This window comes from [Limnothrix rosea] IAM M-220 (assembly GCF_001904615.1).
Lineage (GTDB): Bacteria > Cyanobacteriota > Cyanobacteriia > Cyanobacteriales > MRBY01 > MRBY01.
The window spans coordinates 115,343-173,013 of sequence record NZ_MRBY01000001.1; the positions used below are offsets into that span (position 1 = coordinate 115,343).

The 57,671-nt window shown below is 44.9% G+C and carries 58 protein-coding genes and 1 tRNA gene (2 of these 59 running past the window's edge); 36 read left to right on the top strand and 23 right to left on the bottom strand.

Annotated elements, in window-relative coordinates:
- The 4 genes from NIES208_RS01030 to NIES208_RS01040 all read left to right on the top strand — a co-directional run.
- Positions 1-1,121 carry the 3' portion of a DNA cytosine methyltransferase gene (locus NIES208_RS01030; RefSeq protein WP_075888813.1) on the top strand. The gene continues 145 nt to the left of window position 1, outside the view, so the window shows 1,121 of its 1,266 coding nt (coding positions 146-1,266); its start codon lies off the left edge, out of view; the stop codon is at positions 1,119-1,121.
- Between the two features lie 176 nt (positions 1,122-1,297).
- On the top strand, positions 1,298-1,510 hold the full coding sequence (locus tag NIES208_RS19145) for a hypothetical protein (protein WP_216349316.1): 213 nt from the start codon (positions 1,298-1,300) through the stop codon (positions 1,508-1,510).
- Positions 1,511-1,588: 78 nt separating this feature from the next.
- On the top strand, positions 1,589-1,906 hold the full coding sequence (locus tag NIES208_RS19150; RefSeq protein ID WP_216349318.1) for a hypothetical protein: 318 nt from the start codon (positions 1,589-1,591) through the stop codon (positions 1,904-1,906).
- A gap of 137 nt (positions 1,907-2,043) precedes the next feature.
- A complete protein-coding gene (locus NIES208_RS01040; protein ID WP_075888815.1) occupies positions 2,044-3,672 on the top strand; it encodes a DUF3685 domain-containing protein in 1,629 nt (542 codons plus the stop codon).
- 50 nt (positions 3,673-3,722) lie between these two features.
- Here NIES208_RS01040 and NIES208_RS01045 read toward each other — a convergent pair whose 3' ends face one another.
- Positions 3,723-3,899 (bottom strand): hypothetical protein, encoded by a 177-nt coding sequence (locus NIES208_RS01045; RefSeq protein WP_075888817.1) that lies wholly within the window; start codon positions 3,897-3,899, stop codon positions 3,723-3,725.
- Between the two features lie 80 nt (positions 3,900-3,979).
- Here NIES208_RS01045 and rpmB point away from each other — a divergent pair, with 80 nt between their 5' ends.
- The 4 genes from rpmB (at position 3,980) to NIES208_RS01060 (ending at position 8,484) form a co-directional block, all read left to right on the top strand.
- Positions 3,980-4,216 (top strand): 50S ribosomal protein L28, encoded by a 237-nt coding sequence (rpmB, locus tag NIES208_RS01050; protein ID WP_075888819.1) that lies wholly within the window; start codon positions 3,980-3,982, stop codon positions 4,214-4,216.
- A 57-nt stretch (positions 4,217-4,273) separates the two neighbouring features.
- Positions 4,274-4,405: a hypothetical protein gene (locus tag NIES208_RS19560; protein WP_282956253.1), complete on the top strand. Its 132-nt coding sequence runs from the start codon at positions 4,274-4,276 to the stop codon at positions 4,403-4,405.
- Between the two features lie 45 nt (positions 4,406-4,450).
- Entirely contained in the window at positions 4,451-5,779 is a 1,329-nt protein-coding gene (locus tag NIES208_RS01055) for a flippase (RefSeq protein WP_075888821.1), read from the top strand.
- Positions 5,780-5,871: 92 nt separating this feature from the next.
- Entirely contained in the window at positions 5,872-8,484 is a 2,613-nt protein-coding gene (locus tag NIES208_RS01060) for an O-antigen ligase family protein (protein ID WP_075888823.1), read from the top strand.
- Positions 8,485-8,554: 70 nt separating this feature from the next.
- Here NIES208_RS01060 and NIES208_RS01065 read toward each other — a convergent pair whose 3' ends face one another.
- The 4 genes from NIES208_RS01065 to NIES208_RS01080 all read right to left on the bottom strand — a co-directional run bounded on the left by NIES208_RS01065 (position 8,555) and on the right by NIES208_RS01080 (position 13,561).
- Positions 8,555-9,754: an NAD-dependent epimerase/dehydratase family protein gene (locus NIES208_RS01065; protein WP_075888825.1), complete on the bottom strand. Its 1,200-nt coding sequence runs from the start codon at positions 9,752-9,754 to the stop codon at positions 8,555-8,557.
- Between the two features lie 327 nt (positions 9,755-10,081).
- Positions 10,082-10,672, bottom strand: a complete 591-nt coding sequence (locus tag NIES208_RS01070) for a Uma2 family endonuclease (protein WP_216349320.1) — start codon at positions 10,670-10,672, stop codon at positions 10,082-10,084.
- Between the two features lie 59 nt (positions 10,673-10,731).
- Positions 10,732-12,936: a selenide, water dikinase SelD gene (selD, locus tag NIES208_RS01075; RefSeq protein ID WP_075888829.1), complete on the bottom strand. Its 2,205-nt coding sequence runs from the start codon at positions 12,934-12,936 to the stop codon at positions 10,732-10,734.
- A gap of 187 nt (positions 12,937-13,123) precedes the next feature.
- A complete protein-coding gene (locus NIES208_RS01080; protein WP_171971684.1) occupies positions 13,124-13,561 on the bottom strand; it encodes a CsbD family protein in 438 nt (145 codons plus the stop codon).
- Positions 13,562-13,893: 332 nt separating this feature from the next.
- Here NIES208_RS01080 and NIES208_RS01085 point away from each other — a divergent pair, with 332 nt between their 5' ends.
- Entirely contained in the window at positions 13,894-14,073 is a 180-nt protein-coding gene (locus NIES208_RS01085) for a CsbD family protein (RefSeq protein WP_075888833.1), read from the top strand.
- 140 nt (positions 14,074-14,213) lie between these two features.
- Here NIES208_RS01085 and mutY read toward each other — a convergent pair whose 3' ends face one another.
- From mutY to NIES208_RS01100, 3 genes are all read right to left on the bottom strand, one after another.
- Positions 14,214-15,290 (bottom strand): A/G-specific adenine glycosylase, encoded by a 1,077-nt coding sequence (mutY, locus tag NIES208_RS01090; RefSeq protein ID WP_315861607.1) that lies wholly within the window; start codon positions 15,288-15,290, stop codon positions 14,214-14,216.
- A 71-nt stretch (positions 15,291-15,361) separates the two neighbouring features.
- A tRNA-Glu gene (locus NIES208_RS01095) sits at positions 15,362-15,434 on the bottom strand.
- Between the two features lie 136 nt (positions 15,435-15,570).
- Positions 15,571-16,530, bottom strand: coding sequence for a methyltransferase domain-containing protein (locus NIES208_RS01100; RefSeq protein WP_075888835.1), 960 nt, complete (start codon positions 16,528-16,530; stop codon positions 15,571-15,573).
- A 208-nt stretch (positions 16,531-16,738) separates the two neighbouring features.
- Between NIES208_RS01100 and NIES208_RS01105 the strand changes: the two genes are divergently transcribed.
- Positions 16,739-17,845: a mechanosensitive ion channel family protein gene (locus NIES208_RS01105; RefSeq protein ID WP_075888837.1), complete on the top strand. Its 1,107-nt coding sequence runs from the start codon at positions 16,739-16,741 to the stop codon at positions 17,843-17,845.
- A gap of 158 nt (positions 17,846-18,003) precedes the next feature.
- Here NIES208_RS01105 and NIES208_RS19155 read toward each other — a convergent pair whose 3' ends face one another.
- Positions 18,004-19,011, bottom strand: a complete 1,008-nt coding sequence (locus NIES208_RS19155; RefSeq protein WP_216349322.1) for a CAP domain-containing protein — start codon at positions 19,009-19,011, stop codon at positions 18,004-18,006.
- 314 nt (positions 19,012-19,325) lie between these two features.
- On the opposite strand from NIES208_RS19155, the gene purT reads away from it, so the two are divergent.
- The 13 genes from purT (at position 19,326) to NIES208_RS01180 (ending at position 34,087) form a co-directional block, all read left to right on the top strand.
- Complete coding sequence (gene purT, locus NIES208_RS01120; protein ID WP_075888841.1) at positions 19,326-20,495, top strand: formate-dependent phosphoribosylglycinamide formyltransferase; 1,170 nt, start codon at positions 19,326-19,328, stop codon at positions 20,493-20,495.
- The gene (locus NIES208_RS01125; protein WP_075888843.1) at positions 20,488-21,258 is read left to right on the top strand and encodes a uracil-DNA glycosylase family protein; all 771 of its coding nucleotides are present in this window, start codon (positions 20,488-20,490) and stop codon (positions 21,256-21,258) included. The genes purT and NIES208_RS01125 overlap by 8 nt, the downstream gene beginning before the upstream one ends.
- Positions 21,255-22,739 (top strand): D-alanyl-D-alanine carboxypeptidase/D-alanyl-D-alanine endopeptidase, encoded by a 1,485-nt coding sequence (dacB, locus tag NIES208_RS01130; protein ID WP_084176482.1) that lies wholly within the window; start codon positions 21,255-21,257, stop codon positions 22,737-22,739. Before NIES208_RS01125 ends, dacB begins: the two co-directional genes overlap by 4 nt.
- A 40-nt stretch (positions 22,740-22,779) precedes the next feature.
- Positions 22,780-23,370 (top strand): type III secretion system chaperone family protein, encoded by a 591-nt coding sequence (locus tag NIES208_RS01135; protein WP_075888847.1) that lies wholly within the window; start codon positions 22,780-22,782, stop codon positions 23,368-23,370.
- 154 nt (positions 23,371-23,524) lie between these two features.
- Positions 23,525-24,316 (top strand): PspA/IM30 family protein, encoded by a 792-nt coding sequence (locus NIES208_RS01140; RefSeq protein ID WP_075888849.1) that lies wholly within the window; start codon positions 23,525-23,527, stop codon positions 24,314-24,316.
- A gap of 199 nt (positions 24,317-24,515) precedes the next feature.
- On the top strand, positions 24,516-24,875 hold the full coding sequence (locus NIES208_RS01145) for a thioredoxin family protein (protein WP_075888851.1): 360 nt from the start codon (positions 24,516-24,518) through the stop codon (positions 24,873-24,875).
- A gap of 12 nt (positions 24,876-24,887) precedes the next feature.
- Entirely contained in the window at positions 24,888-26,057 is a 1,170-nt protein-coding gene (locus NIES208_RS01150) for an LL-diaminopimelate aminotransferase (protein ID WP_075888853.1), read from the top strand.
- A 10-nt stretch (positions 26,058-26,067) separates the two neighbouring features.
- On the top strand, positions 26,068-28,812 hold the full coding sequence (locus NIES208_RS01155) for a PEP-utilizing enzyme (RefSeq protein WP_084176483.1): 2,745 nt from the start codon (positions 26,068-26,070) through the stop codon (positions 28,810-28,812).
- Positions 28,813-28,858: 46 nt separating this feature from the next.
- A complete protein-coding gene (locus NIES208_RS01160; RefSeq protein ID WP_075888857.1) occupies positions 28,859-30,649 on the top strand; it encodes an ArnT family glycosyltransferase in 1,791 nt (596 codons plus the stop codon).
- A 151-nt stretch (positions 30,650-30,800) separates the two neighbouring features.
- On the top strand, positions 30,801-31,697 hold the full coding sequence (locus tag NIES208_RS01165; protein ID WP_411974247.1) for a circadian clock protein KaiA: 897 nt from the start codon (positions 30,801-30,803) through the stop codon (positions 31,695-31,697).
- 64 nt (positions 31,698-31,761) lie between these two features.
- Positions 31,762-32,076, top strand: a complete 315-nt coding sequence (kaiB, locus tag NIES208_RS01170; RefSeq protein WP_015133073.1) for a circadian clock protein KaiB — start codon at positions 31,762-31,764, stop codon at positions 32,074-32,076.
- A gap of 183 nt (positions 32,077-32,259) precedes the next feature.
- Complete coding sequence (kaiC, locus tag NIES208_RS01175; protein ID WP_075888861.1) at positions 32,260-33,810, top strand: circadian clock protein KaiC; 1,551 nt, start codon at positions 32,260-32,262, stop codon at positions 33,808-33,810.
- 76 nt (positions 33,811-33,886) lie between these two features.
- The gene (locus NIES208_RS01180) at positions 33,887-34,087 is read left to right on the top strand and encodes a hypothetical protein (protein ID WP_075888863.1); all 201 of its coding nucleotides are present in this window, start codon (positions 33,887-33,889) and stop codon (positions 34,085-34,087) included.
- 31 nt (positions 34,088-34,118) lie between these two features.
- Here the strand turns inward: NIES208_RS01180 and NIES208_RS01185 are convergent, their stop codons facing one another.
- Positions 34,119-34,328: a ferredoxin-thioredoxin reductase variable chain gene (locus NIES208_RS01185; protein ID WP_075888865.1), complete on the bottom strand. Its 210-nt coding sequence runs from the start codon at positions 34,326-34,328 to the stop codon at positions 34,119-34,121.
- A gap of 259 nt (positions 34,329-34,587) precedes the next feature.
- Here NIES208_RS01185 and NIES208_RS01190 point away from each other — a divergent pair, with 259 nt between their 5' ends.
- Positions 34,588-36,687, top strand: a complete 2,100-nt coding sequence (locus NIES208_RS01190; protein ID WP_075888867.1) for a flotillin family protein — start codon at positions 34,588-34,590, stop codon at positions 36,685-36,687.
- Between the two features lie 97 nt (positions 36,688-36,784).
- Positions 36,785-37,969, top strand: a complete 1,185-nt coding sequence (locus tag NIES208_RS01195) for an S-layer homology domain-containing protein (protein WP_225875220.1) — start codon at positions 36,785-36,787, stop codon at positions 37,967-37,969.
- 292 nt (positions 37,970-38,261) lie between these two features.
- Here the strand turns inward: NIES208_RS01195 and NIES208_RS01200 are convergent, their stop codons facing one another.
- The 7 genes from NIES208_RS01200 to NIES208_RS18785 all read right to left on the bottom strand — a co-directional run bounded on the left by NIES208_RS01200 (position 38,262) and on the right by NIES208_RS18785 (position 42,968).
- Positions 38,262-38,975, bottom strand: a complete 714-nt coding sequence (locus tag NIES208_RS01200; RefSeq protein WP_075888869.1) for a biliverdin-producing heme oxygenase — start codon at positions 38,973-38,975, stop codon at positions 38,262-38,264.
- 127 nt (positions 38,976-39,102) lie between these two features.
- Complete coding sequence (locus tag NIES208_RS18780) at positions 39,103-39,279, bottom strand: hypothetical protein (RefSeq protein WP_171971685.1); 177 nt, start codon at positions 39,277-39,279, stop codon at positions 39,103-39,105.
- A 6-nt stretch (positions 39,280-39,285) separates the two neighbouring features.
- Entirely contained in the window at positions 39,286-40,689 is a 1,404-nt protein-coding gene (locus NIES208_RS01205; protein ID WP_075888871.1) for an aspartate ammonia-lyase, read from the bottom strand.
- A gap of 225 nt (positions 40,690-40,914) precedes the next feature.
- Positions 40,915-41,607 carry a GUN4 domain-containing protein gene (locus tag NIES208_RS01210; protein WP_075888873.1) on the bottom strand — a complete coding sequence of 231 codons (693 nt, stop codon included), beginning with the start codon at positions 41,605-41,607 and terminating at the stop codon, positions 40,915-40,917.
- Between the two features lie 154 nt (positions 41,608-41,761).
- A complete protein-coding gene (locus NIES208_RS18435; protein WP_139324948.1) occupies positions 41,762-41,959 on the bottom strand; it encodes a hypothetical protein in 198 nt (65 codons plus the stop codon).
- A 21-nt stretch (positions 41,960-41,980) separates the two neighbouring features.
- Positions 41,981-42,643, bottom strand: a complete 663-nt coding sequence (locus NIES208_RS01215) for a response regulator transcription factor (RefSeq protein ID WP_075888875.1) — start codon at positions 42,641-42,643, stop codon at positions 41,981-41,983.
- A 181-nt stretch (positions 42,644-42,824) separates the two neighbouring features.
- The gene (locus NIES208_RS18785; RefSeq protein WP_171971686.1) at positions 42,825-42,968 is read right to left on the bottom strand and encodes a hypothetical protein; all 144 of its coding nucleotides are present in this window, start codon (positions 42,966-42,968) and stop codon (positions 42,825-42,827) included.
- 241 nt (positions 42,969-43,209) lie between these two features.
- Here NIES208_RS18785 and cruF point away from each other — a divergent pair, with 241 nt between their 5' ends.
- The 5 genes from cruF (at position 43,210) to NIES208_RS01240 (ending at position 47,463) form a co-directional block, all read left to right on the top strand.
- Positions 43,210-44,124 (top strand): gamma-carotene 1'-hydroxylase CruF, encoded by a 915-nt coding sequence (gene cruF, locus NIES208_RS01220; protein WP_075888877.1) that lies wholly within the window; start codon positions 43,210-43,212, stop codon positions 44,122-44,124.
- A gap of 92 nt (positions 44,125-44,216) precedes the next feature.
- Positions 44,217-45,419 (top strand): 2'-O-glycosyltransferase CruG, encoded by a 1,203-nt coding sequence (cruG, locus tag NIES208_RS01225; protein ID WP_075888879.1) that lies wholly within the window; start codon positions 44,217-44,219, stop codon positions 45,417-45,419.
- Between the two features lie 114 nt (positions 45,420-45,533).
- On the top strand, positions 45,534-46,073 hold the full coding sequence (locus NIES208_RS01230) for a hypothetical protein (protein WP_075888881.1): 540 nt from the start codon (positions 45,534-45,536) through the stop codon (positions 46,071-46,073).
- Between the two features lie 203 nt (positions 46,074-46,276).
- The gene (locus NIES208_RS01235) at positions 46,277-46,810 is read left to right on the top strand and encodes a hypothetical protein (RefSeq protein WP_075888883.1); all 534 of its coding nucleotides are present in this window, start codon (positions 46,277-46,279) and stop codon (positions 46,808-46,810) included.
- A 29-nt stretch (positions 46,811-46,839) separates the two neighbouring features.
- Positions 46,840-47,463, top strand: coding sequence for a hypothetical protein (locus NIES208_RS01240; RefSeq protein ID WP_075888885.1), 624 nt, complete (start codon positions 46,840-46,842; stop codon positions 47,461-47,463).
- Between the two features lie 315 nt (positions 47,464-47,778).
- On the opposite strand, the gene NIES208_RS01245 is transcribed toward NIES208_RS01240, so the two are convergent.
- The gene (locus NIES208_RS01245; RefSeq protein WP_075888887.1) at positions 47,779-48,291 is read right to left on the bottom strand and encodes a GNAT family N-acetyltransferase; all 513 of its coding nucleotides are present in this window, start codon (positions 48,289-48,291) and stop codon (positions 47,779-47,781) included.
- Between the two features lie 173 nt (positions 48,292-48,464).
- On the opposite strand from NIES208_RS01245, the gene NIES208_RS01250 reads away from it, so the two are divergent.
- Positions 48,465-49,220 carry a DUF1995 family protein gene (locus NIES208_RS01250; RefSeq protein WP_075888889.1) on the top strand — a complete coding sequence of 252 codons (756 nt, stop codon included), beginning with the start codon at positions 48,465-48,467 and terminating at the stop codon, positions 49,218-49,220.
- 14 nt (positions 49,221-49,234) lie between these two features.
- A complete protein-coding gene (locus tag NIES208_RS01255) occupies positions 49,235-50,167 on the top strand; it encodes a TIGR04168 family protein (protein WP_075888891.1) in 933 nt (310 codons plus the stop codon).
- On the opposite strand, the gene NIES208_RS01260 is transcribed toward NIES208_RS01255, so the two are convergent.
- The 3 genes from NIES208_RS01260 to petE all read right to left on the bottom strand — a co-directional run bounded on the left by NIES208_RS01260 (position 50,143) and on the right by petE (position 51,767).
- Positions 50,143-50,520 carry a VOC family protein gene (locus NIES208_RS01260; RefSeq protein ID WP_075888939.1) on the bottom strand — a complete coding sequence of 126 codons (378 nt, stop codon included), beginning with the start codon at positions 50,518-50,520 and terminating at the stop codon, positions 50,143-50,145. The genes NIES208_RS01255 and NIES208_RS01260 overlap by 25 nt on opposite strands.
- Before the next feature lie 150 nt (positions 50,521-50,670).
- On the bottom strand, positions 50,671-50,976 hold the full coding sequence (locus NIES208_RS01265; RefSeq protein WP_075888893.1) for a hypothetical protein: 306 nt from the start codon (positions 50,974-50,976) through the stop codon (positions 50,671-50,673).
- A gap of 386 nt (positions 50,977-51,362) precedes the next feature.
- Entirely contained in the window at positions 51,363-51,767 is a 405-nt protein-coding gene (petE, locus tag NIES208_RS01270) for a plastocyanin (RefSeq protein ID WP_075888895.1), read from the bottom strand.
- Positions 51,768-52,213: 446 nt separating this feature from the next.
- Between petE and NIES208_RS01275 the strand changes: the two genes are divergently transcribed.
- The gene (locus tag NIES208_RS01275) at positions 52,214-52,729 is read left to right on the top strand and encodes a DoxX family protein (protein WP_075888897.1); all 516 of its coding nucleotides are present in this window, start codon (positions 52,214-52,216) and stop codon (positions 52,727-52,729) included.
- Positions 52,730-53,110: 381 nt separating this feature from the next.
- Here the strand turns inward: NIES208_RS01275 and NIES208_RS01280 are convergent, their stop codons facing one another.
- Together NIES208_RS01280 and NIES208_RS19565 are read right to left on the bottom strand one after the other, a co-directional pair.
- The gene (locus NIES208_RS01280; RefSeq protein WP_075888899.1) at positions 53,111-54,625 is read right to left on the bottom strand and encodes a bifunctional pantoate--beta-alanine ligase/(d)CMP kinase; all 1,515 of its coding nucleotides are present in this window, start codon (positions 54,623-54,625) and stop codon (positions 53,111-53,113) included.
- A 20-nt stretch (positions 54,626-54,645) separates the two neighbouring features.
- Positions 54,646-55,476: a septal ring lytic transglycosylase RlpA family protein gene (locus NIES208_RS19565; protein WP_282956254.1), complete on the bottom strand. Its 831-nt coding sequence runs from the start codon at positions 55,474-55,476 to the stop codon at positions 54,646-54,648.
- A gap of 354 nt (positions 55,477-55,830) precedes the next feature.
- Between NIES208_RS19565 and purM the strand changes: the two genes are divergently transcribed.
- The 3 genes from purM to NIES208_RS01300 form a co-directional block, all read left to right on the top strand.
- Complete coding sequence (gene purM / locus NIES208_RS01290) at positions 55,831-56,856, top strand: phosphoribosylformylglycinamidine cyclo-ligase (protein ID WP_075888901.1); 1,026 nt, start codon at positions 55,831-55,833, stop codon at positions 56,854-56,856.
- Positions 56,857-56,944: 88 nt separating this feature from the next.
- Positions 56,945-57,394 (top strand): beta-carboxysome assembly chaperone CcmS, encoded by a 450-nt coding sequence (ccmS, locus tag NIES208_RS01295; RefSeq protein ID WP_075888903.1) that lies wholly within the window; start codon positions 56,945-56,947, stop codon positions 57,392-57,394.
- 88 nt (positions 57,395-57,482) lie between these two features.
- Positions 57,483-57,671 carry the 5' portion of a CBS domain-containing protein gene (locus NIES208_RS01300; protein WP_075888943.1) on the top strand. 276 nt of this gene lie beyond the right edge of the window, so only the first 189 of its 465 coding nucleotides appear in the window; the start codon lies at positions 57,483-57,485; the stop codon falls past the right edge of the window.

The following is a 57,671-nucleotide window of genomic DNA, read 5'->3' on the forward strand; positions in this document are numbered from 1 at the left end:
TCACCCTTTGCCAAGACATCAATACGTTAGATAGCGATGTTCTACTACAACAAATTCGCGACAAAGGATTTATGGGAGAAATCGATCTGATCGCGGGAGGGCCGCCTTGTCAGGGTTTTTCCTTGATGGGCAAACGGCAACTCGAAGATCCTCGTAATCAATTGGTATTTGAGTATTTACGAATTGTCGATGAAATTCGACCAAAATATTTTATTTTCGAAAATGTTGCAGGGATGGCGACTGGCAAACATCGAACCTTCCGTGACACTCTCATTAACAGATTTAAGCAAATTGGCTATCAAACCATTGAATCTGGGCAAGTTCTCGATTCATCTTTGTATGGAGTCCCACAAAAGAGAAAACGATTATTTATTCTTGGTTATCGTGATGGCGTGCCTCCAATTTGCTATCCCATAGCAACAACACCAACAGAAGACTCTCAAGTTAAAGTTAGTCATGCCATTGAAGATTTAGAGGCGATCACTGTACATAAAGGAAAAGATACTGGAATCCCGGCGACTCAACTAAACTACATTAATTTCAGAAAAAATTTCTCCGTAAAAAATGATGGCGCATTTAAGCTCTGCCATAAAAGAAGTACAAACGGAAAAGTGTGGGGTCATCTCGGCTCAAACCATACCCAAAAGTCAACTGATCGTTTTGCACAAACCCAGCCCGGCAAAACAGAAAAAGTGAGTCGTTTTTATAGACTGCATCCAGATGGTTTATCCAATACCCTGCGAGCAGGGACTCCCAGTGGTAGAGGAGCACATACTGCTGCTAGACCAATTCATTATGCTGTTCCGAGATGTATCAGTATTCGTGAGGCTGCAAGACTACATACTTTTCCTGATTGGTTTCAATTCCACCGCACTATTTGGCACGGGTTTCGTGAAATTGGTAATGCAGTCGTACCTTTACTCGCTAAACAAATCGGCGATGAAATCATCAAAGCTCTCAACTGCGATCTTCGAGATTTAACACCTCGATCTTTAGAAAAAGTAGAGGAACAATTTCTGAGTTACACAGTAAGCGAAGCTTGTGCATATTGGGAAATTTCCCGTGACTTGATTCCAAAACGAACAAGAGAAAAAAAGTTAGTGAGTCAAAATACGAGATAGATAGATTTGTTGTGGTACAGAAAAAGTAGTCAAAATATGATCAAATTATTGAGTATGTTTTCTTCGATAATTATGAAGAAGGTGATACCAGTGTTTCATTTAATCGAGATGAACTTGCCAAAGCTTGTGAAAGGTTAAATTTATCAAGGGTTAAAAATCTTGGTGATATTCCCTACTTGTATAGATTTCGCCGTGATTTACCAGAGTCAATCCGTAATTGTGTGGCAGGAGATACAGAGTGGAGCATTATTGGCACTGGTATGGGAAGTTATGAATTTCGACAGGTAGCTCCCGCACATATATCGCCCACATCTCATCACCACAAAATTCAAATTTCGGACGCGACTCCTGAAATTATTACGACTTATTCGCCGGGTTCTGATGAGTAAGCTCTACTCACTAAAGTCCGCTTCAATCGCCTGATTGATATTTTCACTGGATTGACTTGTGATTCACTCCAAAATTATTTGCGAACAACAGTAAAAAGTATTGGTCAAATCGAAATTGACGAAATTTATATTGGCTTAAATAAAGTCGGAGAACATTTCATCATTTCTTGTCAGGCTATGTCGATTGGTGATCGGTTCGGCATTGTTCAGGTGATGCAGGATCTTGAATTTTGTCAGCAACGTTATGCTGATTTGCAATGTCGCCCCATTGCTTTGCAATTTTTATCTGTGTCTGACATTGCCATTATTGAATTAACTATTGAGCAGGAGGAAGAACTGGATCGACTATCGGTAGTAGACGAAAAGCATTACGGATTAGTTAAGGACTCCGAATAGAGTGGCGATCGCCGAAGCGAGAACAAACTTGTTTTTTCAGACAATAGACCTTGGGAAATTTCGGTTTTTTGTGAATTCGTCTTGATCTGCGATGATGAGTGATTAAACTAGATTCGTTACCTTTGTTGTCGCACGCTATGAAACTGTTACTCGTTGATGATGATCCCATTTTTCGCCTTGGGTTTTGTACAGCATTAGCGCAGGAAACAGATTGGGCGATCGCCGCAGAGCCTTTTGATAATATTTTTGGCCAAACAAATAAACCCACTGCGGATATTATCCTCTGCGAACCCAGTTGGCAGGGGGACGAAAATTGGCTAAGATATCGAGAATTGCAGCAGATTTACGCTGATATTCCCGTTGTTTTGTTTACCAGTCAGCTCGACACAGAACGCTTAACCCAAGCTAAGCAGGACGGCATTCAGGGCTATTTCCCCAAAGGCACAGCGATCGCCACAATCATCACGACATTGGAGCAAATTGTCGCCGGAGAAATTGTTTGGTCACAACGTCCGCAGATAAAAAAACAAAATATTTTGACCAATCTGCGTCGACGAAGTCTCGGAGATATTTACCGCACCCTCGATAACGTTGAACAATATTTAAACCAGAAAGATGTCGCCGCCCTCAATCGTCTGGTGGGAGAAGGTCGTCGCCGCGAACTACAAGCCGCGGCATGGGTCATTCGTCAACTTTTACCACAAGCAAGCCTGAGTATTCAGCCCCTTAACCCGCCTCAAATAGATCTAGAGCCCTCGGACTCAATGCAAATTGTTCCCCTCGAAAATTTAGGCTTAGCAACAACTAATTCGCGTTGGCAAACATTACTGGAAAAAGTTTATTTTAAACTCAATCGTAACTTACTAAATGCGACGGGAAATACCCTTGAAACCGATATTTTGTCTATAGATAAAAAGCGTGAACTTTATTATATTATTCTGCAACAGCTCACCCAAACCCTAAACGATCCCCAGTGGAAAATAATAGAGATAGAAGCTTTTCAAAAATATCAAGAACGGAGCCTTCGTAGTACTTGGCGCTTGAGTACCCAAGAATTCATTAGTCGCTATGCCCCTGACGAAGATAGTCGATCAGAAGACTTTATGAAACTGTTAAATCGTGAGGCGATCGCCATCCTTGAGACGAATTTGCGTGCTGCCCCCTATACCCTCGAACTTTTTCAATATTTACTATTAGAGAAACCCTTAATCATTGATAATGTTGAATACCGTCTTGAAGCCCAAGAAGCCATCAGGCGATCGCAACTAATTTTAGAAAACCTGCTAATTCAGCTTAGTAATAGCGTGATGCAATTTTTGCTGAATACCTTTAGCGAATCCGAGATTTTCAAGCACAACTTATATAACAAAAAAATTCGCTCATCCCGTGAAATTGCCCGCTTTCGCAATGAACTATCGTGGCAATATCGCCGAGAAAAATATTGGCTGGAGCCGAAGGCAATTTTCGAGAGTCAATACTCTCTACTACAGTTCTCAACGGCAGGATTAGTGCGTACCTCTATCTATGCACCACGCCATGAAGACTTAGCAACCCTAGAAGGATTTGCTTGGGGAGTGACGATGATTTTAGAATTGCGGGATGCCCTAGCTCCTAGGGTGCGGGCGCTGGTGGCTTGGCTGGGGAAAATCGTGGTTTATGTGCTGACAAATGTTGTCGGTCGCGCTTTAGGATTGATTGCCCGTGGTATTGCCGATGGTGTTGGTACAAGCTGGCAGCAGGTAAAGAAACGATCCCTCTACCGTTAGTCTTTCGCTAGTATTCTGTCATTGAAAGTTGAAAATTTATGACGGAAAAATCACTGGAAAACACTGGGTGGTGCGACAAAACTGATTTGAATACTAGGTACTTGCATCATCGGCGCAGGCTTCATTTCTCCTCGGAAATCAAGGATTTGGACGAGTAATAGGTAGGCGATCGCCACCAGTAGGGAGATCGCACCTGTAATAATCGCTGTCAATTTTCCGCGTTCCATAGACTTTAACTCTCTTCGATAATGCCCTATGATTGTAGATTGGATTGCTTATTATAGAAATTGTTAGGAGTTATTCCGTTATGTCCCGTAAATGCCAGCTTACTGGAAAGAAAGCAAATAACGGTATGGCAGTGTCCCACTCCCACCGTCGTACTAAAAAATTACAACAAGTTAACCTCCAGTGGAAAAGAGTATGGTGGCCTGAAGGCAACCGCTTTGTGCGTCTTCGTCTCTCCACTAAGGCAATTAAAACGATCGAAAAGAAAGGCATTGATGCAATGGCTAAAGAAGCTGGCATCAACCTCAATAAAGTTTAGGCTTAATTTTCTTGCGACTAGGTTGAGCAATTTAGACGAAAGGTTAAATACAACTGAATGCTTCAGTTCGACTCCTACACCAAGCCGTGGGGGTCTTCTTTTTTGCCCAGACAGCTCGAAGCGAAGTTTGTGGATGGCGGCGATCGCCCTTTTCAGGTCAGGGGTAGTTCCAAATTGCAGCACTCCTAAAATTAAGACAATATCTAAAACTCCGCTTACTCCAAACATTAAACAGTGCCCCAACCTCAGTCTGAACCGCCTAGTTTATTGCTCCAGTTAGTCCGAGGAGCAGGCGTTGCTTTAGTCATTCAGATTGTCAGCTCAGGGGTCATTTATGGCTCGCAAGTCCTATTAGCACGCTGGATGGGCGCGGCAGAATACGGCATCTATGACTATGTGAATGCGGTGATTATTTCCTTCGCTTTATTTGCTGGACTTGGCTTGCCCAGCACTGTCTTACGGTTTGTGCCGTCATATCAAGCTCACAAACGTTGGTCATCTTTGAAGGGCATTATTCGCAGCAGTTGGCTCCAGACTGTGATCATCAGCTTGGTTGTTACGGCGATCGCCTCCGTAATTTGGCTCAGGCTAAATGAGACTAGAAATTTTGAAGAATATGTCGTGCCAATGAGCATTGGACTGTTAGCGACTCCGATTGTGGCGTTAATTAATCTCCAACGAGAAATCATCCGTGGCTGCCAAAAAATTGCCTTAGCTTATTTTCCTGAGTTCATTCTTCATCCATTCCTGCTTGCCTGTATTGCTGGGATTTGGCAAATTTCCCACACGCTAACCAGCACCAATGCACTCTGGATTTTTATTGTCTCTGGAATCCTAATTGTGTGTGTACAAGGGTTTTGGTTTTTGCAAACTTTAGATAATTCGATTCGCGATGCCCCGCCAAAATACGAGATTAAACAATGGTGGGGCGTGGCTTTACCCTTAATGCTGATGGGCGGTTCACAAATTATTCTCAGTCAAACCGATACCCTGATGATTGGCGCTCTTCTCGATGCAAAACAGGTAGGGATCTATGGTGCAGCCCTGAAGACATCGGCTTGGGTAAAGTTTATTTTGATGTCCGTCAACTCAATTACCGCTCCGCTCATTGCATCACTCTATAGTCAGGGCGATCGCCGAGGATTGCAGGAGCTTGTCTCTACCAATGCTCGCTGGATGTTTTATCCGGCTTTGGTGACGGCGATTGGTCTCGTGAGTTTTTCAGAACCCGTTTTGCAGTTATTTGGCAGCGAATTTACTGCGGCAAAATGGGCATTGGCGCTTTTGATTGTGGGGCAACTTGTCAATGTTGGCTCTGGCTCGGTCGGTTATCTCATGACGATGACGGGACATCAAAACCAAGCGGCTAAAGTGATGTTCGTCGCGGCGATCGCCAACGCGATTTTGAATTGGGTGGGCATTAAATTTTTCGGGATTCTCGGCGCGGCATTTGCGACGGCTTTTTCCATGAGTCTTTGGAATATTTGGCTTTATCATCTTGTCACCAAACAGATTGGTGTTTTTCCTTCAATTCTTGATAGCTATCGCACCCCGTCAAAATAAAGTCGAAACTAATTGGACTTTGGGAACGAAGCGAGAGGAATTAATGACAGTTCTTTTAAGATTGGAGCAGTCACTTTTTTGCTCTGATTTCCATGCGCGATCGCCTGTTGCAAGTTGTTAGTTTAGGTCTTGGACTCTTTGCCCTTGGGGTTTATGGTTGGGCTGTACTAATGCCGGATAACCATAGTTTTATGGTTGGCTTGCCTTGGTTTTATTTGGTGCAAGGCGGATTTTTATGTGGCGTAATCTGGGCGATCGCCCAGATTTGGGGGCAGCGCCAAGGAGAATCAAAGGGTTTATGGTGGCTGGGTGGCAACCTAGACTGGGTGATTTTTTGTCTCATTGCGACGCTAAGTTTGTCGTTGGTGACGGCTCCGTTTCGAGAAATGGCGGTGTTGTATAGTGCCGTAGATATTGCCTATATCGGTATTTTGTATGGGCTACATCACTTTTGGCTCCAGCAGTCTAGGGCAGAAAAAAGCCAGGCGCTACTGACCCATCCGCTACTACTCGCCCAAGGATTATTGTGTGGAGCCTTTAGCATTTGGAGCTTAACGCTTTGGCTTACAGAGACGGTGTTGCCAGAGCTGGCGCGACTTGACGCTTTAAAGGAGCTGGGGATTGCCGCGGAATATCGATTTTCGAGCGTCACTTTACGAAACTGGGCAACCTTTGGTCATCCTAATTATGTTGCAGGATTTTTATTATTGGCGCTACCGCTCTTAATCAGTTTGGCGATCGCCGCAAAATCTTGGCAGCGGTGGTTTTGGGTGGCGTGCTGTAGCCTTAGTTTTATTGCGTTTTATTCGACAAATTCTCGCGGTGGCTGGCTTGGATTATGCGTGTCGTTCGGGGTCATGGTTCTGTTGCTACTCTGGAAAAGTACGTTGCCACGGCGTTGGCTTGGTTTGGGCGGCATATCAGGATTGACATTGCTTGTGCTCTGGGCTGTCCAAAATGAGCGACTACGGGGCACTTTCACAGGGCTTTTTTCTTTTGGTCAACAGGGGGGCGAATTTGCCTATCGCTGGATCACGACCTACACCGGCTGGCAAATGGGCTGGGAGCAACCGCTAGCGGGACAGGGATTAGGTTCTGTGGCTTTGCTGTATCAAGAGTTTCGTCCAGTTTGGGCTGGTTTAGAAGCCGAGATTTTATTTCAACTCCACAGTACTCCCATACAAATTTGGGCAGAGTTGGGGTTACTGGGCAGTTTCACAATGTTGCTTGGTTTAGGTTTGCTGGCCAAAATGTGGTGGAAATTATTGCAACCTAAGATTTGGAAGGCGATCGCCGCTGAAGACAAAATTTTGGTTTATGCCATTGGCGCGGCCGGGATTGGCTATGGCGTGATGGCTTTAACGGATTATCAACTTGATGTGGTGGCGATCGCCAGCTTTTTATTACTCTACATTTCTCTCCTCACGAATTTGCACCACCGTTACGTTAGGCCCGTCGTCGCCCTCAAGCCCATTTTTCAACCATTATCCCTCGGCCTAATTGGTTTGATACTGGCGGGAATTTTAAGTTGGTCAATACCAATGAATGCAGCCTTTGCCTCCTCCCACCTTGGATTCAAGTCATTGCGGCAAGAAAAACTAGAAACCTTTGTGGATCAACTCGCCACCGCCCATTCCCTCGCACCTTGGCAGCCTTACTATGCCTACCAACTGGGTTGGTCATTGGGGGAACTGGCACTCTGGGATAATCATCCTGCTGATATTCAACGCACGTTACGGGAAGAAGCGATCCTCTGGTTTCAACGGGCGATCGCCGCCTCACCGAGCTACGAATTTGGGCACAGCAGTTTAGGTTGGCTCACCCTTGTGGACACACCGACTGCTGCCACGGCCTATTTTAGTCGCGCCATGGAACTCATGCCCTACCATCGTTTAACGCTATTTGGTTTGGGAGAAAGTTGGTTTAAGCGTGGAGAAATTGAGAAAGCAATCGAGGCGATCGCCATTGAATTTGTGCGCTTTCCAGAATTTGCGATGAGTCCGCTGTGGCTCAAGGCAGAATGGCTCGACTACTATCCCGCAATATTGGAACGGACTGACGAGATTTTCACTGATTTAATCATCGCGACAAAGCCAAAAAATCAAACCCTGCAAACCCAACTCCACCAAAACCGTGGGGCTCTGCGGTGGTATTACAGCGATGATGCCGGAGCTGCAGAAGACTTTTCGGTCAATAACTTTACATTGGGGCAATTACTGCTCGCCCTAGAAAAAACAACTCCTGAAACTTGGCAACAAGATTTAACTGCTGAACAAATTAATACCCTACACACAGCGATTAGTGACAATAAAAAATGGGCATTGGCGATCGCCGCGTGGCTCTACCCAGAGGAAGCCGAACCCTACCTAAAAAAAGCATTCCAACTGAGCGATCTATCCAATCAACCAAAGATACTCAGGGAATCACTACGCCGTTTAAAAAATCAGAAATCCCTGCGAGCCTGGCTCAGAAACCAAGACTATCTACGTCCAAGTCGGATTCAACGCGTCGGTTTTAACGTCATTTCTCGACACCTCGGCGGCGCTAAACCACGGGATTTCGGTGAGTTTTACGACAATATTTTAATGGGTAATTTATTTAATAATCTGTTTGTCACCGTGCGTTATGCTCCGGATTTAGACCTCAATCTTTCACAATATTGGCAACCTTTACTCGAATTACCATCAACCCCAAAACCCCAATAAAAATCCCCCTTATCAGTAAGAGGGATACAAAAAAAGATCGACAAATCAAGTTGAGTTTTGAAGTTTAGAGTTAGGACTTGGCGGCGTGGGCAGCAGCACGCTCAGACGTTTGTGTCCATTTAGACGTGCAAAGAATGCGACTGCGATCGCAGCGGTCTACATACTTACTGGCAATATCCGTCACCTCCAGCATCAAACCCTTATCAAGTTTGGTGGGTTCTAAACCCATATCGAGGAAACACTGATTTTCCACATAAAGATCATTTTCAGAATCTTCATTCCGGGGATTTTCAAGGTACTGAATTTCTGCACCTGTAATGTTATTGATGATTTCCGCTAATTCCTTAACGCGGTGAGTTTCTGTCATTTGGTTCAGGATTTTGACGCGCTCTCCTTTTTCTGGTGGGTTGGCGATCGCCAGCTCCACACATTTAACAGTGTCTTTAATGTGAATAAAGGCGCGAGTTTGGCCACCAGTACCATGCACCGTAAGGGGATAGCCCACTGCCGCTTGCATCAAGAAACGATTGAGTACTGTGCCATAGTCACCATCATAGTCAAAACGATTAATGAGCCGCTCATCCATCGCCGTTTCCGGTGTGTTAGTTCCCCAGACAATACCTTGGTGGAGATCTGTGACACGGACTTTATCGTTTTTGTTGTAATACGCAAAGAACAGTTGATCCTGCGTCTTGGTCATGTGGTAGATGCTACCCGGATTTGCCGGGTGAAGAATTTGCTTTTCAATGACCTTGCCATCCTCCGTCACCACCTGAATATCAAGGTAGCCTTCGGGGATTTTCATGCCCGCAGTGCCATAACCATACACACCCATGGTGCCGAGGTGGACGATATGAATATCTAGACCAGATTCAACCACTGCACAAAGCACATTGTTTGTGCCATTGAGATTATTATCGACGGTATAACGCTTATGCTTCGCCGATTTCATCGAGTAGGGAGCCGCCCGCTGCTCAGCGAAGTGAACAATCGCATCTGGTTCGTAATCCAAAAGAAGATTTAGGAGGCGATCGTATTCTTTGGCGATATCAAAATTCAAAAACTTGATGCGCTTGCCAGTGAGTTCTTGCCACGCTTCAAGGCGCACAGACATTGGCCGGATGGGAGTCAGAGAATCCACTTCCAGCTCATTATCGATATTTCGTCTAGAAAGATTATCAACAATAACGACATCGTGACCTGCTTGGGATAGGTGTAACGATGTGGGCCAGCCGCAGAATCCGTCTCCACCCAGAACAATGATTTTCATTGATTTCACTCCTTCGGTTGCTTGTGAATTTTCTTGTGAATACTGTCAAAATCGCATGCATGGCATCAGCGTTTTTGCGAAACTCACTTTAACAAATGCTTCGTACTACTTATACTCTGTGGTGAGTTGGTAGCAAAGTTAGACGCTATCTGTGATTTTCGTGATTTAAATGGGTCAAATGAGCTTGATGCCCCTTAAACTGCTGAGATTATCCCATATTATGAACGGCTGAGATCGGAGTAAAATAAGTTCTCGAAAGTTGCTGAGAGGCTTACTAAATAAAGGTTTTTGGGTTAAGAAAACAGTAAGGTGTGGCGATCGCCCCGTTTAGGCTTGCTGTAAAACCTGGGCGGCTGTAATTTCGTTTTCTGGTTGTAATTCTTGAAGTAAAGGTGAGGTCAAAATCTCTGCATCAACAAAAGTGGCTTCGTCGTATAAACCTTCATTTAACGACAAGATGGTGACTTTACTGGTAAGGGGATCGACAATCCAATATTCACTAATACCCCGCGCTTGATATTGTGCCCGCTTATAACGATAGTCCCGATTAATATTTACTTTGCCCGGCGAAACCACTTCAACTACAAGCTTTGGTGGCGGCATATCAGGCATGATTGTCGAACGCGTTGCACCTTCTAGAGCAAGAGCCGCTTCTTCCGATAAAACTGTGAAATCGGGAACTCGCACGGATTCTTTAGAGCCTGTAACTGCCACTTCAATACCAATACGCAAGCAGTAGGGAGCAATTCCGAGTTTTAGAAAATATGCAAACAAAAAAGACGCAATGCGCTGATTTTGGTCGCTTTCGGGGGGCATTTCCACTAATTCTCCATTTTCTAGCTCATAGCAAATGTTTTCTTCTGGGTAAAAAGCAAGAAATTCGGCGAGGGTCATTCCTCGTGAGGCGATCGCCACCATAATGATTGTCCTCAGATTATTGCAACCTTATTGATTAATTTTGGCATAGTTCCTCAAACTCAACTGGTTGAGATGATTAGTTGTGGAGAAGAAGTTTGTGCTGTTTTGATCGTTCCAATTTCAATGCTTGCGTCATAACCCACCTGCCGCAAATCTGCCAAACAAGCAGTTATTTTTTCAGGAGCGATACTCGCTAGCAATCCCCCAGATGTTTGCGGGTCAAAAAGCAATTCATATTTCGGGTTTTCTCGTAATGACATATCCGCTTGGATAAATTGTTCGGCGGTGTGATTTTGCGGCGCGAGGGAACTGGTAAAGCCTTGTTTTATTGTTTCAACTGCCCCATGAAGCATCGGCAATTGATCTAAATATAATTCCGCTGAAAGTCCGGAAGGTTGCAGCATTTCGAGGAGATGTCCTGCTAGCCCAAACCCGGTGATATCGGTACAAGCGGTTGCGCCATATTTGCGTAAAATTTCGGCGGCCTTGCGGTTGGATTGCACCATGGCGGCGATCGCCCCATCGAGCCATTTTCCCTTTGCCACTCGTTGCATTTCTGCCGCAAACAATGTGCCCGTACCGAGGGGTTTTGTCAGGATTAAAGCTTGTCCTGCCTGTACTTCACCTTTTCGCCAAATGTCATCTTTTTGGATAAATCCATTGCAAGTTAACCCCAATCCTAATTTGTCAGCTTCGTTCGTATGACCACCGATTAATGCAATATTTTCCGCCCGCAAAACCTTGGTGACTCCCGCTAACATCTGTTGCAAAAGTCCCTGTTGGACTCTGGCTTCGCCGTGGGGAATACTCGCTAAAACCAAGACACTGTGGGGCATTGCACCCATCGTATAGAGATCGCTGAGGCAATGCTGGGTCACAATTTGACCGAGGAGATAGGGATCATTAATCAAGCTCGGAAAATAATCGACCGTTTGCACCAGAAGCTGATCCTTTGGCACTTGAATGACCGCCGCGTCATCGGGTTGATCTAGCCCTACAACTACACCTTCAGTGTTCGATGTTTCAAGATCTGAAAGGGCGGCTGCCAAAATATTTTTCCCGACCTTTGCGCCACAGCCTGCACAATACATTTTTGGTGCAGGTTCAGTGGCTGTCGCGGCCACCATGGGTTTCATCTCCGGCAAATCGGCAAACTGATCCATAAATTTGCGGTCGATTTTATCTTTCCAATGCCACAGCCAACGACTACGCCAACCTAGTTTCCACCACGAGGCGATCGCCTGTTGATCGCCAGTGCCAATGAGTGCGAGATAACGTTTTTGAGGGTTGTAATCAATTAAAGCTTCGCCAGTAAAAGTGCGTCGCCAATTTTGAAATAACGGTTTCCCTTGACGTACTGCAAATACTCCTGCTTTTGGTCTGGGATGGTTGCGCATAGATGCAATATCTCCCGTCGCAAAGACGAAAGGATGGGACGGCGATCGCAGCGTTTCATCCACCACGACAAAACCCTTTGCATCGGTTTCAATCGCACTTTTTTCCAACCAATGTGCAGGCGATGCTTGCGTGACCCAAATCACCTTTCCCGTTAGCCGTAAGCCCGATTGACATTGCAACCCCGATTTAAAAACCTCTGTTACTTCTTCGTTGAGGTGAATCTTAACGCCACGCTGCAACAATAACTTTTCTGTTTTTTGGCTGACCCAAGGATTTTCATTACCACTAATTAATGCCGAGCCGCGATGCACAAGGTGCAAAGAAAGTAAATTTGGTGATGTTAGTTTTTGGGTTAAAGCATGGTGAATATTAAAAGCTAGTTCTGTGCCCCCTGCCCCACCCCCAACGATGATAATGTCCTGTTTTTGGGAAGGATTTTCTGATGCTTCATCGAGAATTTTTTGCCACGCCGTCAGAAATTTTGGCACAGGCTTAGCCGGGATCGCATATTGCCTTGCTCCCGGAATATTTGTCACACTGGGAGTACTACCAATATCTAACGATAAATAATCAAACCGTACCGGCGGGCGATCGCCACAAAGAATTATTTTATTCTCTAAATTTAAATCAAAAACTTTCTCTCTTAAAAAATCAGCTCCAGCAAAATAGGCAAGGCGACGCAGATCGATATGGGTTTCGTCATAGCCATAAAACCCCGCAACATACCCCGGCAGCATCCCCGAATAGGGCGTGTAAGTCACATCACTAATTAAAGTAAGACGGACATTTCTGAGAGGATTCATTCCCCACATGCGTAGGGCGATCGCGTGACTATGACCACCACCCACCAAAACCAAATCTGTCATATATTATCTTGATCTCAACTGTACTTTGATTATTTTAAAGCGATATATAACCCTTGGGATATTTACATTTTTTTTAGAAAGAAAATGGACACAAAGAATAATAGAAAATGGCTGTAATCCCCTACTATTCCTGTGCCCAAAAAACTAAATTTATTCGTTTTTCACTAACCTAAAATTATCATTGATATCAAAAAGCATCTTTAATAGAATCGACCATATCCTCAGATAGATCCTTTAAACTATTCGCAGATTTCTCTAATTTTTCTTGCACCTTAGCAACATCTTGCTTCGCTTTCCCCTTGGCCTCTTGGGCTAAACCTTCCGCCTTCTCAGAAAGCCCAGAAACCTCGCTGGACACCTCACCAATATCCCGCTTAGCTCTACCGACCACTCGGTCAGCAGTACCTTCTACACGCTTACTTGCACTGCTATTCGTCACTTTGTCGAGCATATCTGAAGGACTAGGAACTTCCAATAAAAATGTGGCTTGAGACAGTGGTGCAGCCTGAGCAACTTGGTTGAATTTAAGGGTTACGTTAGGTTCGATAAAGGTTACTGACAATAATAAAAGACTACCCAGTAAAAGTTTTAATCCTGATTTTAAACTCATTTGTCGCTGATTCATTTTGAGAGATTATATATTTTGTACCCTAAGATAATAGAAAATTCGAGCATAAAAAATCATCTATCTAGAGGGTCTCTTCGACTTTTCTCTAGGTAGATTAACAGACGATGCCAAAGTCAAAATTTATGCCTTCTTGGCATAAGAATCTATGGATTATGGCTTATGTAAAATGGAATATGCCTAAAGATTTTTAGGATTTATCTCAATTGATAGAAGTCCTAGGTATGGTTTGAAGGCTATTGTGTTAATAGTTAAAACAAAGTTGGTGAATGCTTGTTTGACTTGACTAACTTTGTACTTGAATTTGTAGAATTATAGGAAATAAATTTATTATGGGTAACGAAAATAGAATTGATGCTACTTTGAAAAATATCGAAGGAAAGGTTCAAGAGGCCGTTGGTGAATTCACGGGTGATCCGAAGGACCAAGCGGAGGGTAAAGTAAAGCAAGCGGAAGCTGAGGCTCAGCATACTGTTGAGAATGCTAAGGATGAAATTAAGAAAAATCTTTAATGGGATGATTTTTAGGTGATGTTTCTCTGGGGAGAGGATGTCAGTTTTTTATTAGGTAAAGGAGGTAAGGGGTGATGCTCTTTGCCTTTTTTATTTTTTTATTTTTTTATTTTTTTATTTTAAAATTCTCTGGATAGATCTTATGGATGGTTTTTCTCTAGGGGTAAACTTAATTGTTGATGATTAGATAGTTGTTTAATAATTTTTAAATGGGCTTTGGAAAAGGGATATTGATGTAGATTAGTCATTTTTACCCAGCGATCGCCTTGATGGTGGCTGACAAAATAAATATGGGGTTTTAGTTCAATCTTGAAGTGAGTGTAGGCATGAAAAACGGTTTCTAGGGAATGTTTATATATTGCTTGGGGAAATAGGTTTTCTGTGAGAGATGCGATATTTCCTTCGGTATTGGGAAATTCCCATAGGCCACCGAGTAGGCCTGTTACGGGACGTTGCTGGATAAATACTTCGTTTTGGCCATTAAAGGCGATCGCCGCCACTAGTTTCTTGGTGGGCACTTTCTTTTTGGGAGCCTTGCGGGGAAAATCTGTGGGAGTCCTCAGTTGAAATGCTTTGCATTGACCTTGCCACGGACAAACGCCACAGCTCGGATTCTTTTGCGTACAGAGGGTCGCCCCCAGATCCATAAACGCTTGATTGAAATCTCTGGGATTCTCTGGATCTAAAATTTGATCAGAAACTTCCCACAATTCCCTCAAGGCTTTTGCTGGCGGTTTCTCTAATGCCATAATTCTCGCTAAAACCCGCTTAACGTTGCCATCCAAAATTGATAACGGCAAATTCCGGGCAGAACTGAGTATTCCTCCTGCTGTGGTGCGGCCAATTCCCTTGAGCTTGAGGATATTCTCTAAATCTTCTGGAAACTCGCCGTTAAATTCTGAGACGACTTGCTTCGCTGCGTGGTGGAGATTTCTTGCCCGTGCGTAGTATCCCAGCCCTTCCCAAAGCTTAAGTACTGACTGCTGATCTGCTTTTGCTAAAGCTTGCACCGTTGGAAATTTTTTTAGCCAGCGTTCGTAGTAGGGAATGACTGTTTTTACTTGGGTTTGCTGGAGCATGATCTCCGAAATCCAGACGCGATAAATGTCTGGTTCGTTACGCCATGGTAAACTGCGACCTTCTCGCTGGTACCAGTTTAGGAGCGATCGCCGCATATTTTGTAAAGCCTGATCGGTAAACACAATGGCGATGGTCAATGTCCTGAAAATACAAAAATCTTTAAACCAAAAAAGAGCCCCAGATCTAACTGAAGCTCTTCTTTTTTTAGTACCCCCAAGGGAATTCGAATCCCTGTCGCCTCCGTGAAAGGGAGGTGTCCTAGGCCACTAGACGATGGGGGCTTGTGGACTGAGTACGAGCATTTCGCTTGCGACTCACAGTTAAACAATCTAACCGATAAAAAATGCAATGTCAATACTCTAATCTATCTTTTTTTGAAAGAGTGTTTTGAGTCAGTCGGCGATCGCCCTGCGCCCATTAGGAGTCTTGGGTCGAGGCTTCTGCCCGTACAGCCCGAAACATACCAAAACGACAAAGACCTTCCCCAAAGGCCAAACGCATTAATAAAATTGTGGGCACTTCTCGGATGGATTTCACAAAACCTGACCAACCGTACTGGAGCCAGCCCCTAGGCCGTTCGATACCAACCCAAATCGTTTGGAACCAAGAAGGCAATGTTTCACGCGTCCAATCCGCCGTTTCCACTGCACCCTGCACAAAACCCGTCGCTTCTAACAGTTCTGAAAACCCTTCAATACTCGAAAACTTAGGATGCGCCCACTGGTCTAAGAGTTGAGTCATAACAGGCTTTTCCCACCAGTTCAAAGGAATACGGCGATCATCCCGTTGGTTCCAATCCGCAACAACTAATTTGCCACCGGGCTTTAGTACCCGCAATAATTCCTTGGCAAATACCGCCTTATCCGGCATGTGGGGGCCCGCCTCAATGGACCACACCACATCAAAACTGGCATCGGGAAAAGATAAATTCATCGCATCATCGACTTGAAATTTGGCCGTTACACCCATGGGAGTTAGCTCTGTAGCGCGTTCCACCTGTTTGGGACTAATGGTGACACCCGTGACATCAAAGTCATAATCCTGCGCCAAAATCCGACTACTGCCGCCTATCCCACAACCGACATCCAGCACCGTCGTGCCAGCCGGAAGGGTTGCCAGTCCGCCCCAGCGCACCATTTCATGGACAAAATCAATTTTTGCGGTGAGAAAGTCCATGTCGCGAGGAGGGTTGCCGTAATAACCAAGGTGAATATGTTCGCCCCAATAAAATTCGAGGATGCCATCTTCTGTCCATTCGTCGTAGGAGTTGGCGACCGTTTCAGAGGATTGATAGCGGCGTGCTGACAAGAAGTACAGTACTAAACTCACAATTAAACCAAAGCCGACCAAGATCAAGATTAGAGATGCAAAATTCATAGCAAGATTTGTGAAGGGATTTAACGCTTGATGCTCAGGCTATCCTAGCTGATTGGTGTATGAAATTGTGATCTGCCATGCTCCTAAATGTGTCTTTTGAGAGAGCATTTTTTCCCCACAACTCCAGATTTTTTCTGCGTTTACAAAGATTAGGATGAACCCATTGGAATAAACAAAAAAATTAAAGTAAAAGATATTAAAGATATTTATGACAGCAGAGTTTTTATCTAAAACAATTCTTGGTAACACCGTAATGGATTATGCCATGGCGATCGCCTTTCTCCTTGGCGGTGTAATCGTGATTAACGGTGTCAAAAGTTTAGTGCTCTGCTCGGTGAGACAGTGGGCAAAAAGATCATTTTTTGAAGTCGATCCGCGGCTACTGAATATTTTTAGTAAAGCTCTAGTGCGACTACTTTATATCGGTAATATTTCACTGGCGATCGGCAACCTAGCACTACATCCTATCCTAGACGAGACTGTAAGCTCCCTTGTGGTGATAGCAGCAACAGTTGTTGCCATTCAATTCATTTCGCGTCTCATCGAATACAGTGTACGCTCTTACTTTCTTAAAAAAGGTGATCTTGAATTAGAGCAAAGTTTTAGTGCTTTAATGCCCATTATCCGTACGATTCTTTGGACAATTGGTGCAGTATTTCTCCTCGACAACCTCGGCTTCGATATCTCTGCCGTCATTGCCAGTTTAGGTATTGGTGGTATTGCCGTTGCCTTTGCTGCCCAAGGTGTTTTAGGCGATCTATTTAGCTACTTCTCCCTAGTGATTGATCGCCCTTTTATCATTGGTGATTTTATTATCGTCGATGATTTTCTCGGCACAGTAGAACACATTGGCATTAAAACAACTCGTCTCAAAAGCATTAGCGGCGAAGAAATTGTCATTGCCAATACTGATTTAACCGATTCAAGAGTGCGTAACTTTCGACAGATGGAACGACGTCGGATTCAGTTTAGTTTGGGTGTTCTCTACGAAACGTCTAAAGAAAAGCTAGAGGTTATTCCTGCCATTATTCAAGATATTATTGCATCCCAAGAAAATGCTATTTTTGACCGTGCTCACTTTGCTAGCTATGGTGATTTTAGTTTAAATTTTGAGATTGTCTATTTTGTGAATGGTGGTGACTTTAGTCTATATATGGATGTGCAACAGAAAATCAATTTGGCAATTTTTGAGGCCTTTGCCAAGCGCGATATCGAATTTGCCTATCCGACAAATGTTACTTATCTCAAGTCGGATACATCGAAAGAGGAACCGATTCAGGTCGCAACTCAAACAACCAATAATCAAGATAGTTAGAAGTTTTAAGTTACTCAGGATTTAGCCATCAAAATTCTAATTGCTAATTTCTAATTACTGATTTCTCATTAAAAAAATAAGGGCAACCCATGCTATTTAAAGTCATATTGGGTTGCCTATTTTATTGATATTTATAAACTCGATTTGCTAGTTTTGTTTTACTCGGATGCTGTTTCTAGGGCTGTCGTTTCAACCATTGGGTATGGGCGTTCTCCTGCGTAATTTCCGGGCGGATCATAGCTACAAACCCAAATTTCAAAGTCATCTTCCCGCGCCATGGCACAACCTAGTTGAGTTGTTTCGTGCCAGACCATTTGGGTATAGTGGCCGCACATTAAGCCCATGCATTGATTGCTTTCGTAGTCATAATCTTTCACTTCTGAACCCCAGAGATTTACGACAAAGCTGGGGGTCATATGGCGTTTGGTTGCTTTTGCTAGGTTTTCACCGTGGGGATTTTGGGAAACTGGTCGGTGATACATGTCGCGTTCTGCTAAGAGGTGTTCTGCCCAAATTTTTGAGTGTTCTACCAACTCGTCTGACCAGGTTAGGGGAGCCACTCCGACTTTCGCGCGCCATTCGTTATGGATATCGAGCATTTCGGCGATCGCCTCGGGGGTGGATAGATCGTAATTGTCTGTCTCAAAACCTAGGGCTTGGGCTTCGGCGAGGGTGAGTAGTTGGTGACGTTTAACGTTCGTGGTGTGGGAATCGTCGTTGTAGCTAATTTCGTAGCGATCGCCGCCGTAGCCTCCTAATTGATAGCCTGTAATGACCCCTTCACGGTAGGTTTCGCCTTCCGCAACGATGACCGGTAGACCCACTTGAAAAATACGACGAGCTTGGGGGCGACTTGTGGTTTTCTTTCTTAGGCGATCGCCCCTGACATTATTTTCAGTGAAACCAATATCTAAGTAACGAACGCTGTAGATTGTTTTTTGCTCTAAGAATTGCACCGACAGGATTTCCCCAGAGCGCCACTGGTTATTGCGCTGAACTTCGACGCGATCGCCGACAGTAAAATTTTCGACTGTTATCGCTTCCATGGTTGAAGCAACAGGAGATGGGGGCTGGACTGCTGGCGACGCTGAGACGGAACCCAGTGGTAAGAGTAGGGGCGTGACAACGAGAGAAGCGAGAGAAACGAGAGAACTTTTTAACCACATGGACAAAACAGACTGGTAAATACGACAAGGGCAAAGTAAATAGATTATTTCGTCGCCCTATCTGCTTTAACATCCGTGATTATGACCAAATTTAACTAAATATCGTGATTTTTTCGTAAAGAAGGTGAATATTCTGAGTTTTGTGAGTCCATTGAATTTGCTTTTCCCAGTAAAAAAAGAGGACTACTTTACCCTGTGACCACAGGGATTTTGCCTTGATAATATTTGGGAAGATTACGAAGCGTTGGTTTGGGTAGTCCGCCTCGATATGATGATTGGTGGCAAAAAAACTATTGAAAGAGAAGGCTAAAGTTATGGCGATCGCATTACCGAAGAAAATCATGATGTTAGGTTCAGGCGAATTGGGGAAAGAAGTGGTGATTGCAGCCCAACGCCTTGGTAATACCGTGATTGCAGTGGATCGCTATGACAATGCTCCTGCCATGCAAGTGGCGGATTATCGTGAAGTGATTTCGATGTTGGACGGTGAAGCCCTAGAAGCCGTCGTAAAAAAATATGAGCCGGATTTTATCGTGCCGGAAGTGGAGGCCATTCGCACGGAAAAGCTACTGGAATTTGAACAGCAGGGCTATACCGTTATTCCCACTGCCGCCGCGACGAATTTCACAATGAACCGCGATCGCATTCGGGATTTAGCCCACAATGAATTAGGATTACGCACGGCGAAATATGCCTATGCCACCAGCCTTGAAGAGTTGACCGCTGTCGCCCAAGAAATTGGGTTTCCCAACGTAATTAAGCCCGTCATGTCTTCTTCTGGCAAGGGGCAATCCATTGTACAAACGGCCTTCGAGCTAGAGAAGGCTTGGAATTATGCCATTGAAGGGGCGCGGGGAGATACCGCCAAAATCATCATCGAAGAGTTTATTGATTTTGAAGTTGAGATTACCCTGATGACCGTCAAGCAATGGGCAGGGGAAACCCTCTTTTGTCCGGCGATCGCCCACCGACAAGAACGGGGAGATTATCAAGAATCTTGGCAACCAGTGGGGTTAACGGATGCCCAAGTGAAAGATGCTCAAGACATTGCCTGCAAGGTGACGAATGCTCTCGGTGGTGCTGGGATTTTTGGGGTGGAATTTTTTATCACCAAAGACGAAGTGATTTTTTCTGAGCTATCGCCCCGTCCCCACGACACAGGTATGGTGACGATGATCTCCCAAAATCTCAACGAATTCGAATTACATGTACGCGCAATCTTAGGATTACCAATCCCTACCATTGAACAGTTAGGAGCTGCCGCTAGTGCGGTGATTTTAGCCGACCAAAACAGCGAAACAATTTCTTTTGCTGGTGTCGCAGAAGCCTTAGCTGAACCCCAAACAGATTTGCGTTTATTCGGTAAGCCGGATTCTCGTCCCTACCGTCGCATGGGTGTTGCTTTGGCGAAGGGGAAAGATACCGATGAAGCCCGTAAAAAAGCCTTTAACGCGGCTCAAAAGGTCAAAATCACTTATGACTAAGAATTACTACTTTTCTAAGTTTCGATCACAGGAATTTTATGCTCTTTGTGAATTACTTTGTTCAATTTTCAACACATCTTCCACAGAATTAACCGGATTTTATCAAGCACTATCACGGGATTTAGAAAAGCCAGATTACCCTAAGCCTTTTGCCGGTCGAAGTTTTTTTCAGTCACTGAATAAAGATTTTCAAGAAGTTTATCAATCTTCTCCTGTTGTCTCTGTTGACTTACCGAGTATCTGGGAGTGGGACGATAGCAATACTGACAAACCGACAGTTGTCCTTATTGGTCAAGATCCTAAAATGAACTATCGCTTCACTGACTTAGTGATTGGTACGCCCTATGGTTTGCATCACAAAGACTCACGAAAAGGCAAGCAAAAACCGAGTCATTATTGGGTCATGATTCAAGACATTATGAATCTTGGTTATCGAGTCTATTTGACAGATATTTGGAAACTTTGGGTTTGCGATCCAGCTTCTCCATTCAAAGGCAAAAACTTAAATAAGGTAGATCGTGATCGTTTTGTATCAATTCTGAAACAGGAAATTACATTACAGAAGCCTGATGCTGTCATCACTTGGGGTCGCCCAGCTCAGCAATCTATCGACTACCTTAAATTACCATATCTACATTTGAATATTCCTCATCCAAGTCCAATGCCTAATTCCGCTTGGAAAGCATTAGTTGGAAAGCAAAGCTTTGAAAATAAACTGATCTATTGGCGCCAATTTTTAAAAGATAATCTGGAGGCTAGATGATGTTTAAACAAACTATGGCGATCGCCGCCGGTTTAATGCCACTCAGTTCTCTGGTGTTTTCTCCTATTGCCTACGCTCAAGTAGAGAATACTTGCAATCTAGAAGCGCAGATTTCTAATATTTTAAATAGTGAAAAATACAATCAAGCCCAGTGGGGGATCGCTATTCAAGACCTAACCCAAGACACTTTAGTTTACGGAAAAAATGCAAATACTTTATTTGTGCCCGCTTCAAATGCAAAGCTCTTTACCACAGCCGCAGCCCTAGAAAAAATTGACACAGACTATCAATTTGCGACAAAGGTTTATGCGATTGGCTATGGCTCAAATCTAGAAAAATTGATTATTCGTGGAGGAGGTGATCCCACCGCAGATACCACGGAGCTTCAGGATATTGTTGCTCTCCTGAAAAGCCGGGAAATTTCCGCCATTGAGCAGGTGATCGTTGACGATAGTTTATTCCCAGAACCCGATATTCATCCGACATGGGAATGGTCAGATTTAGCCTTTTACTATGCACCGCCAGTGAATAGTTTAATGCTAGATAAAAATACGGTTGCGCTTTCCTTAACACCAAGCGCTGTCGGACAACCAGCACAGCTTCAGACCCTTAACGATGAAAACCATGAGGCGATCGCCCTCAGCCAGTGGCAAATTAATAATCAACTCATCACCTCAGAAGCCGGCACAAACTACCAAGGATCTGTCACGCAAACCTTTGGTACGAATGAATTAGTAATTAAAGGTCAAATTCCAGCCGATGCTGATGCCGATATTTGGCGACTTTCAATTCCTAATCCGACCCAAAATGTGATGAACCAATTACTCTATGAATTCGCAAAACAAGGGATTCAAGTTAATCGCTCATTAGTCACAAATTCAGAGTTTACGGAATATGATCAAGCCTTCACTGTGACAACAATCACTTCACCATCTTTGTCAGGGATTTTAGGAGCCGCAAACCGCGATAGCAGTAATCTCGAAGCAGAAAGTTTACGCCATTTTTTAGGGACATTAGACCCAGAAAAAACAGGCGCACAGGTAATAACTGAAACGTTAATTAAACTAGGTGTCACAGAAAATAGTTTTGTCATTAAAGACGGCTCCGGTTTATCGCGTCATAATCTCGCCTCACCCCGTAGCCTTGTGGAGCTGCTCGCCGCCATGGCAGACCATCCCGATGCAGAGGTGTATCAAAATTCCTTGGCGATCGCCGCAGAAACAGGCACCTTAAGCCGTCGCTTTGTGGACACCCCCATGGCCGGAAACTTTTACGGTAAGACAGGCACAATGACCAACGTTGTGACCCTTTCCGGTTATCTCGAACTAGACGGCGATCGCACCTTGGCACTAAGTATCCTCGCCAACCAATCCCCCCAACCCGCCAGTATTACCCGCCAAGGCATAGACGATATCATTCAAAAAATTCATCACTGGGGCGAAAACTGCTTAGGGACGATCCCCACTGCTCCCACCCTATAAATCCCGTTAAGATCAAACATCAGAAGTAACCGAGGAAAACATGACTCCCGATACCGTGACCCAAGTACTCAGCGATTTTTTTCCTGAGGCGCAAATTGATCAGCCCGACCGTAAAACATGGAAAGTTCATGAACCGGAAAAGCGATTTCACTTGCTGGTGAGCACCTCAAAGGACGGTAAATATCTACGCGCCTTCGTTCCCATTGCCCCTCAAAATGAAGCAGAACCCTATTACGAAAAACTTCTGGAACATAACTTTAGTGAAACGAAACTGACCCGCTACGCCGTGAACCAAAATTTACTATGGGGTGCATTTAAATACCCCATCGGGATCCTTGAACCGCAACAGCTCCACGAAGCATTAGAGGAATTACAAGGTTTGCATCGACAAAACCTCAGCCCATTTTTTAATCAATTAGCCGAAGAAAAAGTCCGAGAAATTGTTGCCGCCGCTAAAGCCCAAGGCCAAACGATGGCAATGACCATGCAAACGATTACCCGGTTTTATGAAGAGGGGATTATGGGGGGCTTAGACCAAGATCCACGCCAACAGCAACAGGCTCTCATTGCGTGGCAATATCAGCTCGAACGGCTCTGGAATGAAGACAAAAATCAAGATCCCGAAAGCTAAAGAGTTGCGAAGAAATTTGCAAAAAATTGGGGATTTATCTTAATCGGCCGTGGAAAAGTAAATGGAATGATTAAAATGTTAAGAGTAAGCTGAATCACTCCCGTGGCTCAGTCATATTAAAAGTTGCACTAAATCAGTTTAGAGATAAAGCATCATGGGATTATTAGATCGTCTTGGTCGCGTTGTCAAAGCGAACCTCAATGATATGGTCAGTAAGGCGGAAGACCCTGAGAAGGTTCTCGAACAAGCCGTTCAGGATATGGGCGAAAATTTGGTGCAGTTGCGCCAGTCCGTTGCCCGGGCGATCGCCGCACAGAAAAAGACCGAACAGCAATACAACAAAAACCAGATCGAAGCGAGCAATTGGCAAAAACGTGCTGAACTGGCGATCGGGAAAGGTGATGAAGGTTTAGCAAGGGAAGCTTTAGTCCGTAAAAAGAGTTTTGCGGATACAGCAGCAACCCTCAAGGCACAACTGGATCAGCAAAACCAGCAGGTCAACACCCTCAAGGAAAACTTAATTGCCCTAGAGAGCAAAATCCAAGAGGCAAAAACCAAGAAAGATATGCTCAAGGCGCGTGCTAATGCGGCGAAGGCCAATGCCCAGCTCCAAAACACCATGAACAATATCGACACGAGCAGTGCGATGGGTGCATTTGAGCGGATGGAAGACAAGATTATGGAGCTAGAAGCCCAGTCTGAATCCATTAATGTGATCGGTAGCTCCAATCTAGAGCAACAGTTTGCGGCGCTCGAAGCCTCTAGCTCTGTGGATGATGAGTTGGCGATGCTGAAGGCGGCTGCCCAGCAAAACACACCCGCTCTAACTGGCACAGAAACTGAAGATATTAGCGATACACCGACGGATTCTGCCACCTCTGATGAGGATTTTGCGGCGGTGGATGCGGAGCTTGAAGCCCTTAAGTCTCAAATGAAAAATATCTAATTCACATCGTCATTGACTTGATCGGTGCGACTTTGGGATAACGTCATGGGGGGATTTAAAGGCTATTTCCCCTCTTTTTTGTTTTTGATGCGTGATTAAAATTAATGCATGATTAAATTGCGCAATAGTGCCATGTATTGCTGTTCATAAAGCGTCTGTGTCAGCGATCGCCGAAAACTGTTAACGTATAAAACCGTTCATGTTTATCGTAAAGCAAAGGAGTTCACCGCTCGTGAGTGGCAGCGTTTTAGAAATCACTGATTCTCAGTTTGAACAAGAGGTTCTCAATTATGATCAGGATTTATTGGTCTATTTTTGGGCAAGCTGGTGTGGTCCCTGTCGTTTGGTGTCCCCCTCTATTAACTGGGCCGCGCAAGAGTATGGCGATCGCCTCAAGGTTGTCAAACTAGAGATTGACCCCAACCCTGATGCGGTGGCGAAATGTCAAGTTGAAGGTGTACCTGCACTGCGCTTTTTTAAGGCCAAAGAAGTGGTTGCTAGCCATGAAGGGGCGATCACCAAGCAAGGGCTACAATCTTTCGTCGAAGCACAACTTTAACGCGTCTTTTTTATGTACTTTTCCCAGCGACTAGGGCAGCTTTCCGCTAATGTCTTTGCAGATATGGATAAGGCGAAGGCTGCTGCTGTTGCTGATGGACACTCATTAATTGATCTATCTTTGGGTTCTTCGGATCTCCCAGCTTCTCCCGTGGCTATTAAAACGATCCATGCGGCTCTTGATGATCCCAGCACCCACGGCTATGTGCTGCACCGTAATACCCAAGATTTTCGGGAGGCGATCGCCCACTGGTATACCGAGCGTTATGGGGTGGCGGTGGATGCAGATACTGAAGTTTTACCCCTAATTGGTTCCCAAGAAGGGACTGCCCATTTGCCCCTTGTACTAATGGATCCCGGCGATGTCGCTTTATTGCCAGATCCCGGTTATCCCTCCTACGCGGGTGGGGTTGCCCTCGCGGGTGGTAAAGCCCATTATTTTCCATTGACAGCCGAAAATCAGTATTTGCCCGACTTTGAGGCTATTCCTCGCGACATTTTGCCTCCCACGCGGTTCATGATTCTTAGCTATCCCCATAACCCCACAACAGGGGTGGCGACGCTAGATTTTTTTAGAAAAGCAGTGGCTTTTTGCCAAGAGCACGAATTAATTCTCGTCCATGATTTTCCCTATAACGATATGTTTTTTGGGGAAACGCCGCCGCCCTCTGCCCTCCAAGCTGATCCTGAAAAAGCTTGTACCATCGAACTTTTTACGTTTTCCAAGTCCTTTAATATGGGTGGTTTTCGTGTTGCTTTTGCCATTGGTAATGCTGAGGTTATTGGTGCGTTACGGCGATTAAAGGCTGTGGTGGATTTTAATCAATATGCCGGAACGCTCAGTGGGGCGATCGCCGCATTGGAGCATGACCAAGATACGATCTCGAAAAATGTTGCGGTGTACCAAGCTCGCCGTGATGCCCTTGTGGAAGCACTAAACGCATCGGGTTGGGATGTGCCCAAACCAGACGCAACGTTGTATGTTTGGGCGAAATTACCAACGAGCTGGCAAAAAACAAGTTTAGAGTTTTGTACTGAGTTAGTTGCTCAGACGGGCGTGGCTTTATCGCCGGGATCAGGCTTTGGCACAATGGGTGAAGGCTATGTGCGATTTGCCTTGGTGCGGGAACCGGTGATTTTACGGGATGTAGTAGACAAAATCGATAGTTTTTTAGCGTTGTAATTAAACAAACATGATGACAATGACACAGGTTTGGGGTTGTTTGATTGTTTTAGTCGCAGCTCCTTTTTTGGGTGCTTTCATTGTCTTGCCGCAACAGGTTGGCGATCGCCGACTTTCTCGTGCGGATACAGGCTTAAAATTCGCCCTCGAACTTGTCCTTGGCGCAGGCATTGTTTTGTTAACGCGTCAATTTTTTCCCAGTACTTCACCGTGGGAACTTTTAGGATTACTCGCGCTTGTGATGGGACGCTATTGGCGAAAACAGGAAGCGGCCATGATTGCAGTGTTGGGGGGACTCCTCCTCCATGATTGGCAAATTACTTTATTGGTGGGCTTTATCGGCTTTGTGGGTCTCACGATGTTCCGGCAAATTCGCTGGGGGGTGTGGGAAATTTTGACCCTGATCACCTTGGCGTTGGTAATCCGTTACGGAAATCAGTCGGGATATATCGTGGCGGCGATCGCCCTGAGTGGCACATTAGCTTGGATTAGCAGCAAAGCGCCGGACAACCGTGATGTGTGGAGGTTATTTAAACCAGAGGCCAAATTTTCGAGCCTTGATCAACCTCTAAATCCACGACAGGCAGGCCAAGGGGCAGCAAAGCTGAGTCACCTTAAACAACAGGGTTTTCCTGTATTGTCCGGTTGGCTTTTGGGAGCTGGCGATGATTTACTCGCGCTACTGCAATTTCTACAACCCGATGGCGATCGCCCGTTTATGGTGCGGCTGTCGAGCGAAAAACCCAGCAAACGTTTTCAAATTCCCATTGAACAATTAGCCGATTCCCAAGCTTTAGAGTCAGCAATTTTAAACACTTTTTCCCGGGAAGATTTAGGCCAGCAAAGTATTCTCATTCAAGCTCAACCCCAAGCTGTGTGGTCGGGGATCACCTATAGTCGTGCGCCCCTCGGCTATCAAGATACCCAAGCACCGCTGACGGAAGTGTTGCCCGATCTTATTACGCCGCTCATTGTCGGCGATCGCACCCCCCAGCAATATTTTGGTTTAGAAAAACCCAAGTTACAGGGAAAAGTATTACCGGAGCGTATTCCGCCCATTGCCATCATTCGGGAAGCGGCTCAACTGAGTCGTCGTCTAGAAATAGAATTTGGCACACCCCAGTCGATGGAGTGGTGTTTTGACGGGAAAAAACTGTGGATTTTGTGGGTACGTTCGATTGATTGTTTTGGGCAAGTGTGGACGCGGGAATATTTGCAAACTCTGATGCCTCTGCCGCTCCAGCCCTTAAGCGCTTCTCTCTTTAAACAAACTGGCGAACAGGCGATCGCCAATATTATGAATGTTTTTACGCCGCAACCCAAGCCAGAGCCAACGCAACTGAGCCTGTCCGCTTCACCACCGGAATTTATTACCCACTATCGCGGCTATAGCTACTGCAGCCATACCCGAAGCAACCATTTTCTTGAGACCATTGACCTGAGCTGGGCTGCCTTACCCCAAATTACCAAGGCGCGCTTTCGTAGTATTTTGACCCGTCCGGCACTGTTTTTTCGTTATCTGCGATGGGATATGGGCTGGCAAAAAGAACTCACCCAAGACATTCAGCGGCAAATAACACCAATCCTCAAAACGATTACATTGACCAATGACATTAAAGAGCAGCCTTTAACTCTGGCTGAACTAGGGCAAAATGTCGAGCAACTGCACCGATTACTGGGTAATGTATTAACCCATTATCTCAAGGGACAAATTATTCTCCGGACAAGGCGATCGCTGCTCAAAGTTAACGTCGCGACGCGGGAAATATCTCAAGAGTTACAGGCATTAATGCGGATTGCGCGGGATATCCAAAATTTACTGCCCACAGAAGGGATCGCAACCCGAGCAGAACTTTTTGCCACCCTCGCCGATCAGCCCGATGGCGAAAATATTTTTCAACAAATTGACCGGTGGCTGGCAGATTACGGTCATCAGGGAAATTATCCATGGGAACTGGCTCAAAAACGCTGGTGGGAAGATCCGGGCACAATTCGTCAGTGGATAACGGAGCTGCTCTATGGCAAGGAGCGATTGTCCCAGGACACAACTGGGGCACATGAAAGTGGCTGGCGACAGGGCTATTTGCTGCGGACAGAACAACGTTTAGGGACTGTGCAGGATTTAATGTGGACTTGTTTAGCTCAGTTGCGGTGGTCATTGCTGGCGATCGCCGACCATTGGGTTCAAGTTGGCAAATTAGACTGTGCAACGGATATTTTCTGGTTACGCCTCGCCGAAGTGGAAGAACTAAATATTGCAACCGACCCACAAAAATTGTCTTTACTCATCCAACACCGCCGCGCTGTCTTTAATGCTGAGCGTCAAGACACTGCGCCGCCTCCCCTAAAAATTTATGGGCAACCTCAAATCCGTGAGGCGATCGCCGATCGCTGTCTAGATACAAAAGATCCATTGCAAGGACAGGTTGCTAGTGCGGCCGCCGTTGTTGCCCAGGCGAAATGTTGTCGATATTTACAGCATCCCCCCTCCATTGGCAAAAATGATATTTTGATTGTGCCCTACCTCCATGAAACCCTCTTTCCTTTCCTACCCCAACTGAAAGGCGTGATCACCACCCAAGGGGGACTTTTTTCCCAGGGGGCGAGATTGGCGAGGGAGTTACGACTACCCATGATTATTAATGTGCCCAATGCCCTAGCGGTGATTCAGACGGGACAGTGGCTGCGCTTAAATAGTCGTACGGGTCAGGTGGAACTTTTACCCGATGATTGTCTCTTTATCAATAACGGCTAGCTTCCGCTAGCGGGGTACAATCTCATCAACTTTTGTTTTTTCCTCTATGCAACGATCCCAGATCTTCCAGCGTTGGTTTCACACCTACGAAAAATCTCCCCTGACGATTCATATTTTGACGGCGATCGCCCTGAGCTTCTTGGGTGGCCTTGCTTTCCTATGGCGGTTGGGGAGTGTCGGTTTGGTCGATGAAACCGAGCCAATGTTTGCAGAGGCAGCGCGGCAAATGTTAGTTACGGGAGATTGGATTACACCCTATTACAACGATGTCACCCGCTTTGATAAACCGCCTTTGGTTTACTGGCTAATGGCGATCGCCTATAAAGTTGTCGGGACAAATGCCTGGGGCGCAAGATTACCCTCTGCCCTCGCGGCGATCGCCCTGATGGTGATGATCTTTATGGTGTTGCGTACATATGGCTTTTCCACAGCCGCCGCCACAGAACAACCAGACCAGCCAAAAACCCAACAAAAATTATGGTTAGCCGCCCTACTCGGTAGCGCCTTAATTGCCCTCAACCTCCAAACCATTGTCTGGGCAAGAACAGGTGTTTCGGATATGCTCCTAAACGCTTGTATTGGTAGCAGTTTAGTCTGTTTTTTTTGGGGCTACGGGAGCGGTGGTCGTCCTTTAAACCGTTGGCTCCCAAATCCTTGGTACCTTGCCGCTTACGCCTCCCTCGGTTTGGCGGTGCTTGCCAAGGGGCCTGTGGGATTGGTTTTGCCCGGGCTAACGATTATGGTTTTTTTGATTTATCTTGGTCGTTTTTGGTCAGTCTTTCTAGAGGCAAAACCCTGGATTGGGGCGCTGGTTTTCGCCGGGATCACTTTACCTTGGTATGTCCTAGTGATCCTCCGCAACGGTCAAGCTTATCTCGATACATTTTTTGGCTATCACAACTACGAAAGATTTACCGGGGTGGTTAATGGCCATGCTGCGCCCGTTTATTTTTATATACCCGTTGTTTTGATCGGCTTTATTCCCTGGTCTCTGTACCTACCTGCGGCGATCGCCCGTTTGAAGCTCCACAAAATAAGCGAATGGCGAGATCAGCCCCGCTCTGCGCATCTCGGAATTTTTGCCACCGCGTGGTTTGCCACAGTTTTCGGCTTTTTTACCATTGCCGTTACCAAACTACCGAGCTACACCATTCCACTTTTACCCGCTGGTTCAATTTTAGTGGCCTTACTCTGGAGCCAAATGATTCTAGAACCGCAACAAAAAAGCCATTTTTTCTGGTGGAGCGGCGCTGTTAACGTCGCATTCCTTGGATTTCTTGCTGGTTTTTTAATCTATAGTCCCCAAGTCATTGGTTTCGATCCCGCCGCACCAAACCTTGACAGTAGCTTCAGAAACTCAGTATTGCCGATCCTCGGAGCAAGCATTTGGGCGATCGCCATGCTGACGGCAGGCATTAGCTTATTTCGATCCCGCCTCGGACTTTTACTGAGCAACATTTGTGCCATGGTGCTATTTGTAGCACTAGTGCTGTTACCCATGGGTACACTCCTCGACCAAAACCGCCAGATCGGTCTCCGGGCGATCGCCGCAACCATTACTGAAATGAGGCATTCAGACGAAAAAGTCGTTATGATTGGGTTTGAAAAACCGAGTTTAGTATTCTACGCAGGAGTCCACGTCGATTTCTTTGAAGAAACAGAAGAGGCCATCACTTTTATTGACAATAATTATCCCCAAGACCAAGAAACAAAAATATTCCTTATTGCCCGCGATAAATACCTCAAAAAATTACCCTTTGACCTACAAAATAACGACATAATCCAAGAAAATATCCCCTACAAACTCCTATACCTCAGCTACGATAAATTCCAGTAGTACAGTCCCTAAATGACCACTCCCATTAGGAAATCAAGCACAGCAAAAATAAGTGACCACGAAAATTAACATTATTTTTATAATGGTGGTAATCTTCCCCCTTTAAAATAAAAACTTCATTACTATTGCCGACCTTTACTCCTGTACACTTTTGTCTAAACTTCTCCTCTTTACCCTTGGCTTAAATAGTAGCTTGAAGAAAAGGCTTGCTTCACTATTAGAAGCAGATCGCTATAGTATGCAACATTTTCAATGCAATCAAGAATCCTACAAAATTTTGGCAGAAAAAAAAGAAAATATTGACTGTCTAATTACCATGTATACCGCTGAAATAGGCGAGTATTTTCAACCCCTATCTGAAGCAGGCATTGTTTTACCAAATGTTATTTTAATCCCAGAAAAAAACAACAAAGAAACTGAAGCTCGCGTCAAAACATTCTCCTACCATTCTGCGGAAAAAGAGCTTGAAATCGAAAAGATTGATACTCTTGGTTTGGTTATTGATCAGGCAATTACCCAATTTTTATATCTAGCACCAAGCTGCACACTGATTGAGAAACAAGAAATTTCCAAGAAAGTAGATGGCCTCGATGAACGCCAAGCTTTTTTACTATTACAGCAGCGCCGCCTCGCCGATAAACTAAAGGAAAGACTTGGGTATTTAGGTGTCTATTACAAACGTAATCCCCAATATTTTTACCGGAATCTTTCCCCTGAAGACAAACATGAATTCAGGCAACAGTTTAGAGCCGATTATCGGGAAATTGTCCTTGATTATTTTAATGGTAATCCACCGACTAATCAGGCTATTGACCAATTCGTTAATCAAGCTTTCTTTGCAGATGTTTCGGTGTCATACATTCTCGAAACCCATATGTCTCTCATGGACGAATTTGCCCAACAGTTGAAATTAGAAGGACGCAGTGAAGACATACTTTTAGATTATCGTCTAACCTTAATTGATATTGTGGCGCATCTGTGTGAAATGTACCGCCGCTCAATCCCAAAGGAGGATTTACCTTTTGAACTCCTATTCAGGATGGATTAGGATAAATGATGGGCTTATTTAAATTCACTCCACTTTCCCTTACCTATTCTCCGCATGCTTCCCTATGAATCCCCTTAAAAAAACTTATGTTTTAAAGCTATACGTGGCTGGTAACACTCCGAATTCAGTCCGTGCTCTCAAAACGCTCAAAAATATTTTGGAAATAGATTTTAAAGGTGTGTACGCATTAAAAGTAATTGATGTCTTACAAAATCCTCAATTGGCAGAGGAAGACAAAATACTTGCTACGCCGACCCTCTCGAAAGTCTTGCCACCGCCTGTCCGAAAAATCATTGGTGATCTATCGGATCGTGAAAAAGTTCTTATTGGTTTAGACCTTTTATATGAGGAGTTTTTGGAGCGTGAAAATGATTTATGACGGTTTCGGCGATCGCCTATCAAAACATTTGACATGTCGAAGTCTTTCAAGAGATGACGGCTTAGCGAGATAAATGTTTTAAATTTAATCACTTCAAGCAAAAAATCAACTTTTTTAAAATTCTTTTTTCTCTTTTTAAACTCCCTTTAGATTTCATCTTTTACAACACCCAGACGTTAAGCAATGAATCAGCCAATCTCTGCTAATAATGGAGCCATTAAAGGCGTACAAAAAATTCGTACCCTCATTGAGGGTCTTGATGAGATTAGTCATGGCGGTTTGCCTTCTGGGAGAACAACCCTAGTTAGCGGCACCTCCGGTACCGGAAAAACCCTCCTCGCCATCCAGTTTCTCTATCACGGCATCAAGCACTTCGATTATCCGGGTCTATTTGTCACCTTTGAAGAATCTCCTCGCGACATTATTCAAAATGCCCACAGTTTCGGGTGGGATCTCCAGAGCCTCGTGGACGAAGGAAAGTTATTTATCCTTGATGCTTCTCCTGACCCTGATGGTCAAGAAGTCGTTGGTAACTTTGACCTGTCAGCATTAATTGAACGGATTCAATATGCGATTCGCAAATATGACGCTAAGCTCGTCTCCATCGACTCGGTGACGGCAGTATTTCAACAATATGATGCGGCTCCGGTCGTGCGGCGGGAAATTTTTCGGTTAGTGGCGCGCCTGAAATATTTATCGGTAACTTCGATTATGACGACGGAGAGGCTCGATGAATATGGTCCTGTGGCGCGTTTTGGCGTTGAAGAATTTGTTTCAGATAATGTCATCATTTTACGGAATGTTTTAGAGGGTGAACGGCGGCGGCGAACGATTGAAATTTTGAAGCTCCGGGGTACAACCCATATGAAAGGAGAGTATCCTTTTACCATCACCAACGATGGGATCAACATCTTCCCCCTCGGCGCAATGCGTTTAACCCAGCGTTCTTCTAATGCGCGTATTTCCTCTGGTGTTGAAACCTTGGATCAAATGTGTGGTGGTGGCTTCTTTAAGGATTCGATTATTCTTGCCACTGGTGCGACGGGTACTGGTAAAACTTTGCTCGTGAGTAAGTTCCTTGAAGAGGGTTGTCGTAAAGGGGAAAGAGCTATTCTTTTTGCCTATGAGGAATCGCGCGCACAGCTTTCTCGAAATGCTTCGTCGTGGGGCATTGATTTTGAGGAAATGGAGCAGAAAGGTCTATTGAAATTGCTCTGTTCTTATCCGGAGTCGGCGGGCTTAGAGGATCATTTGCAGATGATCAAATCGGAAATCTCGGAGTTTAAGCCTTCTCGGATTGCGATCGATTCGCTTTCTGCTTTGGCGAGGGGTGTAACTAATAATGCTTTCCGCCAGTTTGTGATTGGGGTAACGGGTTATGCTAAGCAGGAGGAAATTACCGGTTTCTTTACGAATACGACGGATCAGTTTATGGGGGCTCACTCGATTACGGAGTCTCATATTTCGACGATTACGGACACGATTTTGATGCTGCAATATGTGGAGATTCGGGGTGAGATGTCCCGGGCGCTTAATGTTTTTAAGATGCGTGGTTCTTGGCACGATAAGGGTATTCGTGAATATTCGATTAGTGAGGGTGGTGCGCTAATTAAGGATTCTTTCCGGAATTATGAGCGGATTATTAGTGGTTCTCCCACTAGGATTTCTGTGGATGAAAAGAGTGAGCTGACTCGTATTATGCGTGGTGTTCAGGATAAAGCGATGGATGACTAATGTAGAGCGTCCACGAGTTTGAACGTTTTGAGAAAGAGGGCGATCGCCTTCTTTTTTATTGTTAGTTTTATTGTCAGTGGCTTCTTTTGTCGGTTTAACTGAAGTCATGAAAGGATTGAAGCCATGGCTAGTTTTAACTATCGCTAAAGCGGCGATCGCCACCCTAAAGTTTGCCCTAGGAATCTCATCCAAACAAGTCCAAATTTTTAGTCGCCAAAATATAGAAATACCGCACTATATTTCGGTGTTCACCATCGAGAATGATGAAATTAGATAAATTAAGACCACAGACAAGTATGGAAAGCCCGTTAAATCACTTCAATCTCTTCTTCTTTTAAATGTGCTATGTATTTTTTCTCAAATCGCACTTTTATAGGCAAAGTTGCGGTGATAGGGCGACCGATGATCCCTTCGATTTCCCCTTCTAGACCTTTTAGATCAAAAGCCTGTTTGCGATGCTGGGGATAGTTGTAAACAATGACCGATGTCGTGACACGGATGCGATCGCCAACGTTCATAAAACTGACTTGTCCTCTCTCGAAATTCTAGAAAATTTAGACGCTTTTATATCCAGCGAATAACCAGACCATTGTACATAGCTGTGGGGACTCTCGTGTAACCATCCACTGATTTCTCATTTTGCTCGCTCTATCTGGGCGATCGCCGCTCTCTTTTGTAAAGAATATGAGACGTAAATAAAGATTGTTTAGAGGTTGAATAGCCTGAGGGTAGATGAATGCAAAATAAGACTATGACCGCATACCAAGGATATTTAGCATGAAGTTTTGGCTAACGTTTCTCCAAGCCTTGCCTGAGCTAACCGACTCTGAGCTACAGAACATTCAAGAGAGTGACTTCTTTCGACAGCATTCTGAAACGAGTGAAACGGCGATCGCCACAAGTCTGACTGAAGTTCCTAGCTCTACAACAGTGGCGCAACTTCCCCTCGGCGGTGCGGTCATCTTTCCGGGCATTGTTGTCAGCTTGATTGTCCTTTTCTTGATCGCGGTTTGGTCCTACACCCGCGTCTATGTGATTACGCCAAATAACGAAGCTTTTGTGCGCACTGGTGGCGTGATTCGTAAAAAGAAAACAGTGATTTTAAATGGCGGTTGTATCGTGCTGCCCGGCTTCCACGAGCTGACACGCGTACCGTTGCGAGAAATCTCCATCGACGTTGAGCGTACCGGCAATCTAGCAGTGCGGACACAGGACTATCTCCGTGCCAATATGCGCGTGACATTTTATGTGTGCATTAATGCCAAAGAGGAAGATGTCCTAGTCTCGGCTGCCAGACTATCGAAGCAAGGCAGAATTTCCGAAGATGATATCAAAGATGCCCTAGAAAAACGGGCTGATGATGCGATTCGCGCGGCAGCAAAGCGTAAAAGTATTGCCGAAATTGACTCCGATAAATTGGGTTTTGCCGATGAAGTATTGAACCTGATTCAGCAGGATCTCAAAAAAGTTGGTTTAACCCTCAACAATATTGCCATCTCAGAAATCGAAGAGAGCGATACCTACGACGAAAATAATTTCTTTGATGCCCAAGGGGTGCGATTGCGCACGGAAACCATCCAAAAATCCATTAAACAAAAGCTCGAAGTCGAACTTAGTATCCAAAAAGAAAAGCGGGAATTGGAGCTGAATACGAAAGTGGAAATCGAAGAGCAAGAACTTTCTGCCGAACAAAAATCCTTGAAACTCGCGAAGTCCAAAGAAGAGGCAAAACTCGACCAAGCGAAAGCCATTGAATTTCTCAAGGCGCAACAGGCTCAAGAGATCCAAGCATCACAGGATCAAGAGTTAGCAAAGATTGAGCGCAATAAAATCCTGCAAGAAAAGGCCGTTGAAGAGGAAAAAATTCAAAAGAAACTGGCGATTCAGCAAAGTCAAATTGCCGCTGACATTGAACTAGAGGAGCAAAATAAAGCGCTCAAAGTTGCTCGCACTCAACAACAGCAACAGGCGGAAATTGCGGAGATTAATCGCCAAAAAACAATTGATGCTTCCCAGCTAAAGGCTCAGGTGGCCGTTGCGGAAGCTCAGCAAGAATCGCAAATCGCTAAAGAGGAGGCGGCGATCGCCATTGCGAATAAAGAAAAAGAACGTTTCGCCGCCGAAGCCGAGCGTACCCAAGCGGAAGAAGCTGTTGCCACAGCCCAAGCGGTTGAACAGGCAGAACGGGAACAACGCCTTGCCATTATTGACGCAGAGAAAGATGCCAATCAAAAACGGATTGCCGACCAAAACGTGGTAGAAATTGACGTTTTCCGTCGTCGCCGCCAAGCAGAAATTGCCCGTCAAGCGGCAGAGCTAGAGGCAGAATCAATTCGCACCTTAGCCGAAGCAAACCGCTATAAAGCCCTAGCTGATGCCCAAGGTAAGCAAGCCTTGATTGAAGCAGAAAATGCCCTTAGCAATGCCAACCGTACTGCTGAACTAATTAAAATTTTGCTGCCGATGATTGCAGAGCAACTGCCGGATATTATGCTGTCGCTAGCGCCCCAACCGGGGGTTTTGGGGGATGCGAAAATTTTTGCGTTTCCCGGTGGTGGCATGAATGGCAATGGGGGATCGGGTATGGAAGATATTAATAAGCTACTTTTGTCGACTAGCGGCATTTCCCTCATTAATACGTTTCTCAATGAAGGAAAATTAGGGGAATTGCTTGGTCAAGTCAAGATGTTCCTCAACGATAATTCGGCGGATACGGGTTCATCGCAAATCCTTGACGATATTGAGTCTTTAATTGATTCTTTTCAACGGGATCAAGATGTGAGGACGACTGCTGCTTCGGAGACCAATCCTTCGACGGCGTTTACGCCCAGTCGTTTAATGACACCGCCTGATGATGGGGAAAGTGAAGGAGCTTAGGTGAGGTGGGTGGGCTCTGCCCTAAGGGGAGGCTGAGCAGTCCAACGTAAAACTCAATAGGTTACTATGGCAGACGATTAGCTTTGGGGCATTTAGTGTGCTGTATTCTTGGCGAAAATGGAGTGTGTGTTTGGTGGCGATCGCCGCCCTGTGGGGTTGCAATCAATCCGGTTCCCTAGAAGATAGTCTCGCGCCGGATCCCCAGTTATCCCAGCAACCGACGGTGTTGGGTGAGGGCAACTCTAATGCTGATTTACCTGAAGATTTTCCGGCAGAAATTCCCCTTTACCCCAATGCGACGTTAATTCAGTCTCAAGATAATGAAACCGTTTGGGTGATCGCCGACAATGTTGAGCAACTAGAGACTTTTTACCGTGATACCTTGGCCGCAGAAAATTGGAATATTGTGGCGACAGAGCCAGCGGAGCTAAATTACCAACAGCTTGTGGCGACGAAAAATAATATTGAGCTGAGTATTGCCATCCCCACCGACTCCGCCCCCGCAGCCGAAGAGTCTGAACAGGCTGTTGTCGGTACGACCTTTGTATTGAGCTATCAAATCCTTGATGTACAGCCGCAACTAGATGCGGTGGAACCGTTAGAGGGCAACGAAAATCCTGCGACAACTGAGGAAAACCCTGCCCCATCAATACCGACAAATTCCTCTAAAAAGACACCGGAGCAAGTGCGAGATCTGGTTGCCCTAGACGTGTTTAAAAATGGGGACTTTCAAAGTAATGAAATCATTAGTCGCCGCCAGTTTGCCCGGTGGCTTTTTAAAGCCCATAACGCCATTTACGGCGATCGCCCCAATCAACAAATTCGCCCAGCCAATAGTACTAGTAGTGCCGCATTTCAAGATGTGCCCAGTAGCGATCCCGACTTTCGTTTCATTCAAGGGCTAGCCGAGGCAGGCATTATTCCTTCAAAATTAACCAGCGCCACCAATGCCAGCACCTTCCGCCCCGATGCTCCCCTAACCCGCGAAACTTTGATCACTTGGAAAGTACCTTTAGATCGTCGTCAAGCTCTCCCCCCAACGACCCTAGAACAAATTGCGGAAACATGGGGATTTCAAGATGCCGCCGAAATCGATTCCCGTGCTCTTCAGGCTCTCTATGTCGATTTCCAAAATGGTGACCAAGCTAATACCCGTCGCATTTTTGGCTACACAACGTTATTTCAACCGACCAAACCAGTCACCCAAGCAGAAGCGGCGATCGCCCTGTGGTATTTCGGCTTTCAAAGTGACGGCATTTCCGCAGCAGACATTTCACCTTGATTTTTTTCAATCGAGTTCTTGTAAAAATATAGTAATTTCGAATAAATTCTAGAGTGTTTCTTTGTCCTTCCTTGGGGAAGGTGGTCGAAGACCGGAAGGGGTTTCGATAAGTTACGCAACTTACAGAGAAATTGCACAAAACTCTCTCACCAGAAAGGCATTGATCCTTATTCGCAAACACCGTAACTTTTTTAAAGGCTGTAAAAGATTCAATGTCGTAACCAAAGACAAAAAAAGCCTCGATCTTCAGCAAAGATCGAGGCTTGTAGTGATTTGAGGTTTTAGACGAAACTTAGTTTGCCGCAGACATTTCTGTACTGCCCTTGGCGCGGCGACGCGTCAAAGTATTAAAGAGCATCGTGCCGATCGCCTTCACGAGATTACCTTCTAGCTCTTGGAACATTTTCATGTTCATGCCGAAAGCATCATTCGCTTCCTCAACAATACGATCCGCCATTTCTTGCTCGACATCAAGGCTATTCATTGCCGCACGGTACTTGTCTTTAAATGCTTTCTCGTCGTCGATAGTATCAAACTCATAAAATGCAGTGCCGTCGCCATCGAGGTTCATGGCATTTTGAGCAATTTTCTTGAGGATTTGACCACCAGAAAGATCACCGAGGTAACGGGTGTAAGAGTGGCTAATCAATAGCTCAGGGGCTTCGTTCGCCACTTGGTGAATACGATCTACGTAAGCCTGACCAGAGGGCGTAATCTTAATTTGGGATTGCCAGTTTGCACCGTAATAAAAACGCAAGTCGGTTTCAAGACTTTCTTTGCGGTTGAGTTCGGGGAAGTAAATTTGAGACACGATGGGATGATCCTTGAGACGCTCCATCTCCTCTTCCATCGCCGAGTAAACAAAGTAGAGATCCGTCACTAACTTCCGGTAGGACTTCTTCTCGACCACACCTTTCAGGAAGCATTTTACGAAGCCAACGTTCTCTGCCATTGTGTGGGATGTTTTGGTTCCCTCTCGTAACATTGTTGCTAAGTTAGCGACCATAGAAATAAATACCTTGTTTGTTTAGTTGGACGAATAACAGTAAAAGTTTGTTAAAAAAAGTAAACAAGCCTAAAAGTGCTTGGTTCGTAGAGTAACGGTTTTTTTGATGTTTTGCTATTAAGTTTTTTTACGCTGGATTGTTGCAAAAGTTATTGTTGGTCAATGGTGCAAAATCTTTTGCTGCACAGGTTTTTGGCGATCGCCGCCCCGACAAATGATGTTTCCTAAAGGGGGCAATTGTAACGTTATAAATGAAATTGTTTAGGGAAAAATAGCGGCGATCGCCCTGTTGAGATTTAGCCAATATTTATTAGGAATTAGTCGGCAACTGACTCATTTTTTCTAGGTCAAGCACCTGAGCTAAGGTTTTTTCATCCATGAGGCCTTTTTCGAGCACAATCTGACGGAGGGATTTACCCGTTTGCAGGGATTCTTTGGCAACATCGGCTGCATTGAGATAACCGATATGGGTATTGAGGGCTGTGACAAGGGCAAGGCTCCCTTCGGCATAGGCGTTACACCGTTGCTCGTTCGCCGTAATGCCTGCAATACATTTTTCGCTAAGGGCTTTGATGGTATTACCGAGAATTTCGATGCTGTGGATCAAATCGTAGGCAATCAGCGGCATCATCACGTTCAGCTCTAGCTGTCCTGCTTGGGCGGCAAAGGCGATCGCCGTATCGTAGCCCATCACCTGAAAACAAACCATGGAAGTCATTTCAGCCATTACCGGATTGTATTTGCCGGGCATAATCGAAGAGCCGGGTTGCACTGGCGGCAACTGAATTTCCTTTAAACCTGTATTTGGCCCCGAATCCATTAACCGCAAATCGTGGGAAATTTTAACCAGATCTTGGGCAAGGTTACGCAGGGAACCAGACACATTCACAAAGGGCGACATGCTTTGCATCGCTGCCATCAGGTGAGGCGCGGAAGTTAAAGGCTGTCCAATCAATTCACTCAGAATTTCAGCCACGCGAAAACGGTATTGAGGGTGAGTATTCAGGCCTGTGCCGGACGCGCTCCCGCCTAAGCCCAGAACTGTGAGATCCTTCGCTGCTGTTTCAATGCGTCCCATGTGAGCCGTCAAAATTTCCGCCCATGCGCGAAAACCTTCCCCCAATCTCACGGGCACTGCATCTTGCATGTGAGTCCGCCCAGATTTAACGATATTGGCAAATTCTTCTGCTTTATTGTCCAGAGCGGCGATCGCCCCAGAAAGCGCCGGATACAAACAATGTTCAAGGGCGAGGAGAGAGCCAATACGAATCGCTGTCGGAATGACATCATTAGTCGATTGACCGTAGTTCACATGATCATTGGGACTTACTTTTTGATAATCACCCTTGTCGCCGCCGAGAATCTCTAAAGCGCGGTTCGACAACACCTCGTTGACATTCATGTGGTGGGAAGTGCCAGCACCCGCTTGGTAGACATCCACCACAAATTGCTCCCGTAACGCTCCCCTGAGGACTTCATCTGCCGCTTTGACGATGGCTTCACTAATCTCTGGCGGAATACAGCCCAGCTCTCCATTGGCGATCGCCGTTGCCTTTTTAATCAGCACGCAGGCATCCACATAGGTATGGAGGGGCTTAATCCCACTAATCGGAAAATTTTCCGTCGCCCGTAACGTTTGAATGCCGTAATAAGCATTACTGGGGATTTGGCGATCGCCCATCGAGTCCTTTTCAATCCGGTAATCCATCGTCATCGCAAAACATCCTTCAAAAATTGTCCTTTGCTAGTGTACGACTAGACCCTACGTCTCATTTTGAAGAAAAGTTATTAGTCCTTGATTACCCAGTCATTGCAATCCGTGAGTTATGGTCATGCCAGAAAATTATGAAACAAGCAAAAATCTCAAGTCCCCCTTACAAAGGGGGATTTAGGGGGATCCCGCGTTTCAGACTTCATTGAAAAGACCATACAACCAAAATTAATCCTTCTTTTGCCAAGCCGGATGTTGGAACAAAGCCAAAATCACCTTTGTGCCGCGCAACTGATTTGTCGTCGGCAAATGCCCTTGGGGCGCATCCAAACTCCACGTAAACTCTTTCGGATATCGAGCAAAAGAACGACCATTACGCCAAGCGATTTTATCCCAGAGAGAGTTGAAATTTTTACCGAGGGACAGCCAAATTTTACGCTGCACAGAAAAACCAAATTTGCCCCCAGAATAAACACGCCAGAGCAAATCAATCATATAAAGATCATGGGCAGGAAAACGCTCCACTTCAGTGAAATAGAGCCATTTACGCTTAACCGCAGACTCGCCAGCTAGCTCCCACATTTTCCGAACTGTGAGTAGATCCGCCTCAAGAAAATCCTCTTCGATCAATTTATCTTGGATTTCTTGGTAATCAACCCCCCTAGTGGAAGTGAGCTCCACCACACCTTCTGGAAATTCCTGTTGCAGAAACAATAAATTATCAGAGGTTTGGTGCTGATTTAGAACCTGAATAATGCGTCCTGTCACTGGCGTTGGTTCTTTGTCTTCTTGAGATAATAAGTATTCCCGCAAACACTTAAAGCCCAGCTCGCCTTGATTAACTAGCGCAGGAATTTCCGCAAGCTGCTTTTTGGCAGTTAATGCTGAAAAATCTTGCAGTAAATCGCTAGTTGCCTCCATACAAATCGTTTCTCCGTAAGGTCAGTTCAGTGCTTAATAATCGGGATGCTTTTAGCGGCGCGCCCATGGAAAAATGAGACGCTCCTTCTTTAACTGCTGAAATCGATGCAAGTCACTATCAAACCAGACTATCACAGGAAACTAGGAGAAATATTTATGGTTCTTTAAAAATCTTTTTGATCAGGCCAATTGTTGCCCTTGGGTTGACATAATTCAGAATAGTGCTGTGATGTTTCTCCAGTGTGATCGCCAGTGCGTTACGGCGATCGCCAAAGGCATTGGAGGGGCTTTTATGGGGAGGACGAGGCATAGAAACGATTGTGATGTGGCGATCGCCATTTCTCGTCTTCACCTTGCCGCCGCTAGGGTGGCACTACTTTTCTTTGGGATCCGGTGCTTGATAACCTTTCTCATAGGCAAATCTTACTAACTGGGCGCGGTTGTCCAGCTGTAACTTACCTAAAATATTACTCAAGTGAGTTTGTACCGTACGGGGACTAATAAATAAATTTTCACTAATCTGCTTATTGGTTAAACCCTGTACGACTTCCCAAAAAACACGAATTTCCGCTGGAGTAAGGGGTAAAGGTTCCGGCTCTGGCTCCGTTGATTTGGCCTCTTGGATATTCACAGAATCTACTAACCGCAAAATTTCAGCATGGATCTGTTGGGTGCGCTCTAGCTGCCGTTCAATCTTCGCTAGCAACTCCTGCATCTCAAAGGGCTTCGTTAAATAGTCATCGCCACCAGAAGAGTGACCCTTTAAGCGATCCTCAAGCTCGTCTTGACCAGAAAGAAATATGAAAGGAACCAGTTGCCCTGACGGCATTGCCCGGAGACGCTGGCAAAACTCTAGTCCATTCATGGCGGGCATATTGACATCAGAGACAATGACATCAGGTTGGTATTTTTCCCAAATTTGCAGAGCCATGTCTCCAGAAACTGCCATTTCCACCTGATAACCGCATTGGGTTAGGAAATTTTGCAATATTTTGCGTAGGATAGGGTCGTCATCCACGACCAAAACTCGTTTCATGGCGTAATCATGTTCGGTAAGTTGCGATGAGAGTATGAGCAGGAAAGAAAGTAACTTTTCGTAATTTGGGCATTACCCTTCTACAGCTTAATAGCTTTTATTCAAAAATCTGAAAATTGCATCAGGAAAACTACTTAAAGTGATAATTTCCCGGTTTTTTTGCCCAAAATACAAAGTAAAGTTACATCATCAGCGGCTTTTCGGCTATGCCGCGGCGAATGGCGATCGCCTCGCGCCCAAGATAATACACAACATACAAGAGGGTTAATGCCGTTTTCGTTACGCATAACAGCCTAGGTTCATGGTTTTTTGTCTGTCGACTCAACCTAGTCAGCCATTTTGCTGATCTTGAGCTGACCTAGCAAAGCATCATTATTGGGTCTTGGGATCTGGGGAATTTAAAACCACCAATGTGAGTAACAGACCATGTTTTCACACTTTATCTCGCTGAATATGCAATAAAAATACAGATTTATTTACATTTTTTTGTAAACTAAGGGGAATATTAATTTGCCCTTGGTCTCAAGCCAACGCGCCACGGGAATGCTAGGAGGTCATCGTCTGTTATGAACAAAAGTCTCAAACCGGAAGAATATCTATTGTGGGGTCATGTTATTTCAATGGTATTTGGTTTAGCGGGTTTACTCCTCGTTTTACCCCATCCCGGCTTCGTTGCTAGTTTGCCTGAGTTTGGCAAATTAGCGTTTCGCTTATCGATGGCAAATGGCGGTGTCGTGTACATGGTTTTGGGGATGTTGGCCATCGCTCTGTATGGTTACCGACTACTCGGCCCTGCAAAATTGTTTGTTTTTCTAGTGCCCGCATTGCTCGTCTCTGTTTCTGCGGAGCTGATGGGTACAAGTACGGGTTTCCCTTTCGGGGATTATCACTACACTACGGGTTTGGGCTATAAGATTGCTGGGCTTGTGCCGTTTACGATTCCGCTGTCGTGGTTTTATCTCGGTTTTAGTAGTTTTCTCATTGCGCGGGTGGGTCTGCAGAAATATAATTTGCCCCGTTTTGTTTATTCCCTCGCGGCGATCGCCCTCGGTGCGTTATTGCTCACCTCTTGGGATTTCGTTTTGGATCCCGGTATGAGCCAAACTTCTGTACCTTTTTGGGAATGGGAAGTTGTTGGTCCCTTCTTTGGTATGCCCTACGAAAACTTCACTGGCTGGTTCGGCACAGGGGCAATCTTTATGGGTATTGCCAGCTTATTTTGGGGGAAAGAAAAAATGGAATTTTCCCGCGAACAACTGTTTTTGCCCTTTGCGATGTATCTCAGCAACTTTGTCTTTGCCACAGTGATGAGTCTTGGTGGTGGCATTTTTGGGCCTTTGCCCCTCGGGTTTGTCCTTGGTTTATTTCCCGTAGTTGCGCTGTATTTCAGCATTCCTAAGGCAAGTGATCAAGCTGTTACGATTCCCGCCATTGATGGCAACCTTCCTACGGACAAGATGCCTATCACGGCAGGTCGCTAATTATTAAAAAAAATTTTCCCCCAACTGTTGTTTTGGGGGTTTTTTGTATTCATTTTTATTTGAAACATTGATTCAGAAGGGCATTCATTCGTATGGATTGGTTTAGTGCAGAATTTGTCGGTGGGATTTCGCTGTTTTTCTTGGTGTTACAAGGTAGTGCCGCCATCATTGTTTTGTCGCGGTTTGCGAAAGGTGCTGTACGCCGTCCTCCCCTAACGCCTAAACCGTCCAATTCTGATAATCTTGCCTCTGTGACCGTCGTTGTACCGACATTAAATGAAGCAGAACGCATTCAGCCTTGCCTTGATGGATTAGGTCAGCAGAGCTATGAAGTGCGAGAAATTTTGGTCGTTGACAGTAATTCGACCGATGGCACTCAGGACAAAGTTTTAGCGATGGCTAAGATAGATCCTCGTTTTCGGCTATTAACCGATGACCCATTGCCAGAGGGTTGGGTGGGAAGACCTTGGGCGTTAAATTGGGGTTTTGAGAAAAGTTCGCCTGAAAGTAAATGGTTTCTTGGCATTGACGCAGATACGGAGCCGCAACGGGGCATGATTGCGAGTTTGCTCCAGGCTGCTGAGGAAGAAAATTTTGATCTGGTTACCCTCTCGCCGCAATTTATTTTGCAGTATCCGGGGGAGTGGTGGTTACAGCCTGCTCTACTGATGACGTTGCTATTTCGCTTTGATGTGGCGGGAATTCGCAATCCTGATCAGGATTCGGTGATGGCCAATGGTCAATGTTTTCTCTGTCGCCGCGAAGTTTTAGAAAAAGTTGGCGGCTACAGTTCGGCGGCTAGTTCTTTTTGTGATGATGTGACGTTAGCGAGAAATATTGCAAAGGCGGGTTATCGAGTTGGTTTCCTCGATGGGGCAAAGGTAATTAAAGTCCGCATGTATGAGGGTCTCAAAGAAACTTGGGATGAGTGGGGGCGATCGCTGGATCTAAAGGATGCCACGTCTAAATCAGAACTGTTGGGACAACTTTGGCTACTGATTATGGTGCAAGGATTGCCGTTGCCATTTACTTTATTATTTTTGGGTCTTGAGCATTGGGGCACACATGGACTCTTTTTTACGAGTCTATTGGGTTTAAATGCCGGATTATTGGTTGTGAGGTTTGCGATGCTCTTGGCGATCGCCGGGTCTTATGATCGCAGCCGTTATCCAAACAAAAATTCTTTATTATTTTGGCTATCGCCTTTTGCGGATCCCCTTGCTGTACTGCGGATTTTCCTGTCAGCCAATACAAAATCAATTGCATGGCGCGGAAGGAATTATCATCAGACTTAAATCCCGTTTATGCGATAGGTCTAATCTAATAACATGATTTAGTGGTAGAAATTTCTAAGTAAAACCTTTAATATAACTACCAATCAATATTTTAATAGCTGAGGTTCAAAAGCGATGCATATTTCTCGCTTGATAACTTGTGGTTTTATTGCCGGTTTAGGTATTTCTATATTCTTTACTGTCAAAGAAAGTGGATATGCTCAAACAGCAAATTCCGAGCCAATTATCAGTATGTCACCTCCCACAACTGAAAGTCCTATAGGAACTCGTCAAGGTTTAGAAGAACTTGCAGACCTCTTCGAAGCATCAGAGGCTACAAAGGCTAAGCCTATCAGACAAGTGGTGATTTCTCTTCCCGACGATATGCCTGATCAATATCGTCGTCGAGTAGCTGCTAATACTGCTATCCGAGAGTTTTTTCTGATTGCAGACAAAAAATCGTTTAAGTATGATGGTGATGTTCCAAGATCTGCCCCTGATATCACTGCTCCTCAAGGATTTAAAGCAGCACTCCCGAATGGTGGAACTATCGCTCTAAAGTTGAGAAAAGAAAATAATGGAAAGAAGCAAAGGACTGTTGGGGTATTGCGATTAAAAGATCATCAAATTCTTGGGTTTGAAGAGGTCAACCAAATTGAATTCATTGAAAAGTGACTTCTGCATTTTAAGCACTTTAATTTAATGCTTTAGAGTGTGTCGTCAATTAAAGAGTGAAGCCTCTTAATAGCAGCAATGGTTTCAGTGTTTTCAAGAACAAACTCAATTGCCTGCTGTGATTAGCCTTGAAGCCTAAATGATTACAGCTTCTAGGGATTCTCATTTTGAAGTAAACATTTAAACATCTACTCGATATCTGTATGAAGTTCAATTTCAAACACACATTAGCTTTTGGAACGGCATTACTTACAGGATTACTATTCGGAAATATTGCTGCTGGTGTCGCCAAAAATGAAAATTTTTCATTCCCTATTTATGAGATTGAAGCTCCAGACGGTTCATACTTAATCGCGGCGAGCACTCAGCTTGATAACTTACTTTATAACTTCACTTTTAGGTACAACAACACTGTTCGCTATTATAAAATTCCATCCCCTGATCATTATGCAGCGTACACGTTAGCGTGGCTTGAGTTTAGCAACATTGCTCAAGTATCTACCATATCTCCTCCTATATACTCACCTAGTGCAGGCTTTATTTATACTGCTAGACTAAAAGGTGTAGGTACTACAAATTTAAGGGAGTATGGTTCATCCCCACAGACAGAACCAACAATAGATATCCTCAATCACTATACAAGGACACTTAACGGTCAAACTTTTGACCAAGTCCGAGAAGTCAAGTTCCCATATACTAAACCTCTTTTCTGCCCTGTATCTACAACTAGTTGCTAGTGAGTATTCTTGAACACAATTAAGAGAATATGATGTTTACTTTAACAGAGGAAGAATATCGTCGGAGAGCAAAACCTGAGTTAATGAAAATTTTCTTAGACACAAATTCCCACGCTCCTATTTTTGGGAGCAATGTTGAGAAGGTGAAGCTCATATATAAATATTTTCCCCCCAATCTAGAACTTATTAATGCTCTTATCGACTCTGCCTCAAACTTGGGAGATTCAAGTCTGTATTTATCTATTGTTAACATTGTTAGTACTGACACATCTGTTACTAAGAATTGGGAAATTCCTTTTGATAAAATATCTGCTTATTTATCTGCTGATATAGATTCTTCTGGAATGGCTTATCAACTTGAGAATGTTATTTATTCACCTCAAGGAAAATGGGCGTTACTATACACATTTGAAAAATATGGTGTATTAGCAGGATGTGAACAGTTTATCGATGATTTCTCGCGAAAATTCCCAGATATTGATAGACAGATATTAGATTACTTAGGTCTGTTTCAAGAATGTATTAACTCTGAAGGAATAGGCAGGGTTAATACTACTTGGTTAGGTTCATTTTTGAAGACAGTCTATGGACTTAATAAAGCTAGGAAGTTATTAGAAAAAACTAGCCTTGAAGAGTACGTGAATATTTTTTGAACTAAGACTTGATAAATTCAGTAGATTTTTTACATGCATCAATAGTGAGTGTTATTTGTTCGAAATAGATACAAGCTATGAAATTGAGTGCGGTACTCTCACCAATGTTTAAGGGTCAGCAGTAATTGATCTTATGCTGAATAAAGGATTTTAATTTGTCCTCAACGGTGTGGAAAGTTTGCAAATTGACACTACAGCTACGACGAAAGTTTGGTGGTGACAGCTCTTCTAATTCTTCGTGATATACTTCTTGAGTTTCTTCGTTGTTCTAATTCCACCCTTTTTTATTCATGCCGTTCATATAAGAAGTCTGCTTTATTGAGGTTGGCGAGGAAAAATAAATAACTCTCCTTCTTGTTTAAAATGCTGATGCCGATGCAGCCCTTGGGATAAAAATCCTGCTTTTTTCGCAACGGCGTGGGCTGAGTAATTTTCTGGATGACAATAGGCTCTTACTTCCGCTTTTTTTGCGAGTTCGGCGACTAATCCTCGTAGGGCTTCCGTCGCAATACCTTGATTTTGATGGGCTTCATTAATACTGTAATAGCATTCTAAAATGCCCTCTGTGTAAGGTGCGTAGCCACAAGAGCCGACGTATTGATTGTTTTCTTTGGTGGCGATCCCATAGGAGTGAATCGGCTCGGCTGTGCCATAGGCTTCGTAGACAAAATTAAATAGGGCGATCGCCCCGGCTTCTGTTTTTTGGTCTGGCTCAAACATCAAATATCGCGTCGAGTTCTCATTCAACATAAAGCTCAAAAAATGCGGTAAGTCTGCTGTTTCAAATCTTCGGATGAGCAGTCGTTCTGTTTCTAGGGGGACATTCACAGTGATTTCTCCGTTTCTTTTTAATAGTAATTGAGTGAGATTTGCAAAGTCATAATCTCAAGGCGATCGCCGCCAATAGAAAAAACGAGCACCATAGTTTTGACGAAGCCGACAGCCTAGTTTGATAATAACTAGAAGTATTAAATTCCAAGTTGTCTTGTGTGCCGTTGATTATGTCGAATCTCCCAAAGTCCTTTGAAGAAACCCTAGAACAGGCAAAAACTGCCACGCTCACTAGTTTGGAAGCTGGATGTGGTCGCGTGCTGGTGGAGCTTTGTTTTCCAGAAATTGCCCTAAAAGCACAAAGCTTAGCGTGGAATTTTTCCCAGCTTTTCGTTGAGGAATATGGTTCTGGCCTGCGGGTGTTGTTTCCGGATACGGGAGCAGCAGCTTTGGCAAAACGGGATTGGGGTGACATTGAATTTAACGTCACGGACATTGGCTCTTCCCGTAGCCCTGTGGAATACAAGATTAACGACGCGGATCAAATTTTTATTGTGGTTTGTCCGTCGTCGGTGGAAGTTGCTCAGGTGGAAAAACTCTGTAATCTCGCTGGCGATCGCCCAGTAATTATGTTGATTCCCCAATTGGAAGATGTGTCCATTGTGGGCATTGGCTATGCGGCGCGGCAACTGCGGGAGCGTTTTATTAGTACCCTAGAAAGCGCCTATTACATTCGTCCCTACGAAGGCGCTATGGTGTGGCGTTCTTTCCCCTCAGGTTGGGAGGTGTACCTAGAAAAAGAAGAAGAAGGAGAATATGAACTGATCGCCACAGAAGCGACTAAACCCCTCGGTGAATATTTAGACCGTTTACTATTAGCCGCCGTTGCACCGGAAGATGGTGCAGAAGGTGAAACAAATACCAAAATTAAAAAGCGTGGCATTCTTGGTGAACTGCAAAGTTTCCTCAAAGCCCTCAGTAACTAACTCTGCAATTTCTGATGTCTGAGCATTCTTCTCCTAAATCTGAACTGAAAATCGCCATCGTCGGGGATATCCATGACCAATGGGATGAATTGGGCGATCGCCGTGCCCTCGAACTTTTAGCTGTAGATTGCGTGTTATTTGTCGGGGACTTTGGCAACGAAGCTGTCGATCTTGTGGCACAAATTGCCGCCTTGCCCCTACCGAAAGCCGCTATTTTCGGGAACCATGATGCCTGGTATACCGCCTCCGATTGGGGTCGCAAAAAAGCCCCCTACGACCATGCCCTAGAAGACCGTGTTCAGTTGCAACTTGATCTACTCGGAGATCACCATGTCGGTTATGGTTGCCTTGATTTCCCCAGTTTAAATTTGTCCATTATCGGCAGTCGTCCGTTCAGTTGGGGTGGTGAAAAATGGAAAAATAAGCGATTTCTGAGCGAGCGTTTTGGGGTCAATAGTTTCGAGGAATCCCTTGCCCTGATGATGCGTCACGTACAATCTGCCCAATGCGATAACCTAATTTTCCTCGGACATAATGGCCCCACAGGTTTAGGTGTAGAACCAGAAGATATGTGTGGTCGCGACTGGAATCCCCTTGGTGGTGATTTTGGGGATCCAGACTTTGCACAGGCGATCGCCGCCACAAAAAAACTCGGCAAAAATATTGCTTTCGTCACCTTCGGGCATATGCACTACACCCTGCGTCACCGCAAAGATCGACTACGCACCCGCGTCAAATGCCAAGACCAAACCCTCTACGTCAATGCTGCCCAAGTGCCGCGCCTCAAACAATATCCAAACGGCGATCGCCACCATGCCTTTTCTGTCGTGACCCTCAGCGAAGGCAGACCAAAAAAATCAGAACTAGTCTGGGTGAACCCAAATCAAGGAACCCAAGAACGCCAAACCCTCTGGGATTGTCATCAGCTCGAACTCGCTTCCTCCTGAGTGATTTCAATAACATTACCATCAGGATCTTGCAAAAATAGCGCCTGCCGACCCGACGCGCTCATTTGATAAATACAACCTTGGGCTTCTAACTGCGATCGCACCACTTGCAGATCTTTGACACCAAAAGCAACGTGGGGATTGCGGCCAATTTTTTCAGGATTTTGAATGGGCGCAGTAAAATTTGGATCTTCAATTAAATGAAACTGGGTATCACCAAGTTGATACCAAATACCTGCGTAATTAAAAGGTCGTGGCACCTTGGGTAGTTGCAAAAGTTGATCGTAAAATTTTTCCGAGCGTGCTCTGTCCGACACCAAAATCGCCACATGCAGACAGCGGGTAATTTTAATATCTGCAATATCTGCGCTAATCTCGACACTCTTGTGGGTCATTTTGTCGTTAGCCTTTTTTGTTTTTGTGATTTATTTAGGCTCATTTTAAAAGCTTCTTGACCCCATCCCCAATGTTCTTAGCAACAATCGCATACAACACTGTAGCTATTAAGCATCGGTTGCCGCAAAATTCGACCAGCCTTTAATTTTATTACCAATCCGAAACGAAATCGCCTGTGCTAGTCCTAAATGATCTGCTCCCATTAGAATCATGAAAGCTTGTTTCTTAACGCTGCTTAATTCGTCGGGACAATCTTGGAAATCCAGGCAAAGAACAGTGGATTGATCCCAAACTTCTCGGTGTAGTCGGCAAGCGTCAGGCAAAATCAGTAAGACTTTACGAAAACGGGCGAGAGCCTCTTGTTCGAATGCTGCGCTGCTACCTTGGGTCGAAGAAAATTGATGTTCAGCCATAATCCATTGAACTCTAAAGCTCTTTCTTCAACGTTAGAACTCCTAATGGCGATCGCGAGTATTGCTTCAGAATAGTTATCTTTGCTAGGAGTACATAACCTAAAGCGATAAAGGCTTAATTCTAATTGTTTATAATTACGAAGATAGGCTGATATTTTTAAAGTAAAGTGTTTGACTCCAGCTCGGCGATCGCCACCAGTTTTTAATCGGTTAGCCCCGCCACTATCGGTTCATTAAGCAGATATTGCAAGATATATTTTCAAGGCCTATTTAAAGCTATCCAAGAAATTTGGTAGAAAATAAAAAAAGCTGGAAACCCCATTACTTTTAGGCATCCAGCTTAATTGAAAGATTTAATTTTAGGTTTCGTTCAGTCGCCCATTGCTTTACTGAACAGTAATTTTGCCGACCATGCCAGCGCCACGGTGGGGTTGACAATAGTAGGAGTAATCACCGGCTGGAGCATCAGCGGGAATAGTGATGGCATACTCTTGATTGGGTGTCATCATGAGCTTAGGCTGGGAAAGACTTTCTGCTAATTCAGCGCCACCGGGATTGCTGTTCGCGTCAAAAACAACATTGTGGGGAAACACCTTATTGTTAACCCAAGTGATAGTGTCACCAGCTTTAACGCTAAGTTGAGCCGGTTGAAAGGCGAGCATACCGTTATCTGCACCCATTTTGATAATGTGATCTTCGGCTAATGCTGTGGGGGAAAATAGCCCGAAAATGCAAGCTACTGCGGCAACCATCATGGCTAGTCGCTTGCCGAGGAGAGAGAGTCGTTTCATGGTCATCCTGAGAAAATATTACGTCGAATTTACTTTTATTTACTATAGCAAGAACTTTTGTCAATATTTTTCTTGTTGTCCTTAGATCATTGGTAGTTAGTTTGCGAAATGATGTTGCGGCGATCGCCAAATTCCCTCTTCAAGGTTTGAATACAGACAAAGAAATCCCTCTAAAGCTTTAGTTAACTGGCTTTCCCGATCTGCTTTCAGCAAGGTAAAAGGGGATTTTGTGTGGGGAAAATATAACATTATTAATTTCTACTCAGCATAAACGGTCAGTTTTGGCAATTATTTTGGGGCGATCGCTGGCAAACAAACTTTGTATTTCGTTACAATTTGTTTAGGTCTATGGAACCCATAGGTTCTGGGGCAGAAAAGAAAAATAGCAGATTGTTTGACCTCTTTTTGCCTCAGTGCGCAGTCATCCATCTCACTTATTTTTTCTTATGAATTTTAAAAATACCCTTACGGCGGTTTTTAAGCCGACCCTAGAAGCTGATATCAAGTCTCAAATTGCGTGGACTGTTTTCCGAGTTACTGTCGGCATTTTTATGGTGCACAATGGCCTCGATAAGCTGTCTGATATTGAAGGTTTTGCGGCGGCTTATGTTGAATATATTGGCTTGCCTTTCCCCATTTTCTTCAGTTATGTAGCGGCTTTCACGGAGCTTTTAGGTGCGCCCCTCGTTGCTCTTGGTTTGTTGACTCGTCCCGCTGCATTTGGTCTTTTTTCGACAATGCTCGTGGCGATGTACCACCACATTTCGGTAGCTGGACTGAGTATTCCTTACCTTGAATTGTCGGCGATTTATGCATCTTGCTTCCTCTTTTTCACTGTCAATGGTGCAGGTGTAATTTCCATCGATGCGTTGATTGCAAAAGCCCTAACTGGCGATGTTGTTGATGAAGCTCAGCGAGATGTATTAGAGAAAAACTACCAAGCTGAAACTGTCGCTAAATAGTTTGCGGTGATGTGAATTTTTTAGGGATTATAGTCATAGTCGGCAAGATTGGTGGGGGTTTAACATGTTAAACCCCTACAGGATAAGGTTTTGAAGTTTATCTGATATCTTAACTTTGATGGTTTTAATTATACCGACCCATGATGAGGCGATCGCCTGAAACGTTTTGAGTCAATGTGAATACCATTAATCCAAATTTTTTAACCCCACAGAATCCTGTGGGGTTCTTTTTTGTCTATAAAAATCGGTGCTTATTTAGATCTAGTCGTCGTCGGCAAGATTAGTAAGGGTTTGACCTGTTAAACCTTTACAGGGAAGGGCTTTAAGGTCTATCGGATGTCTTAACTTTAATGGCCTTAGCTATTTCTTTTCGGCTAATAGTTACAGGGTTTTATGCATTGCCGTAATTTTTTCGACCACCTGTTCAATGGTCATGCCATCAGTCACGATTTCAACTGCATCAGCGGCTTTTACAAGGGGGGCAATTTTGCGGGTACTGTCGAGGCGATCGCGCTCTGTGATGTCAGTTTCTAATTTTGCGAGGTCGACTGTTTCACCTTGGGCTTCGAGATCTTTGGCTCGGCGACGGGCACGTTCTGCAGGCGTTGCGGTTAAAAAGATTTTTACTTCAGCATCAGGAAAAACGTGAGTACCGATATCCCGCCCCTCAGCGACAATGCCTCCTTGTTTGCCCATATTTTGCTGTTGTTTGACCAATGCTTCTCGCACAGCGGCTTGAGCGGCGACGACTGAGACTTGTGCTGTTACAGTTGGTGTACGAATCGCCGTGGTTACATCATGGCCGTTTACCAGAACAGTAGTCGGTTTTTCTGGGTCTTCAGAGGGCTTTAATTCGACAGTCGCGCCGCTAACGAGTTCAGCAACGGCAATTTCATCTTTTGGATCAAGCTTGTTTTCTAAAACGAGCCAGGCGATCGCCCGATACATTGCGCCTGTATCAAGAAAGAGTAAGCCCAGTTCATCGGCAACGCGGCGGGTAACTGTTGATTTCCCAGCGCCAGCGGGGCCATCAATTGCAATAATCGGTTGGCGAGAATTCAGCATGACATTATCAATGAGACGAGTTGCTCCGACATGGGCGGCAATAGCCAGTAAACCAGATTCTGTCACTGTTGTGAGGGGCTGTAAGGTTTCGGGATGCACGAGTTCGATATATTGCAGTTTCACCTCAGGACATTTTTTGAGGGTTTGATGGGCGATCGCCAACAATTTTTCGCCCTCCCGTTCCCCTGTTTTAAAAAGTTGGTGGGCAGCGGCTAACGCTTGGGACAAACCTAGAGCTTGAATTTTTTCTGCGTCACTTAGATACTGATTTCGAGAACTGAGGGCGAGGCCAGATTCCTCCCGCACGATGGGGCAGCCTTGAATTTTGACAGGTAAATATAAGTCTGTGGCCAGTCGTTTAATGATGGCTAATTGCTGCGCATCTTTTTCGCCAAAGTAGGCAATAGTTGGACGCACCAGTTGCAGAAGCTTTACAACAATTGTCGCTACACCAACGAAGTGACCCGGACGATATTTGCCGCAAAGGGTGTGGGTCATGGAATTAGGCGGCACAATTTCTACCGATTCTGCCTGACCATAAATTTCGTCAACGGAGGGCGCAAAAATCAAATCCACACCCAAGCTTTCGCAAAAGTGGCGATCGCCTTCTAGGGTGCGGGGATATTGATCAAGATCTTCATTTTCACCAAATTGGAGGGGGTTAACGAAAATGCTAACCACCACAAAATTAGTTTCAACCCTTGCCCGACGAATAAGACTACCGTGCCCTGCATGCAAAGCCCCCATCGTCGGCACAAAGCCAACTTCTTTTTCCGGGGCGATCGCCGCCAAAGCAGCCTGCAAGCCAGCAAGGGTTTTAACCAAAATCATGGGTTATGTCGCGCCTTAGATTACCGAAGAATCTCTAGTTTGACATTTCCCACACCAGAAGACATCAAACCAATTTGCTGGGCAGAACCCTTAGACAAATCAATTTCCCGACCACGGATGAAAGGACCACGATCATTAATGCGGACAATCACAGATTTGCCATTACGCATATTTGTCACACGCACTCTGGTGCCGAAGGGCAATGTTTTGTGCGCCGCAGTCATCGCATACTGATTAAAACGTTCACCATTAGCTGTGCGACGACCGTGGAAGCCCGGCCCATACCAAGACGCATGGCCTGTAAAAGAACGCACAACTTTGAGAACAGGCTCAACAACTTTAGGCTCAGGTTTGCCAATAATCTCCGTGATTGGTTCTGCATCCCCAAGTAAACGACGCAAACGGTTTGCCGCAATTAGGGCATCTTGCTCACGATTGTTCGTGCTATCAGCGAGGGTGACATTTTCATCAACCTTGACAACCACATCTTCGCCATAGACGAGGGCGTACTGATTTTCAGATTTCCATTGCACAGCAAGCTTGGCCGCATCAAAATCAGGAGCCTCAGCCAGTTGATTAATCTTAGAAGAAACCACAGTGGCGATCGCCTCAGTTTCAGTCCCCGGGAGGTCACTAGGATCGCGGAAGGTCAGAACCGGCAAACGGTTAATGTAGAGAGTCGTTGCAGTCCGTCCTTCAAAAGGATAGGAAAAAATTGTAGCGAGGGAATCTAAAGCCTGATCCGTATCGAGAGTTTGAGTCCGGGCAATCTCTGTGCCGCCATTATCTGCATTAGCAGAGGTCAAACTAGAAGCAAAAGGAATAGTAATAACAGTGGCAAAGGTCGCCAAAAATAGAAAAAGAGGTTTTCGTTTAAAAGACATCCAAAAAGTAATTGAGTTCAACTACCAGCAACGTCATTTTTTCCGAAGAAACAGGTAATGACCCTGTGGCATCAAGACCCGTACTAAAAAATAGCCGAGTCCCACCCAGAAAAAAACGATGTGATTTCGTTACATTTCTTAAGCCGACTCAGAGTATCACAGGCTTTTTCTACGCAACATCCGTATACGTCACAAAAAATTTAACTCAACAAAGCCAAAGCATAGACAGTCAATAAAGGTTAAAGCACGGTAAAATCAGCTGTCTGGCATGCCCGTACCTACGGAATTGTTCACTGTAAACTAATAACCAATCTTTATCGCATGGACTACCAACAAGCAGGAGTAGATATTGAAGCAGGGCGTTCTTTCGTCAAAACCATCAAGGATAATGTCGAAAGCACATACCGTCCCGGCGTGCTCGGTGGACTCGGAGGCTTTGGGGGCTGCTTTGAAATTCCGGCAGGTTATCGACAGCCAGTTTTGATTTCTGGAACAGATGGTGTCGGTACAAAACTAAAAATTGCCCACCAAACAGATCGCCATCACACGGTTGGGATCGATCTAGTGGCAATGTGCGTTAACGATATTTTGACGGCTGGTGCGGAGCCGCTGTTTTTCTTGGATTATTTAGCAACGGGCAAATTAGAACCACAGCAGTTAGCGAATGTTGTGCAGGGTGTTGTCGAAGGCTGTAAACAAAGTGGCTGTGCCTTGCTCGGTGGTGAAACGGCGGAAATGCCGGGTTTTTACCAAAAGGGGGAATATGATGTTGCGGGCTTCTGTGTGGGCATCGTGGAAAAAGATCAAATTCTCGATGGTTCAAAAGTTGAAGTGGGAGATGTGGCGATCGCCCTAGGTAGTAGCGGTGTGCATAGCAACGGTTTTTCCCTTGTCCGCAAAATTATTGAAATGAATGGCCTTGATTGGAGCGCTACTCCTTCAGAATTTGGCGGTAAAACTTTGGGTGAAGTATTTTTGACCCCAACGCAGATTTACGTCAAAGTCATTCAGGCAGCATTAAAATCAGGCCTCGATATCCACGCCATGGCTCACATTACTGGCGGCGGTTTACCCGAAAATTTACCCCGTTGTCTTAAGGCCGATCAGTCTATGCAAATCGAGACGAGTGCTTGGGAAATTCCTGCCGTTTTTCAATGGCTCCAAAACGCTGGAGATGTCCCCTCTGCGGCAATGTGGGACACTTTCAATATGGGGGTTGGTTACGTTGTGATTGTGCCTGCGGCGATCGCCGATGAAAGTTTAGCTTGGTTCCAGTCCCAAGATATGACCTGCTTTAAAGTGGGTGAAGTGGTGTCCGGACAAGGAGAAGTACTCGGTTTGACCTAGGTCGAGTTGTTGTGAAAAATTTTCGAGATAAGGTCTGAATCCAGCCGTATTTTAATGTTTAGTCAACAGAAATTTAGTCGCAAGCAATATGTTTTCTTCTCCCTTTGATAACCAAGCACCGCAACCCCAAGAAAAGTGGCGATCGCACGTTGACTGGTTTGTCCAAGACTACCAACCCCAATTGGCCGCCCTCACCTGGGGACTACAGCAGGAATGGCAAAACGACGGCACAATTTTAGGCATTGATCTCCAGCCAAAACCCCACTTTATTCCCTGCTCGCCAGAGGCTCTACAAACCCTAAACAAGCGCGTTGGTGGACGCATTCAAGAAATTCTCGGCATTATTAACGGCACAAATCCCGATAAAGAAACAGTGATTCTTTGTGTCGGCGGGGGCCAAGTAAAACTCATTTATTTTGAAGCAGAGCAAAGCCCTGAAGAATGTTTCCAAACCTATGGTGATAACCTCGATAAATTAATCGCTGACCTAGAAACCATTATGGCGGACACCATTCAGCTTGGATCTGCGACGAAGTAACGATCTGCTACGAAAAATGGGTAATAACAGGTGATTTTCTTACAATTAAGACAAGATATCCCTCAAAATCTCCTAGGAAGGCTTCATGATTACGAAAACCGTTGCCGAAATAATGACGGCTGAGCCTGTTGTCGTAAAAAAAAATACGCCTCTTTCTGAAGCAATTCAGATTTTGGTTGATCGCAAAGTCAGTGGTCTACCCGTCGTTGATGACCATATGAAATTGGTCGGCATTATCTCGGAAGGGGATCTGACTTGGCAGGAAACAGGGGTGGAT

Excerpts from the sequence above, each read along its gene's own strand:
- ccmS (WP_075888903.1), top strand. The coding sequence starts at position 56,945 with ATGTTTTCTTCTCCCTTTGATAACCAAGCACCGCAACCCCAAGAAAAG.
- NIES208_RS01250 (WP_075888889.1), top strand. The coding sequence starts at position 48,465 with ATGTCGAATCTCCCAAAGTCCTTTGAAGAAACCCTAGAACAGGCAAAA.
- NIES208_RS01045 (WP_075888817.1), bottom strand. The coding sequence starts at position 3,899 with ATGGAACGCGGAAAATTGACAGCGATTATTACAGGTGCGATCTCCCTA.
- NIES208_RS01085 (WP_075888833.1), top strand. The coding sequence starts at position 13,894 with ATGGGTAACGAAAATAGAATTGATGCTACTTTGAAAAATATCGAAGGA.
- selD (WP_075888829.1), bottom strand. The coding sequence starts at position 12,936 with ATGACAGATTTGGTTTTGGTGGGTGGTGGTCATAGTCACGCGATCGCC.
- NIES208_RS19155 (WP_216349322.1), bottom strand. The coding sequence starts at position 19,011 with ATGTGGTTAAAAAGTTCTCTCGTTTCTCTCGCTTCTCTCGTTGTCACG.
- NIES208_RS01205 (WP_075888871.1), bottom strand. The coding sequence starts at position 40,689 with ATGACGATGGATTACCGGATTGAAAAGGACTCGATGGGCGATCGCCAA.
- cruG (WP_075888879.1), top strand. The coding sequence starts at position 44,217 with ATGGATTGGTTTAGTGCAGAATTTGTCGGTGGGATTTCGCTGTTTTTC.
- cruF (WP_075888877.1), top strand. The coding sequence starts at position 43,210 with ATGAACAAAAGTCTCAAACCGGAAGAATATCTATTGTGGGGTCATGTT.
- dacB (WP_084176482.1), top strand. The coding sequence starts at position 21,255 with ATGATGTTTAAACAAACTATGGCGATCGCCGCCGGTTTAATGCCACTC.
- NIES208_RS01150 (WP_075888853.1), top strand. The coding sequence starts at position 24,888 with ATGTACTTTTCCCAGCGACTAGGGCAGCTTTCCGCTAATGTCTTTGCA.
- NIES208_RS01215 (WP_075888875.1), bottom strand. The coding sequence starts at position 42,643 with ATGAAACGAGTTTTGGTCGTGGATGACGACCCTATCCTACGCAAAATA.
- NIES208_RS01240 (WP_075888885.1), top strand. The coding sequence starts at position 46,840 with ATGATGTTTACTTTAACAGAGGAAGAATATCGTCGGAGAGCAAAACCT.
- NIES208_RS01200 (WP_075888869.1), bottom strand. The coding sequence starts at position 38,975 with ATGGTCGCTAACTTAGCAACAATGTTACGAGAGGGAACCAAAACATCC.
- NIES208_RS19560 (WP_282956253.1), top strand. The coding sequence starts at position 4,274 with ATGCTTCAGTTCGACTCCTACACCAAGCCGTGGGGGTCTTCTTTTTTG.
- NIES208_RS01105 (WP_075888837.1), top strand. The coding sequence starts at position 16,739 with ATGACAGCAGAGTTTTTATCTAAAACAATTCTTGGTAACACCGTAATG.
- NIES208_RS01060 (WP_075888823.1), top strand. The coding sequence starts at position 5,872 with ATGCGCGATCGCCTGTTGCAAGTTGTTAGTTTAGGTCTTGGACTCTTT.
- purT (WP_075888841.1), top strand. The coding sequence starts at position 19,326 with ATGGCGATCGCATTACCGAAGAAAATCATGATGTTAGGTTCAGGCGAA.
- NIES208_RS01275 (WP_075888897.1), top strand. The coding sequence starts at position 52,214 with ATGAATTTTAAAAATACCCTTACGGCGGTTTTTAAGCCGACCCTAGAA.
- NIES208_RS01185 (WP_075888865.1), bottom strand. The coding sequence starts at position 34,328 with ATGAACGTTGGCGATCGCATCCGTGTCACGACATCGGTCATTGTTTAC.
- NIES208_RS01210 (WP_075888873.1), bottom strand. The coding sequence starts at position 41,607 with ATGGAGGCAACTAGCGATTTACTGCAAGATTTTTCAGCATTAACTGCC.
- NIES208_RS01070 (WP_216349320.1), bottom strand. The coding sequence starts at position 10,672 with ATGGTGGCGATCGCCTCACGAGGAATGACCCTCGCCGAATTTCTTGCT.
- NIES208_RS01140 (WP_075888849.1), top strand. The coding sequence starts at position 23,525 with ATGGGATTATTAGATCGTCTTGGTCGCGTTGTCAAAGCGAACCTCAAT.
- rpmB (WP_075888819.1), top strand. The coding sequence starts at position 3,980 with ATGTCCCGTAAATGCCAGCTTACTGGAAAGAAAGCAAATAACGGTATG.
- NIES208_RS01125 (WP_075888843.1), top strand. The coding sequence starts at position 20,488 with ATGACTAAGAATTACTACTTTTCTAAGTTTCGATCACAGGAATTTTAT.
- NIES208_RS01265 (WP_075888893.1), bottom strand. The coding sequence starts at position 50,976 with ATGGCTGAACATCAATTTTCTTCGACCCAAGGTAGCAGCGCAGCATTC.
- kaiC (WP_075888861.1), top strand. The coding sequence starts at position 32,260 with ATGAATCAGCCAATCTCTGCTAATAATGGAGCCATTAAAGGCGTACAA.
- NIES208_RS01040 (WP_075888815.1), top strand. The coding sequence starts at position 2,044 with ATGAAACTGTTACTCGTTGATGATGATCCCATTTTTCGCCTTGGGTTT.
- petE (WP_075888895.1), bottom strand. The coding sequence starts at position 51,767 with ATGAAACGACTCTCTCTCCTCGGCAAGCGACTAGCCATGATGGTTGCC.
- NIES208_RS01160 (WP_075888857.1), top strand. The coding sequence starts at position 28,859 with ATGCAACGATCCCAGATCTTCCAGCGTTGGTTTCACACCTACGAAAAA.
- NIES208_RS01145 (WP_075888851.1), top strand. The coding sequence starts at position 24,516 with ATGTTTATCGTAAAGCAAAGGAGTTCACCGCTCGTGAGTGGCAGCGTT.
- NIES208_RS01255 (WP_075888891.1), top strand. The coding sequence starts at position 49,235 with ATGTCTGAGCATTCTTCTCCTAAATCTGAACTGAAAATCGCCATCGTC.
- NIES208_RS01230 (WP_075888881.1), top strand. The coding sequence starts at position 45,534 with ATGCATATTTCTCGCTTGATAACTTGTGGTTTTATTGCCGGTTTAGGT.
- NIES208_RS01280 (WP_075888899.1), bottom strand. The coding sequence starts at position 54,625 with ATGATTTTGGTTAAAACCCTTGCTGGCTTGCAGGCTGCTTTGGCGGCG.
- purM (WP_075888901.1), top strand. The coding sequence starts at position 55,831 with ATGGACTACCAACAAGCAGGAGTAGATATTGAAGCAGGGCGTTCTTTC.
- NIES208_RS01235 (WP_075888883.1), top strand. The coding sequence starts at position 46,277 with ATGAAGTTCAATTTCAAACACACATTAGCTTTTGGAACGGCATTACTT.
- NIES208_RS01135 (WP_075888847.1), top strand. The coding sequence starts at position 22,780 with ATGACTCCCGATACCGTGACCCAAGTACTCAGCGATTTTTTTCCTGAG.
- NIES208_RS01065 (WP_075888825.1), bottom strand. The coding sequence starts at position 9,754 with ATGAAAATCATTGTTCTGGGTGGAGACGGATTCTGCGGCTGGCCCACA.
- kaiB (WP_015133073.1), top strand. The coding sequence starts at position 31,762 with ATGAATCCCCTTAAAAAAACTTATGTTTTAAAGCTATACGTGGCTGGT.
- NIES208_RS01155 (WP_084176483.1), top strand. The coding sequence starts at position 26,068 with ATGATGACAATGACACAGGTTTGGGGTTGTTTGATTGTTTTAGTCGCA.
- NIES208_RS01190 (WP_075888867.1), top strand. The coding sequence starts at position 34,588 with ATGAAGTTTTGGCTAACGTTTCTCCAAGCCTTGCCTGAGCTAACCGAC.
- NIES208_RS01080 (WP_171971684.1), bottom strand. The coding sequence starts at position 13,561 with ATGAATCAGCGACAAATGAGTTTAAAATCAGGATTAAAACTTTTACTG.
- NIES208_RS01100 (WP_075888835.1), bottom strand. The coding sequence starts at position 16,530 with ATGAATTTTGCATCTCTAATCTTGATCTTGGTCGGCTTTGGTTTAATT.